We start from the raw sequence: 56269 nt of genomic DNA, 5'->3' as shown, positions 1-56269 counted from the left end.
TCGTTCGGCACCGTCGGCGACGGCCTGGACAACGCCATGATGGAAAGCTTCTGGTCCTCGATGCAGATCGAACTCTTGAACCGCCGCAAGTGGAAGACCCGGGTCGAATTGGCGAACGCGATCTTCGAGTACATCGAGATCTTCCACAACCGCCAACGACGCCACTCCGCGCTGGGCTACAAGACACCGATCGAGTACGAGCTAGCCTCACCCGCAGACACCGTTTCCGCCTGAGAACTCATCACGACGAGTGGAAACCAAGACGTGGGGCAGGTCACAGGTGACAACCGAACCTTCAGCAGTCCCCAGCGGCCGAACCGAACCTGTCGAAGTGGCACCTAAGTGGGCGTTCGCCGGTAATCGCCCGGGTTTGTGCGTACGGTCCCGGAGGCATTCCCGTGAGGCAAAGGACCACAAACAAGTGAACTTCTGCAGCAACTGCGGCCACCAGCTGGCTGACGGGGCGGCGGGCTGCAGCAACTGCGGCGCCACCTTCGCCCCGGCAGCCGCGACCGCTTCCCCGACCACCACCCAAGTCACCCCACCCCCGCCTCCGCCGGCCGTCGCGCCGCAGGTGACGCAGGCGCCGCCCACCTCTGCAGGTGAGCCCCCGGTGACGTTCGATGCCCAGAAGTTCCTGGGCCGTCTCCTCGTCGGGAACTGGGTCGGTGCTGGCGTTGTCGCCGCGGCGACCCTCGCGGCGTCCGGGGTCCTCTCGTTGATCCTGGCGCTGCTCATCAAGCCCGAAGGCTTCGGCCTCGACAACACACTCACGCTCACCGCGACGCTGATGACCGCAGCGTTCGGTGCCGACCTCCTCATCTCCCCCCACGGCGACCTGGATCTGGACGCTCTCGGGTTTGTCGGCGCCTTCCCGCTGACGATCACCTTGGTAGCCCTCGGTGTGGCCGTGTACCTGTTCCGCCGCATCACCGCGCAGTACACCAACGCGGTCGTCGCCGCTGGTGACGCTGCACGGACCGCCCTCATCACCGGTGCCGGGGCAGCACTCGTCGCGGCGATCTTCCGCGGGGACAATGACGCCCTCGGAGCAGGCCTCAGCGACCTCGAGGCCGACGACAGCGACTTCCTCGTCGGCTTCGGCGCCTCGGTCGCCGGAGCGCTGTTCATGCCGATGGTCATGGTCTCCTTCGTGCTGGCCATCGCCTGCCTCATGCGTCGCGACTGGCTCCACCCGAAGCTGCAGCTCGTGCACGACTGGGTCGCCGCACCGCTGGCCGGGTTCACCCGCATGCTTCTGCTGCTCCCGATCGCGGGCGCCCTGTGCGTGGCCGTCCTGCTGCTGTTCGGTGACGGCAACGACACCTCTGAGATGGACTCCGACGAGTGGATGACCCTGATCGGTCTCGGAATCGCCTACTTGGCCAACCTCGGCTTCGGCCTCATCGGCCTTGGTGCCGGCGTCTCGGCCGGAGCGAACGGCGTCGGGACTTACACCGGCTCTGGCGAGTCGGGGATCGATCGGTTCAGCGAGATGCACCGCCTCACCTTCTTCACCGGCGAGGGTGACGAGCCCGGCCTGTGGATCGCCGTCGGTGTCATGCCGCTGTGGCTGCTCGTCGGCGCGTTCCTCGTCGCACGGGCCTCCCGCTCGCGCGATCAGGTGCTGCGCAACCAGCTTGTCTGGGTGGGCTCCTTCCTGCTCTTCATCCCGCTGCTGGTGCGCCTGAGCGCAGTTCACGCCGGCGTGGACGTGAACATGGACACCGATGAGGACCCGGTCGACCTTGGTGGGCTCTACTGGGGCAGCGGTGAGCTCGACGGGTCCCTGTACGTAGGACTCTCCGGTGTCGCCGCGACGTTCCTGCTGCTCACCTTCGCGTTCTTGGCAGCGCTCGCGATCTCCGCTGCGACCGGCGCCTTGGACCTCAAGCAGCTCTCCACCCAGGCGCGTTCGCTCGCCAAGACCATGCAGACCCAGCCGGGCGACCAGCAGCCCGCCGCGGGCACCCCGCAGCAGTCGGCCGCCGACGCAACCGACACCTCGACCCAGCCACCTGCCCGGAGCTGAGCCACTCACCACCCACGTCCCCACAGCCCAGGGCCTGACCTCACCCCAGGGGTCAGGCCCTGCGCGTTCTGGCGGTTTCCCCGGTTTCAAGTGGGGCCTCCGGAATGTGACGCCATCGCGGCAGCGTCCCCGAGAAGGCACTTGTCGTAATTGACGCACTTCACGGCGACGGCGCGACACGCCGCCTGTCACCCACGAGGGCGAGCAGACCGTTGGGTCAGCGCGCGAGCGCTGATACCAGCATCCCTACGAGTAGCGCGGCGATCAGCATGAGCGTGAGCCACTGACTCCTGGCACGGCTGCTCCTCTCTCTCGCCGGGGTGCTGACCGGCTGCTGCTCCAGCAGGCCGTCGCGGCGCCCATGGAGGGTCAGGTGGGTGGCTGCCTGGTCCAGGAGTGCGTCGACCTCGTCCTTCGCGTACCCCTCCTCCATGCGAACGACCGTGAATCGGGCAGCCTCGATGCTCGCGGTTCCCAGCTGCGGGGAGGGCGACTCCAGGTCGGTGACGAGCTGGTCCAGGAAGTCGTCGACGTCTCGTTGGCGGTAACCGTCGCGCAGGCGGACGGGGGTGAACTTGGCCGCGCGTATGCGAGTAGCGAGCGTCTCGTCGGCGAGACGTTCGTGGGAGGTGAAGTCCGAGTCCAAGGAAGCACTCTCCGGTTCGGCCCGAACTGCGCTGAGCGGCCCGGGAGCGTGGTGTCAGGTCCGTTTGTCGTACCTGCCTTCGCGTTACGTACGAGAAGGCAGGCTCCATCTACCCCTGAGAGGGCAGCTCAACCGAGCAGCCGCGATCCAGTTGCTCAGGTCAGCGGCCGCCACCAGCCGGCCAGAAGCGATGACGGACCGCGGGTGCGACCGCGCCAGGCGCATCGGTTGCTTTGCGGTTGGCGACATGGGGAAAGATGCTGGTCCATGAACCCGCCTTCCCCTTCCTCCCGCCGAGTCCGCGGCGGCGGTCGTCTCGTCAGCCTCGCCAGCGCCGCCGTGGTCACCGGCACCCTGCTCGTGTCGACTGCTCCAGCCGCGAACGCAGCGTGGGGCACCCAGCTCATGTTCCACGGCGCGACGGTCCAGGCGTGCAAGGTCCACGTGGAGGGACAGAGGTTCCAGCTGCGAGTCCGTGTCAACAACCGAGGCGGTAAGCACGCCCACACCGGGGCGATCTTTCGGATCCGGAACGGCAACACCGCCAGCGCGATGGTCCGGGCCGGCGCCGGCAGGGTCTCGGGGTACAAGTCACTCGTGGTGCGCTCTGGGGACCGACTCGAGGCGGGTGCCGGCGAGGGCGACGGGATCGGTCTGGGAGCCATCTTCCGCCTGAAGGACACTCCGCGCTGCTGACGCGCTGCTTGCCCGGACCCGAAACGGAGAACCGGAGCACCATGGAACAGATCACCAAGCGCTTCATGAACTGGGCGTCGATCCTCGAGGACAACACCCGCGCTCAGGCGCAGACCACCAGCGAGATGCCGTTCATCCATCCGCACCTCGCGCTGATGCCCGACGCGCACCTCGGCAAGGGCGCCACCGTCGGGTCGGTCATCCCGACCCTCGGCGCGATCATCCCGGCCGCGGTCGGTGTCGACATCGGCTGCGGCATGATCGCGGTCCGCACCCAGTACGCCGCCGGCCACCTGCCGGGCGAACGGCGTACGCTGCGCGAGTCGATCGAGGCCGCGGTGCCGCTGTCGGCCGGCAAGTACAACCGCGCGGTGACCCGCGAGCACACCCGCGAGCGCCTCGACACGCTCACCGCCCAAGCCGAGGAGCTCGGGTTCGACCCCGGCACGTACGCCGCCAACTGGGAGCTGCAGCTGGGCACCCTCGGCTCGGGCAACCACTTCATCGAAGTGTCCCTGGACGAGGACGACCGGGTCTGGCTGTTCCTGCACTCCGGGTCACGCGGCGTGGGCAACAAGATCGCCCAGCACCACATCAAGGTCGCTCAGGACTACTGCGCCCGCCACTCCGTCACGCTCCCCGACCGCGACCTCGCCTACCTGGTCGAGGCCACCGCCGAGTTCGACCGCTACGTCACCGAGCTCGCATGGGCACAGCGGTTCGCCTACGAGAACCGCGCCGAGATGATGGACCGCGTCGCCACCTGCTTCGAGGACTGGATCGGCTCGCCGGTCGTGCGCGAGCAGGAGGTGAACTGTCACCACAACTACACCCTGCGCGAGAACCACTTCGGCAAGGACGTGTGGCTGTCGCGCAAGGGCGCGATCTCGGCGCGCGAGGGCGAGTGGGGGCTGATCCCCGGCTCCATGGTTTCGTAGGGGTGCTCAACCTGCACCATGTGCACTTCACACAGGCTGCGCAGGAAGTATGCGGTGCAAGAGCAACAGGGGTGCACCGCACAGCGTGTCGCTAGCGATACAGGTGAGCCCCTAGGTCTAGCGTCCAGGACGACGCAGGGACAGAGTCCGCCGGAACGGCGAGCACCTAGTGTCGGGACGGTTCACTCAGACCTATGGCGCATCGCCAGTTCAAGTTCGAGGCCCTCGTGGGTCCGTACTGGAGCGTCATCGACGATCACTACGACAAGGTCGAACCAGCCGACACCTACCTCCAGTTCCTGGCGTTCTCCCGCCGTCTTGCCGAAGGCACCTGCCACCGCTACGCGAGCGACCTCGCGCTCTACTTCACGTGGTGCGACCGAACCAAGCGCCAATGGGACGACCCGGACATCACGCCATTCCAGATCTGGCTGCGGACCACTCCTGGCCCCGAAGAACAACGACGCTCACGCCAGGCACTCGCTGGCCCCGGCAGCCCACCCGTGCGGTCGGACCCAGTGGTCGACCGAATCTGCATGGTCGTGTGCGAGATGTTCCGACACCTTGCCTCGCAGGGCGTCGTCCCGTTCGAGATCCTCACTCGCCTGTTCGAGGTCGGGCGGTCCCACGACGGGCTGTTGATCCTGTCCGGGCGCCGGCACCGACTCAAGAAACGTCGCAAGAAGCGACCCATGCCCGCCGCCGTGCCGATCACAGTCGTCCGCTCCCTCCTCGAGGCAACCGGCAACCTCCGTGACTTCCTCCTGATCCTGGTCATGACGTGCGCAGGACTCCGAAGAGGCGAAGCGATCGGCTTGCGCCTGTCCGACATGCACCTGCTTCCGGACTCACTCAGCCTCGGGTGCGCCTTCAAGGGCGCACATGTCCACGTGACGCCGCGGGAGAGTACGAACGGAGCAGTCGTCAAGGGTGGCGTTGCCCGCATCGTGCCAGTGCCCCGAACTGTCACCCAGGTCTACAGCCTGTATCGCCAAGAGCGTGACCGAGTCCCTCATGCGACCTCATGCGACTACGTGTTCGTGAATCTCTATCAGGAGCCACTCGGCGAGCCCATGAAAGCCCACGCCGTGAACGAGTTGCTGGAGCGGCTGTCGACGAAGGTCGGCTACAAGGTGAATCCCCACAGCCTTCGCCACACCTTCGGCAGCAGCGCGATCGAGACCGCGAGCGTGGACGTGGTCGCCGAGTTGATGGGCCACGCCTGGGTCACCACAACACAGGTGTACCTGCATCCAGATGAGCAGCGACTGCGCGACGCCGTCGAGCAGTCCTCCATCGCCGACCTCCTTGAGGACGGAGCCCTCGACTCATGACCCTAAGCGCAGAACTGATCCTCATTCAGGGCGACGATGGCAACACAGACGAAGCGCTGTCCGAGTGGCTGGCGGAGCTTGGCTGGGATGCCACCTCGCGCGAACTAAGGCCGAGCCCTGACCATCCGCTGCTGGGCTGGAAGGCTTGCACGGTCGAGGCATGCAGGAGGCCCGCCTGGGGCTCCGCGCAGGCCACCGAGACGCTCTGTGATGGCTGTCGTGGGCAGTGGCGACGTGCCGGCAAACCCGACCTCGACGTCTTCCGCGCAGCACCCGTCGCACGCGATCGGTCGACCGACGCCGACCGTCTGTGCCGAGTAGGTGAGGACAGCGCGCGATGCCAGCGTCCAGCGCGATCCCACGACCTGTGCTCGACCCACGCGACGGCCTTCAGCGCGGGTTCGATGGACCTGATCACGCTGATCGCGACAGCCGAGCCTCTGACCCGGCTCGGGGAGTGCAGGGTGGCGGCCTGCGTTCGCGCGGCCGCGGACCCGACGTCACTCCTGTGCCGTGCCCACATGGCGGCATGGCGTCGCGCACGCCGCGCCCAGTCCGATCACGACGCATGGCTCAAGCAGGCTCCGAGCGCTCCCTCTGACGCCCGCATCTGCGTCCTTCGGGGCCTGAGCGACCTCGTCGTTGAACAGGTCCTCTACGGCGTCCTGATCCGCAGTCGTCGAGGCGTTCAGACCCGGCTAGACGTGCTGCAACCCGTTGTCAATTGGCTGCGCGAGGTACAGGTCCCAGACCTGCGAGACGTCGAGGAGAGCGACCTCCCGACGGCCTGGCGTGCCAACAAGCGCAACATCGCCGAGCAACTCGTGCGGACAGCCAAGGTGACCAGCTGCAGCCCCGATGAGTTCAAGACCGCTGACCTGTGGCCGGGGAGCGTTTTCGGCAAGCGTGGCGAAGTGGATTGGACGGAAGTCCGACTGCCGTGGCTGCGCACTGCCGTCCAAGAGTGGGGCTGGGGGACGGTCAACTCCTACCGCGACTTCGAGGCGATCAGGAGGACCGTCCGGGCAGTGGCAGTGCTGTCCAACTACCTCGAAGCACACGCACCAGACGGAGGCCGCTCGCCCCAACTACTCGGGCGCGACCACGCGTTGGCGTTCGGCACGTACCTGCTCACCCTGGTGAGCCAGGGGGTACTGACGGGCGACGGACCAGCCAACAAGCCCTGGACCGAAAAGCGTCGCCACTTCGTCCTGGCGCGCAACCGCCTAGTGATCAGGTGGGCCCGCGACGCTGGCCTCTTGCCCAGGCTGGCTCCCAGTTTCAACATCACCAACGACATGGTTCCCGCGCGCCCGAAGGCATCTCGTGGCGACGACGAGATCGGCAAGTCGCTCCCAGCAGCGGTCGTACAACAGTTACTGAGCCAGGAATCACGAGACCTCCTCGCATCAGTCTGGCGCGAGGACGCACCACGCTTCGTGCTGCTACTCGCCGAGACTGGCCGACGCCCCACCGAGATCTGCGAGCTGCGACCAGGCTGCGTCGATGAGGGCGCAGCAGGTGGCCCGGTCCTGACTTACACCGAGTTCAAAACCAGCGGCGGCATCGACGAGAGGCGCTTGCCTGTGACGGCGCTCGTCGCGCGGTTGGTGAGGGAGCAGGAGACCTTCGCCCGAGGGTTGTATCCGCACGCGGATCCCAGCCGGCTGGCCCTGTTCCCCCGCGAGACGATGAACCCGCACGGGTACACACCGATCGCGTCCGACACGGTTAAGACATACGTGCGGCGGTGGGTCGATGCCCTGCCATCGCTGACGACGGGCGGACTTGGGCTCGACGGGCAGCCCATCGACTTCGACCGCTCCCTGGTCTTCCCGTACGCCTTCCGCCACACGTACGCGCAGCGGCGGGCCGACGCTGGCGTGCACCCGGACGTTCTCAAGGAACTGATGGGACATGAGCAGATCCAGACCACGATGTCCTACTTCAAGGTCAGCCGCGCCCGCCAACGCGAGGCCACCGACATGATGGGCTCCCTCGTCCTGGACGAGAGGGGCACATTGCGCTGGGGCGGACTGGATCTTGCCGAGAGCCTGCGCCGCAACGTGGGCGTTGTCGCCGTCCCCTTCGGCGGATGCAGCGAGCCCAGCAACGTGGCAGCGGAAGGCCACGCATGCCCGATGCGTTGGCAGTGCGCGGGCTGCGACCACTTCAGCACGGACCCTTCCTACCTGCCCGACCTTCGCCGCCACCTGACCGATCTGCTCGCACAGCAAGCACGTATCGACGCGTTCAGTGGCGGAACCGACTGGGCACGGGAGCGCGCCCGCCCATCGGACAACGAGGTCGCCGAGGTGCGCCGCCTGATCGAGGAGCAGGAAACGATGCTCGAAGCAGCTTCACCCGAACTGCGTACGGCGATCGACGCCGCGTCGACGGAACTTGTTAAGGCGCGAGCGGCACAGCGACAGACTGTCGCCGTCACGCTCCGCTCGCACACCACCGGACAGGACGCGCTCCTTGGGCCGGATGCTCTCCTGCGGGAGGCGATGGACATTGTCGGGAGCGTCGTGACTGAGGAGAACGAGTGACAGCCGAAGATCTTCGGGCAGCCCGCAAGGCCGACAGCAATGCGCGCCGCCAGAGGGTCCTCAGCGCACTAGAAGACCTGCGGCGGAACCGGCAGCTCATCACGCAGTCATCGGTCGCACGGGCAGCGGGTGTCCACCGGAACTTCTTGACGCGCCACCGTGACCTAGCCGCACTCGTTGAGGCGGCGCAGCAGCCCACAGGAGCAATGCCCCAAGCGACCGTCAACTTGGTGAGCACCGAGAGCCTGCGCACCGATCTGGCCTTGGCTCGCCAGCGCGAGGCTGATCTGGAAGCCCGAGTCGCCGCCTTGGAGAACCAGTTGCGCCGGGCAGGAGTCACCAAGCACCAACTCGCTGAGAACGACCCCGATCTCCTCGCAGCCCGACAGCGGATCGCCGAACTGGAGGTCGCCGTGAGCGAGCTGAGGCGCACTCTGGCGCAGACGGAGGCTGAGCGCGAGGCGATGCGCGAGACTAACCGAGATTTGGCGCGACAACTGATGCACCCCGTCGACTGACGTACCTGTTCGTATCCCAATGAGGTCGCTGGTATCTAGTCGTCCGGATCTGCTGACGAGGTCCGCCCTCGAATGGCACTTACCTCTCGCCCACTAGCCCGTTCTGGCGTAGCCGCTGGGGTGGTCGACCCCGTCCGCCCGAGAAGAATTGCCACATAACAGCGCCCTCCCCCCTATGCGATTGAGGTGTGATAACTCCTGCCTCGAAACGTCCGCTCATGCCGATGAGCGGACGGGCCGCCGCGTCTTCGTCTGACAACCGATTCGGCCTTCTGGGCGTCACACTGTCAGCCGACACGAATGGAGACGCTGATGCAGTTGCGACGCATGCTGCCGTGGGTTTGCGCCGCAGCGGTCGTGCTCGGGGCGTGTAGTCCGAATGACTCAGGTGCCCCGGCTCGGCAAGGGACGACGCCTAGTCCTGCCAACGCGTCTGACCGGCAGGACCACAAACAGCCGAAGCCAGTCCCCTTCTCCCTCAGACTGGCACCTGACATGCCTCCCGCAACGCAGGAGGCGGTGAGGGCCTTCCTCGCGTTCGCTGCGAATCCGAGGGCGTCTACGGGAGCCGAGGTGCCGTTCGCGTCGCCCCTGCTGCTGCGCGTGAACGATGCGCGTGGCACTCTTCAGCACAGCGACGCGCGCGAACCCTCGGCATGGTTCATGTCTGACGGGGAGGGCACCACGTCTGCACTCTTCGTGATTAGCAACAGCATCGCCAACAGTCAGAACGACGGAGTCGAGTTCCTCGCGTCGCCTCGTGCCGTACCTCTGTGCAACCTGAGCCAGAACGGGCCTGGGGACGTAGAGGAAGAGTCCATCTACATCACGCTCGAACCCCGGCGTGGGTGTGCTGAGGGTTTCCGCATCAGGCTGGACGTCGACTCGTCAGCCATCATCCGCGCTGTTGAACTCGCTGTTCGCGCTCCGTAGCGCACACGCACGCTTCTGCCGCGTTCCGTGCGCATCCACGGCCACGGAGACGCTGCGCTATCACACCTCAATCGCATAGGGGGGCGCCCTCTGCGCGGACGGTCCGCATAAGGTTCTCGCCGTGACGATCAGCGCGGCAGACTTCTGGCTGGTGACCACGCCCGACCCGGATCCCTGGGGCGGTGGGAGTCGGGTGGTTGATGAGCTGGATGCGGGCCGTCTCTCGGCGCTGATCGCTGGGCCAGAGGCAGGCGTGTCCGACCTGGATGCCGGGCTCGCTCTTATGGACCTCGTCCGCGACGACTTCCAGCATTCGGGGACCGAAGGTTCTGGGTCAGGTCGCCTCACGAACGACGAGATGAGAATGGCCGTCCGGGCGCTGGAGAAGACTACGGAGCGGGCGGGGCAGGCCTTCAAATTGCCATTCCGGGACCACACCGCGTGGAAGTCGTGGTGGATAAGGAAAGGCGCGTCCGGAGCGGGTGGGTGGCAGGCGCGACGGAGCCTGCTCGCGGAACTCTTCGATGAGCCCTACGCAGGCCTCATGGCTGCCCAGGAGCGGGCCTTGGACTCCACACTCGTGGAGGCGGCGAGCCCGCTGAAGGCCCTCGGCTGGCCGGCAGTGGATGCCGAGCTGGGCGAGCTCCGGCGGCACTTTCGGAGCGCCCGCACCCCACAGGACTACAGGGCCGTCGGCAATGACTGTGTCCACGTCCTAGAGGCGCTTTCGCGGCAGGTCTACGACCACGCGCGGCACACGCCCGATGGGGAGCAGGAGCCGCCCGTCGACAAGACCAAGTTGAGGCTGGAGCGCTATGTCCAGGACCGTCTCTCCGGGCCAGGTGAGGCCGAGATGCGGAAGTACGCCCGGGCCGCGATCGAGTTGGCCCAAGCGGTGAAGCACAGGGGCGCGCCGACGCGGCGGGACGCGGGGGTGATGGCGGACGCGGTCATCGTGCTCAGCAACATGCTAAGGCGCTTGGATGAGGAACCCGGGCGGTGATCGCGCCATCGGCCACCAGCGGGCCGCATCGGGAGGTCAGACAGTAGGGCGAAGCCGTTCAGCAATGGCTCCCGGCCATTGGAACGTGAGGCGATACGGGCATCGCGGTCTGGATCGCATTCCAGGAACGCATGAGCGCCCAGCCGGCCGGGAGTGCGCGCGACGGGCGGGCGCGCGGGCGCCCAGGTGACCGTAGCGTCACGGGTCGCCGGATGAATGGAGCCGGTGCCCGAGCCCAAGAGCCCCGGGGGGAGCTTCCGGCCGGCGCGAGTACTGGCGGGCCCTCGGTGCCCCGGATCTGCCGCGACCCCACTTCAACGGCGTCCCCCGCGATGCGAAGCCTGACTCTCGTGCAGTGCCTTGCACCGCACAGGACCCATTGGCCTTTGCCCAGGTCAGCGCGAACGCGCACGAGGATGACCCCTACGAAACCATGGGCACCCGGTCCTACGTCGTGCAGGGCAAGGGCAACCGCCTCGCGCTGTGCTCCGCCCCGCACGGCGCCGGCCGCGAGCTCTCCCGCACCGCCGCGCGGAAGAAGTTCACCCGCGACCAGCTGCGCGAGGCGATGACCGGCATCGAGTACCGCGCCACCGACGCGTTCCTCGACGAGATCCCCGCCGCCTACAAGGACATCGACGTCGTGATGGAGGACGCCGCCGACCTCGTCGAGATCCGCCACACCCTCCGCCAGATCGTCAACGTCAAGGGCGACTGACCCGCCCAGGCGAAACCCCGCAGGTACCCCGTTCTTCGCGGGTCATGGCGGGTGAAAAGCACACCGGGTCTCCTGTGGTGCGCGTGCCTACCATGCGACCATGACACGACGACTCGCTGCCACGACCGCCACGTTCGCCGCGCTCCTCGCCCTGTCTGCGTGCGGCACCGAAGAGTCCGACTCCGAGTCGGGGCCCGGCTACGCCACCAACGCGCCCGAGACCGACGCCGCCGAGGCGTCCTCGTGCTCGGAGGTCTGGAAGGAGGGCGAGAAGTTGCCCGAGGACTACCAGGGCTGCGCGGACGAGGGCGGCGCCTACACCGCCGCGACCTGGGTGTCCTGCGAGGACCCGGCCATGGAGTTCACCAGCTACGAGGACGAGCTCTACGCGAAGCGCGGCGACACGATCACGAGCGACCCCGCTGCGATCAAGAAGCTGCGGCAGGACTGCGCGGCGTAGACCGCCCCGCGGAAGGGGCAGGGTCGCAGGACCCTGTCGCGCTCGGGTGCGGTCAGCACAATGAAGCGATGGACGTCGCCGTGTTCCTCATCGCCTTGGCCCTGGGCGTGCTGGGCGGCGTCATCGTCTCGCGGCGCATCGGCGTACCGGCGCCGCTGCTGCTGGTCGTCGTCGGCGTCGGCGCGTCGTTCCTGCCGTTCGTGCCGCAGGTGCACCTCGAGCCCGAGGTCGTGCTGCTCGGGCTCCTGCCGCCACTGCTGTACGCCGCTGCGCTGTCCTCCTCGCTGGTCGACCTCACCACCTTCCGCCGGCCGATCGTGCTGCAGTCCGTCGGGCTGGTCATCTTCACCGCGGCCGGGGTGGGCTGGGTGGTGCACGCACTCGTCCCGGGGATCTCCTGGCCGGTTGCGCTCGCCCTCGGCGCCGTGGTCGCTCCCCCGGACGCCGTGGCCGCGACCGCAATCGGCCGCCACATCGGCCTCCCCCGCAAGATCGTCACCGTCCTCGAGGGCGAGTCGCTGTTCAACGACGCCACCGCGCTGGTGCTCCTGCGCGCGACCATCGCCACGATCGGGGCGGCCACGCTCCACCCGTGGGAGGTCGGGCTCGACTTCGTGGTCGCGGCCGCGGGCGGCGTCGCGGTGGGCCTGGCGGCGTACTGGGTCACGGCGTGGCTGCGGCGACGGATCACCGAGCCGGTGGTCGACGTGGCGCTGTCGCTGGTGGTGCCGTTCGCCAGCTACGTCCTGGCCGAGGAGGTCCACTCCTCCGGCGTGGTCGCGGTCGTCGTGGCCGGCCTGCTGCTCGGCCACCGCTCGCCGATCCTCCAGACCGCGCAGTCCCGGATCGCCGAGCGGGTCAACTGGCGCACGATCGCCTTCGTCCTGGAGAACGCGGTCTTCCTGCTGATCGGGCTCCAGGCCGAGTGGCTGGTGCAGGACCTCGCCGACAGCGACCTCGGCGCCGGGCGGATCGCCCTCGTCTGCCTCGCGACGTTGGCCGCGGTGATCGTGCTGCGACTGCTCTGGGTGCTCGGCTCGCGCTGGGTGCTCTTCCCCCACGTGCACGCCCATGACGACCACCCCGCCCACGAGGCGCCGCCGTGGTCGTTCATGTTCCTGCTCGGCTGGGCCGGCATGCGCGGGGTGGTCACGCTCGCCGCGGCGTTCGTCATCCCGGCCGACGCCCCGCACCGCGAGGTCCTGCTGATGGCGGCGTTCACGGTCGTCGCCGGGACGCTGCTCGTGCAGGGACTCTCGCTGCCGTGGTTCACCCGGCGGTTGCGGGTCCCCTCCCCCGATCCCCTCGACGACGCGCTCGCCCGTGCGACCCTGCTGCAGCAGGCCTCCAAGGCGGCGCTCGACGAGCTCGACACGATGGAGTACGACGACCCCGCCGGCGTCGTCGACCTGATCCGGCAGGGCCTCGACCAGCGCAACTTCGCCGCGTGGGAGCGGCTCGGCACCCAGGCGGGCGAGGAGTCCCCGGCCGCGCTGTACTACCGGATCCGCACCCATCTGCTGGACACCGAGCGCCGCCGGATCCTCCAGATCCGCGGCGACGGCCAGGTGCCGGCCGACGTGGTCGCCGACGTGCTGGCGATGCTCGACCTCGAGGAGTCGATGCTCGACAACGCCGAGCAGGAGCGCGACGAGACCGCCGTGTACGCCGCACGCCGCTGGCAGATCGGCGACCTCTGCGACGACCTGGCCCAGCACCCGGCAAGCGAGGAGCCCCCGGCGACCGCTTGCCGCGCCTGCGTGGCGGAAGGCACCCGCTGGGTGTCCCTGCGCCGGTGCCTGGAGTGCGGCGAGGTCGGGTGCTGCGACTCCTCGCCGCGCCAGCACGCGACCGAGCACTTCCACGACACCCAGCACCCGGTGATGCAGTCCGCCGAGCCCGGCGAGGACTGGCGCTGGTGCTACGTGCACCACCTCACCGCCTGAGGAGCCCTCGCCGACCTTGACCACGGAACCAGCTCGACCGGCGGGAGCGGAGGGGACAATGACCGCGTGATCACTGATGTCTCCCCGCTCGACCTGCTCGGGACCTGGGCCCTGGCCCGTGAGATCGAGGACCGGTGGGGCGGTGAGGCGCGGGCGGTGCGCGGGAGCGCGACCCTGACCCGGCTCGACGACGATCACGTGCGGTGGGACGAGACCGGGACGATGACCTGGGCGGACCACGAGGTGCCGGTGAGCCGGACCCTCGACGTCGTACGCCGGGGCGAGGCGTGGTGGGTGCTCTTCGCCGACGGCCGCGACTTCCACCCGTGGTCGGTCGGTGAGCAGGTGCACCACCCCTGCGGTCGCGACGACTACCGGGGCCTCGTCGAGGTCAGCCCCGACCGGTCCACGTGGACGGTGCGGTGGGACTGTCGCGGCCCGGAGAAGGACTACACGATGCGGACTCGCCACACCGCGCGTCAGCCGGCGACGTAGTCGTCGATCTCCGCGAGCAGCCGGCGGCGTACGTCGTCCTCGGCGAATGACGCGTGCACCGACGCGCGGGCGAGGTCCGCGACCCCGGCGGTGTCGAGGTCGAGCAGCCGGGCGGCGACCTCGTACTCCTGGTTGAGCGTCGTGCCGAACATCGGCGGATCGTCGGAGTGCACGGTGACCGTGACGCCGGCGTCGCGGAAGATGCCGATCGGGTGCTCCTCGAGCGACGCGACGGCCCGGGTGGCGACGTTGGAGGTCGGGCAGACCTCGAGCGCGATCCCGTGCTCGGCGAGGTGCTCGAGCAGCGCGGGGTCCTGGGCCGCGGAGGTCCCGTGGCCGATCCGCTCCGCGCCCAGCAGTCGTACGGCGTCCCACACCGTCTGCGGGCCGGTCGTCTCCCCCGCGTGCGGCACCGAGTGCAGCCCGGCGGCGCGGGCGGCGTCGAAGTGCGGCTGGAACTGCGGGCGCGGCACCCCGATCTCGGGCCCGCCGAGCCCGAAGCCGACCAGCGCGTCCGGGCGGTGGTGCAGCGCGTAGTCGAGCGTGGCGTCGGCGGCGGGCAGCCCGGACTCGCCGGGGATGTCGTAGATCCAGCGCAGCACCAGCCCGAAGTCACGCTCGACCGCGACCCGCGCGTCCTCGATCGCCTCGGTGTAGGCCTCGATCGCCATCCACACGCCGGGCTCGTGCGGGCGCACCGACGTGTACGGCGTGCAGGTGAGCTCCGCGTAGCGGACCGCCTGGCCCTCGGCCAGCTCCCGGCCGACCTCGTAGGTCAGGTACCGGACGTCCTCGGGCGTGCGGACCAGGGCGACCACCGCGAGGTAGACCTCGATGAAGTGCGCGAAGTCGCGGAACTCGAAGAACTCCCGCAGCGCGTCGAGGTCGCTCGGCACCGTGCCCGGGTGCCGGGCGGCGAGCTCGCTGACGATGCGCGGAGAGGCGGAGCCGACGTGGTGGACGTGCAGCTCCGCCTTCGGCAGACCGCTGACGAACTCGCGCAGGGTGCTCACCCCCCGCAGTGTGGTCGCCCCTCGCTCAGCGCTCCAACTCGCGGGCCAGCGCGTCGGCGGTGTCGTCGACGCTGCCGGAGGCCTCGAAGACCTCGCCGTCGAGCAGGATCGTCGGGGTGCCGCGCACACCGGAGTCGGTGGCCGACTGGGTCGCCGCCTCGACCCAGTCCATCTCGCTCTGGTCCTCGATGCCGGGACGCACCGCGTCCTCCTCGGCGCCGGCCTCGACCGCCCAGGCGATCAGCTGGTCGTCGTCGGGGTAGTCCTTGCCCTCCGCCGGCTGGTTGTCGAAGAGGATCTCGTGGAACCTCTTCGCGACCTCCGGGCCCGACTCGTTCGACACGACGCGGAAGGCGTTGGCCGCCCGCGCGGAGTAGTCGCCCATGCGGCTGAGCAGGTTGAAGGGGCGGTACTCGACGCGCACCTTCCCGTCCGCAGCCAGCCGGTTCAGGTCCTCGCGGGTGGCCTGCTCGAGCAGCCCGCAGTAGGGGCACAGGAAGTCCTCGTAGATGACCACCGAGCGCGGCGCGTCCTCGTCGCCGTAGGACAGCCCGAACTCCTCCACCCCGGTCGCGCCGGCGCCCGCGACGGGCGCGTCGACGTCCGAGGAGGTGTCACGCGACTGCTGGATGAGCACCCCGGCCACGACCACCACGAGCATCGCGACGATGACACCGCCGATCATGAACAGCCGGCGACGCCTCTCCTCCGCGTGCTGCTGCGCGAGGGCGGCCGCGGCGCGCTCGGAGCGCGGGGCAGCCGGGGTGTTCTTCTTGGACATCAGCTCTCATTTCTGTGTTCGGCAACAGGTTCGGGGGTGAGGGTGATCGGGGCGAAGATCCGGTTGTCGAGCGCGAGCTTGGTGCGCGGCCGCAGGACCAGCCACCCGCTGGCCAGCAGCAGTACGCCGTCGCGCGCCAGCTCCCAGGGGTACTTCGAAGCGGCGTCGGGGTCCTGTCCGCCGCCACCGAAGCAGCCACAGTCGATGGTCAGGCCCCGCGCCCAGGCGGTCGCGATGCCGATCGAGAACGCCAGGTAGAGCACCACGGCCAGCCCCGCCGCGCCGCGGGTGAGCATCCCGACGATCAGCAGCGCGCCCACCACGACCTCGAGCACCGGCAGCAGGTAGCCGACCGTCGGCACGATCGCCTCCGGCAGCAGGTCGTAGGCCCGCACCGCGCGGACGCTCGCGCCGGGGTCGGGCAGCTTCACGGCGCCCGCGACGAGCAGCACCCCGCCGCTCACCAGGCGTATGACCAGTCCGACCCACTCCCTCACGGGTTCACCGTAGGCAGATGGCCTGAGTCCTTGCTGAGAGGCCTCAGCCCTCGGTCAACAGGACCAAGTTCCCGCCGTACGGCGTCTGCGAGGGCGGGCCCCGTGGGTGCCGTGGCCTAGGCTGACTCGACGTGAATGACCGACTCGTGTGGATCGACTGTGAGATGACCGGCCTCGACCTCGGCGCGGACGCGCTGATCGAGGTGGCGGCCCTGGTGACCGACTTCGATCTCAACGTGCTCGGGGAGGGCGTGGACATCGTGATCCGTCCCCCGCAGGAGGCGTTGGACCAGATGGGTGACTTCGTGCGCGACATGCACGAGAAGTCCGGCCTGCTCGAGGAGCTCGCCGCCGGCGTGACCCTCGCCGAGGCCGAGGAGCGCACCCTCGCCTACATCCGCGAGCACTGCCCCGACGGCAGCCGTCCCCCGCTGGCGGGCAACACCGTGGCGACCGACCGCATGTTCATCTCCCGCGACATGCCCGCGCTCGAGTCGTTCCTGCACTACCGCATCGTCGACGTCTCCTCGATCAAGGAGCTCTCGCGCCGCTGGTTCCCCCGGGCGTACTTCCAGGCCCCCGCCAAGCAGGGCAACCACCGCGCACTCGCCGACATCCAGGAGAGCATCGAGGAGTTGCGCTACTACCGCGAGGCCGTGTTCCAGCCCTCCCCCGGCATCGACAGCGCCACCGCCAAGGAGCTCGCCGACAAGCACGGCGGGTCGATCACCGGCCTCCCGCGACCCGATGCCGCCCCCGATTCCACACCGGGCGAGTAGTTCCCCTACACTCGTCCTCGGCTACCGGCCTCGCCGGAGCTGATGGTGGGTATAGCTCAGCTGGTAGAGCGCTGCGTTGTGGTCGCAGATGTCGCGGGTTCAAGTCCCGTTACTCACCCCATGTGATCGAGCCCCCGACCTGGACCAGGTCGGGGGCTCGACTCATTTCGGCCCGCAGCCGACGATGGAACCGCGCGGGTACGACGCGCACCACGACCTCCAGCCGCCGCGGCTGGAGTCCTGCCGCCCCAGGAGGTCGCCATGGCCGAGGACGCCGTCCCCCCGCCGGACGAGCCGGATGACCTCGAGGGCGGCGACGACGCTCGCGGCTTCGTGCGGTGGCAGCACCCGGTGTGGGCCTGCGTGGGCGTGCTGGTGACCTACTACGCCGTCCCCGTCCGGTGGGGCGGCTCCACCTCCGCCATCGCGGTGAGCCTCCTGCTGACGGCGGCGGGACTCGGGGTGCTCGCGTGGGCGATGGTGCTGGAGCTGCGCCACGTGCGGGCCGGCGCCGAGATGCGGACCGCGGGTGTCCTCACGATGATGGTGGTGCTGGTCATCACCGCGTTCTCGCTGGCCTTCTACCTGGTCGAGCTGTTGGCACCGCGGCAGTTCGTGGGGCTGAGCACCCGCACCGACGCGCTCTACTTCACCCTCAGCACGATGGCCACCGTCGGCTACGGCGACGTGCACGCCGAGGGGCAGCTGGCCCGGGCCCTGGTGTGCGCGCTGATCGTGTTCAGCGTCGTCGTGGTCGCCTCGCTGGTGCGAAGCGCCGTCCCGAGCCGGTCGGGGCGCTGAGTCAGGCGACGAGCGGCATCCGGACCAGGAACGTGGTGCCGGCGCCCGTGTCGGAGACCACGTCGATCGTGCCGCCGTGCCGCTCGACCACCGCCCGGGAGATCGACAGCCCGAGCCCGCTGCCCTGGATGGCGTGCTTCTGGGCCAGCTCGGAGCGGAAGAAGCGCTGGAAGAGGTGCTTCTGCTCCGACAGCGGGATCCCGATGCCGGTGTCGGTGACGCGCAGCAGCGTCTCCTCGCCCTCGGTCTCCAGGGTCACCGTGACGGTCCCCTCGTCAGGCGTGAACTTGACCGCATTTCCGACCAGGTTGACGACCAGCCGCTCCACCATGTCCCGGTCGCCGAGGAACGGCACGGGCTCCGGCGGCAGGCTCAGGCTCATCGTCAGCCGGCGGCTCTCCAGCACCGGCGCGACCAGGCCGTAGCCCGCCTCGACGGCACGGCGCAGGTCGAAGGCCCGCTCGACGACCGCGATCGAGGACTCCTCCTGCATCTTCGACAGCGTCAGCAGGTCGTCGATCAACCCCAGCAGCCGCCGGCTGTTGCCCGCCACCCGGCGCACCGCGTTGAGCTGGGGGGCGCTGAGGTCGCCGTACGAGCCGTCCTCGAGCAGCTCGAGGTAGCCCTGGATGCTCGTGATCGGCGTACGCAGCTCGTGGCTGACGCTGGAGACGAACGCGTCCTTCACCGCGTCGACCTGCCGCAGCTGCTCGACCGCCTGCTTGAGCGCGTTCTCGGCCTGGAGCCGCTCCGTGACGTCCTCGGAGGTGCTCACGAACCCGAGTGTGGTGCCGTCGTCGGCGCTGATGCGCGACAGCGTGAGCTCGTGGTCGCGCTCCTCGCCGTCGCGCCGCAGGAACCGCAGCGAGGTCTGCCCGACGGCGGGGTCGACCAGGGCACGCGCGACCGAGACGAAGTCGTCGGGCACCCCGAGGTCGGCGGCCTTGAGGCGGATCGACTCCGACGAGAACAGCCTCTCGATCGAGTCGCCGAGCATCTCCTCGGCCCGGTAGCCGAGCAGGCTCTCCGCGCCGGGATTGAACAGCGTCACCCGACCCGTGGGCCCGGTGCCGATGATCGCGACACCCGGGGTGCTGCTCACGACGTTCTGGAGCCGGTCCCGCTCCGCGCGGGCCGCCCGCGAGGTGGCGATGTGGACGCCGACGCGCTGCACGAGCGGTACGACGATCAGCGCGCAGGTCACGGCGTAGAGGGCGAGGAGCACCCCGTGGGTGTCGTGGTCGAGGCCGTGGATCGCCGGAGCTCCGGCGAACGGGCCACGCCCGAAGGTGGTCATCGCGATCGCGCAGCCCACCACGGCACACATCTGCACCAGCGCCTCGACGGGGCGGCTGCGCAGCGCGGTCCAGGCCAGCAGCGGGATCACGACGAAGGCGAGGCTGGGGAACTCCTGCGGCACGAACACGGCGGGGGCCACCACCAGGACCGTCAGCCACTGCGCCACGCGCTCCCGGGGCCGGGCGACCGCCCCGTGGGCGGGCAGGTGGGCGAACACCGCCACGACGCACAGCTGGGAGGCCCAGTGCGAGACGCCGACCACCAGCCCGACGAACCACGGCGTCCCCCCACCGGTCAGGACCGAGGTCAGGGCCGCCACCGAGCCCGCCACCAGTCCGGCCGCGGTCGTCGCCATCAGATAGCGGGTCAGGTCGCCGTCCTCAACGATCCGAAGGGGGTCCGGGCGTCCGTGGCCCAGTATGCGCACCGCGACGAGCGTCTCGAGGACGATGCCGAGGCTGCAGCCCAGCGCGACGTCGGCCGGGCGGCCACCGGCCCAGACCGTCAGCCAGGCGAGACCGAGCACCAGGACCAGCAGCGGATCGCGCCAGCGCCGGTCGGCGGTGAGGACCACCACCGTCGCCAGGCCGACCGGCCAGATGCCGACCGCGTGTCCCTCGCCGCCCGCGGACCGGACGGCCACGAACCCGAGCACGCCCAGCAGCACCAGCAGTGCTGGGAGGCGGACCCTCGCCGAGCCGTTCACCGCCACCCCTCCCCGGCTGGTCGTGCCCGGCGCACATCCCACCACGCCCGGAGCGGTGCGTGCGGGGTTTTCCGCGCGGTCGCCTAGGTTGCGGGGCGTGAGCAACGCACATCCCGCCCAGCGCCAGCACTACGACGTCGTGGTCGTCGGGGGCGGGCACAACGGCCTGGTCTCCGCCGCCTACCTCGCCCGCGCGGGCCTCTCGGTCCTGGTCCTGGAGCGCCTCGACCACGTCGGCGGCGCCGCCGTGTCGGCCCGGGCCTTCGCCGGTCGCGACACCCGGCTCTCGCGGTACTCCTACCTGGTCTCCCTGCTGCCGAACCGGCTGGTCGAGGAGCTCGACCTCGACATCGCGCTGACCTCGCGCACGACCGCGTCGTACACGCCCTGGCGGCGCGGGGATCGCACCGGCGGCCTGCTGGTCGAGCGTCCCGAGGGGTCCGCGACGCGCGAGTCGTTCCGCGCGCTCACCGGTGGCGAGGAGGAGTACGCCGCCTGGCAGCGCTTCTACGCCGACGTCGGCACCCTCGCGGCCGCCGTGGCGCCCACGCTGATGGAGCCGCTGCCGACCGAGCGCGCCGTGCGCGAGCAGGTGGACGCCGGCGTCTGGCGCGACCTGGTGCAGCGCCCGCTCGGGGAGACCATCGAGGCGCGCTTCGCCGACGACACGGTGCGTGGGGTGGTCGCGACCGACGCGCTGATCGGCACCTTCGCCTCGCTGCGCGCGGAGTCGCTGGAGCAGAACCGCTGCTTCCTCTACCACCTGATCGGCAACGGCACCGGCGAGTGGCGGGTGCCGGTCGGCGGGATGGGCGCGATCACCGACGCCCTGGCCCGTGCGGCGAGCGAGGCCGGCGCCGAGATCCTCACCTCCGCCGGCGTGCACGCGATCCGCGACGGTGCCGACGGCGCCGAGGTCACATGGGACGGCGACGGGCGCCGGCACACCGTGACCGCCGGCCACGTGCTGGCCAACGTCGCGCCGTGGGTGCTGCAGATCCTGCTCGGCGAGGACCCCGACCCGGTCACCAAGCCGGTCGGCTCGCAGCTGAAGATCAACCTCCTGCTCGACCGCCTCCCCCGGCTGCGCAGCGGGGCCGACCCGGCGGTCGCCTTCGCCGGCACCCTGCACCTCGCGGAGGACTACTCCCAGCTCGAGGCGGCGTACGCCGACGCGGCGGCCGGGCGGGTCCCGGAGGTGCTGCCCGGCGAGGTCTACTGCCACTCGCTGAGCGACCCCTCGATCCTCGGCGCGGACGCCGCCGCGGGCGCCCACACGCTGACCTACTTCGGCCTGCACACCCCGGGCACGCTGTTCACCGACGACCCCGGCGCCAAGGCCCTCGCCGTGGCCCGCGCGCTCGCGTCGCTGGACGAGCACCTCGCGGAGCCGATCGCCTCGTGCCTCGCCCGCGACGGCGAGGGCAACCCCTGCCTCGAGGCCAAGGTCCCCCACGAGATCGAGGCGGACCTCGCGATGCCCGGCGGGCACATCTTCCACGGCCCGCTGGACTGGCCCTGGGCGCCGGACCGCGCCCGGCTGGAGACCCCCGCCCAGCGCTGGGGCGTGCAGACCGGCCTGGACTCCGTGCTGCTGTGCGGATCGGGCGCGCGACGCGGCGGCGCGGTCTCCGGGCTCGGCGGCCACGACGCCGCCCGGGCGGTGCTGGAGAGCCGCTGAGCCGGGGTCGTCACAGGCGTGTGGTGCGGGTCATGCCCTCCGGATTTTCCACGAGGCGCAGCCACTGGTACTGTTTCACTCGCTTCACCGGGCGCCATTAGCTCAATTGGCAGAGCAGCTGACTCTTAATCAGCGGGTTCGGGGTTCGAGTCCCTGATGGCGTACAGATACAGCCCCTGACCAGCGGAAACGCTGGTCAGGGGCTTTTTCGTTTCCCGGCCGACTGCCCCGCCTGCTACTCCCGGACCCGGCCGGTCTCGTAGCCCCACATCGCGACCTCCACCCGATTGCGGGCGCCGAGCTTGGCCATGAGGCTGGCGATGTGGGTCTTCACCGTGCTGAGGCTGATGTGCAGCTCGGCGGCGATCTCGGCGTTGGTGCGACCCCGCGCAACGGTGAGCAGCACCTGCTCCTCACGTTCAGTGAGCGGGTCGAGGGGCTGAACGAGTGGAGCTGCGCGCCCCGTGCCCGCGAACGTCGACAGCAGCCTGCGGGTGACGCTGGGCGAGATGAGCGAATCGCCTCGGGTGGCCGCCCGGATCGCCTCACCGAGCAGCTCGGGTCCGGCGTCCTTCAGCAGGAAGCCGGTGGCGCCGGCCAGCAGCGCACCGTGCACGTACTCGTCGAGGTCGAAGGTGGTGATCACGACGACCACGACCGGGTCCTCGACGCCGGGCCCGGCCAGCAGACGGGTCGCTTCGACCCCGTCGAGAACCGGCATCCGGATGTCCATGAGGCACACGTCGGGACGGAGTTCGCGGGCCAGCCGCACCGCCTCCCGTCCGTCGCGGGCCTCCCCCACGACCTCGATGCCGTCCAGGGTGCCGAGGATCAGCCGCAGTCCGGTCCGCACGAGATCCTGGTCGTCGGCGACCAGCACCCGGATGCTCACGCCGAGACCTGCCGCGGCAGTGTCGCGCTGACGGCCCAGCCGCGTCCTGGACAGGGACCCGCCCGGCACGCGCCCCCCAGGAGCAGTGCGCGTTCCGCCATCCCGGTGAGCCCGAACCCCGCTTCGTCGCCGGGGTCGGCTGCACCCGGATCGCCGTCGTCGCGGACGACGAGGCTGACCGTGGACTGGTCGCCGGCGACGCGCACGTCGATCAGGGTCGCGTTGCGGGCGTGCCGCAGGGCATTGGTCACCGCCTCCTGAGCGATCCGGAAGACGGCGGCGTCGATCGCCGCCGGGAGGGCGGCCAGGTCACCCGAGACACTCACGTCCACCCGTGGCCCGGCAGGCGAGGCCCCGGCCAGCCGCCCGAGATCGGCGACACCGGGCTGCGGGGCGTAGTCGACGGGCGCCTCGTTGCGCAGCACCCGGACCATCGCCCGCATCTCCGCGAGCGTGCGCGATGCCTCCTCCTCGATCACCGCCAGCGCCTCGAGCGGCGACGACGGGCTGGTCGGCGCGAGAGCCTGCCCCGCCTGCGCCTGGACGGCGATGGCGGAGACGTGGTGGGCCACCGTGTCGTGCAGCTCGCGCGCCAGCAGGGCCCGCTCCTCCGACTTCACCTGCTCCAACCGCCGCTCCCGGGCGCCGTGCTCGGAACGCACGGCCCAGCCCAGGGCGAAGGCGGACAACAGGACGGCGACCCCGCCGATCGCGTCGGCCACCCCGGTCCAGCTGACGACGAGCGACAGGGTGGCCGGGACCAGGATGATCGCCAGGCCCGCCACCGCCTCGCGCCCGGAACCCCACCGGAACAGCGAATAGGGCAGCACCAGCAGGTAGACCATCGTGTTCATGTCGAGCGCAGGCGCGCCGGAGGCGACCAGGACGATGTCCACGACCGCGGTCACGCCGAAGGCGGTCGCGACCACGGCGAGCGGGTGCGTACGTCGCCACAGCAACAGCGGCGCCAGTCCGAGCGCCAACGCCACCGACAGCCCCCGCAGCGGCAGGTCCTCACGCAGGACGCCCTCCAGCACCCCCACCACCGTGACGCCCGCCAGCAGCACCCAGTCCCGCCATACCCGAACCGGTGGGTCCGGGGGCCGGGGTTCCTCCAGCAGGGACCGCAGTGGATTGCTCACCCCCTCAGAGTAGGGACGGAGCGCCTCCCGGGGACCGGCCGAAAGTCTGACCCCGCCCCCGGCACCTCGACCGAAAGCACGACCGACTCGGAGCCGCGCGGCCGATGCCCGGTGACCACGAGCGCCGTCACGGTGGAGGTCTGGTCCTGCGCACCCGGTGCAGGCCGGCACAGGAGGACACCATGTCCAGCGCACTCGCACGCACGGGTCGAGCCCATGATCACCGTTGAGTCCCTGACCCGGAGGTACGCCGGCCTCACCGCCGTCGACGACATCTCCTTCACCGCCCAGCCCGGACGCGTGACCGGTTTCCTCGGTCCGAACGGCGCCGGCAAGTCCACCACGATGCGCATGATGGTCGGTCTGACCGTCCCGACCTCCGGCTCCGCGACCATCCATGGCGAACGGTTCGCCGACCTCCCGAACCCCGGCCTCGAGGTGGGCGTCCTGCTGGACGCCTCCGCCCAGCACGCCGGTCGCACCGGCCGCGAGATCCTCGCGTGCGCCGCCGCCACGATGGGGCTGCCCGGCTCTCGCGTCGAGGAGATGCTCGAGCTGGTGAGCCTCGCCCCCGCCGAGGCCACCCGACGGGTCCGCACCTACTCCCTCGGCATGCGCCAGCGGCTCGGCATCGCCACGGCGCTCCTCGGAGATCCCCGGGTGCTGATCCTCGACGAGCCCGCCAACGGGCTCGACCCCGCCGGGATCCGGTGGATCCGCGACCTGCTGACGGGCTTCGCCGACCAGGGCGGCACGGTGCTGCTGTCCTCCCACCTGCTCCACGAGATCGAGGTCATCGCCGACGACCTGGTCGTCATCGGCAACGGCCGGATCGTCGCGTCCGGCAACAAGGAGGAGCTCCTCGCCGCAGCCGGGACCCTCGCCCGCTCGACCTCACCGCGCGACCTTGCCGACGCACTCGAGCAGGCCGGGATCCCCGCCACGCTCGCCGGGGACGGCTCGGTCCGCACCGACGCCGACCCCGATCGGGTCGGGACCACCGCCCTGGCCGCCGGCATCGCCCTCACCGAGCTGCGGTCCGCCGACGGTGCCGGGCTCGAAGACATCTTCTTGTCGCTCACTGCCGACACCCAGCGCGAAGGAGCTGCGACATGACCGCCCTGACCGTCCCGCCGGGCACCACCACGAAGGCCGCACCGCTTCGCCGGACCGCCCCGCCCATCCCGACCACTCGGCTGGTCAAGGTCGAGCTGCGCAAGATGTTCAACACCCGCTCGGGCTTCTGGATGCTCATCGGCATCGGCGTCCTGTCGGTCGTCGCGACCGGGGCGGTCATCGTCTTCGCTCCCGACAGCGCCGTCACCTACGAGAGCTTCGCGACTGCCATCGGCCTCCCCATGTCGGTGATCCTGCCGATGATCGCGATCCTGGCCGTCACGAGCGAGTGGAGCCAGCGCAGCGGACTCACCACGTTCACCCTGGTCCCGAGCCGCGGGCGCGTGATCGGCGCCAAGGCGATCGCGACCGTCGTGGTGGGCGTCGGCGCGATGGCCGTCGCCTTCGCGGTGGGCGCCGTCGGCAACGTGGCCGGCTCGGCGCTTGCTGGCGTCGACACAGTCTGGGACGTGTCGCTGTCCACCGCACCCCAGATCGTGCTCGGCAATCTGGTCGGCATGGCGATCGGCTTCACGCTCGGCACGGTGCTGAGGGCCTCGGCCGCGGCGATCGTCGGGTACTTCGTGGTCTCACTCGTCCTGCCCGGCGTCCTCGCCCTGCTCGCGTCGGTACGGGACTGGTTCCTGGACCTGCAGCCGTGGATCGACTGGAACTACACCCAGGTGCAGCTCTTCGCGGGCGCCACGAACACCGCCGAGGAGTGGGCGATGCTCGGGTCGACCACGCTGATCTGGATCGTCATCCCCCTCGCCGTCGGGCTGCTCTCCCTGCGCCGCTCCGAGGTCGCGTAGTCACACCCGCCGGCGGCGGTGTCCGCAAGGGTCCGCTGCATGGACTAGTGGATCGCCTCGTGGAGGACCAGCAGGTCGCGTCCGAGCGCCGTCCCGGAGTCCTTCTGCTGGGTCTCTTCCGCGGCATCTCTCGCACCAGCCACTACGGCCGCGCTCCCCGCACCTTGCCGGACACGATCACGCTCTACCGGATGCCGAAGCGGCGGCTGAGGAGCCCGACCACCGACTCAGCCCCCAGGGCCAGCAGCGCCACCCCGGCCTCGGCCTCGCTCAGCGACCACACCGGCGCATCAACCACGGCGTCCAGCGCCTCGTGCACGCACGCCACCGCCGCGGCCACCGGGTGGCCGGATCGGGACTCAACCACCGACCGTCCCGACCAGTCGTTGTCGCAGGTCAGAGCACCTGTGGACAACCCCGTCAGCCCAGGAACCAGATCACCGCGTGCCCGCTTCTTGTGTGCGGCGCCACGCGGACCGGGCCAGCGTTTTTCGACCGATCCCCGGTCCCGGCTAAAGTCCCGCGGGCACACCGCTTACCCGTACGGTGGCCCAGGAGGAGACTTTCACGATGCCCTGGACCCTGCACGGCGACGGTCGCACCGTCGCTTCGGACGCCATCGTCCGCCCCGAGGAGCGGCTCTCGTGGCCGCGCACGCTCGGCTTCGGCGCGCAGCACGTCGTCGCGATGTTCGGCGCGACGTTCCTGGTGCCGGTCATCACCGGCTTCCCGCCCACCACCACCCTGTTCTTCTCCGGTGTCGGGACGATGCTGTTCCTGGCGCTCAACCGCAACCGGCTGCCCAGCTACCTCGGCAGCTCCTTCGCCTTCATCGCGCCAATTGGTGCGGCGATGGGCGACCACGGCATGGGCGCCGCCCTGTTCGGCATCCTCGTCACCGGCGTGCTGCTCGCCGTCGTCGGCGCCGTCGTCGCCGCGACCGGCACCCGCTGGATCGACATCCTGATGCCGCCGGTGGTCACCGGCGCGATCGTCGCGCTGATCGGCTTCAACCTCGGCGGAGCGGCGACCAGCAACTTCGCGGAGGCGCCGTGGATCGCGACCCTGACCCTGGTCACCATCTGCGTGGTCGCCGCGGCGTTCCGCGGCATGCTCGCCCGCCTCTCGATCCTCGTCGGCGTCGTCGTCGGCTACGTCGCGACCGCCTTGGCCGGCGACCTGGACTTCACCGCGGTGCGGGCAGCCGACTGGGTCGGCCTGCCGGAGTTCAGCACCCCGACCGCCACCTGGTCGATCGTGCCGATGTTCCTGCCGGTCGTCTTCGTGCTGGTCGCCGAGAACGTCGGGCACGTGCGCAGCGTCGCCCACCTGGTCGGGGACTCCTCGATCAACGACCGCACCGGCACCGCGCTGCTCGCCGACGGCGTGGCCACCAGCCTGGCCGGTCTCGGCGGTGGCTCGGCCACCACGACGTACGGCGAGAACATCGGCGTCATGACCGCGACCCGGGTCTTCTCCACCGCCGCCTACTGGGTGGCGGGCGTCGCCGCGGTGCTGCTGAGCCTCTCCCCCAAGTTCGGTGCCCTGCTCAACACCATCCCGCCGGGCGTGCTCGGCGGCGTGACGGTGGCGCTCTACGGCCTGATCGGCCTGATCGGCGTGAAGATGTGGGTCGACAACGGCGTGGACTTCTCCAAGCCGGTCAACCAGTTCCCGGCGGCCGCCGCGCTGATCATCGGCATCGGCGACCTGACCCTCAACGCGGGCGACATGACCTTCACCGGCATCACCCTGGGCACCGTGGCCGCCATCGGGCTCTACCACGGCATGGTGCTGCTGGGCCGCCTGCGCGGGGACGAGGACCGGGCCAGCTCCTGAGCCGCTCGCGTTGCGGCGGACCGGTCCGGAGATCCGGGCCCGGGCTCAGGTCCGCCGCAGCGAGCGCACGCCCCCGAGCAGCACCCCGACGACGAACACCCCGAGCGAGACCGCGACCGCTATCCAGGTGGCCCAGCGCAGGTCGCTGAGCAGCACCTGGCTGACCGCGTCGGTCACCGCCGAGTCGACCTCGGGCACCGAGTCCACCAGGTGCCGCTGACCGACCCAGAGCGCCCCGAGCAGCACAAGGGCGCCGATCGCGCTGCCGAGGCCGAGGCGACGCAGCGCCGCCGGTCGGTTGCGGGCCGCGAGCAGCGCGAGCCCGAGGCACACGATCCAGGCCACCGGCAGCACGGTGGCGACCGTGTCGAGCGCCCGGTAGGCCCGGGAGGCACGCTCGACGTCCTGGGGCTCCATCAGCGTGAACGACACCGAGTCGAGCGGGCCACGCGCCACCGTGATGCCCTCGCCGGTGAGCTCGTCGACCACCGCGTCCACGATCGGCGCGAGCTTGAGGACCACGCCGGCATCGTCGCTCTCGCCGGACTCCAGCGCATCGATCAGCTCGGCGTGGGCCTCCCTGTTGGCGGCGTCCCAGGCGGTCGCGAACGCCGGCTGCTCCATCACCTTGCGCACCACCCCGGCGACGAAGGTGGCGCCCCGCTCCTCCAGGCCCGAGGCGGCGGGGCCCAGCCACGAGCGCAGTTCCTCGCTGACGCCGAGGTCGGCCAGCCCCGCGTCGAGGCGGTCCGCCGCGGCGGTGAGGTCGACCTGGTCGATCGTCTCCTTGACGACCCGTTCCTCGACCGCGTCGCGCACCGCGTCGTCGCTGGAGACGGGGGCGACGGTCTCGACGTAGCGGTCGGTGTCGGAGAGGACCCCCGCCGTCCAGACGGCCGCGAGGGTCAGCGGGAGCAGCACGCAGGCCAGCAGGCCGGCCACGCCGCTGAGGAGACGCAGCACGAAGGTCATGGTCCGAGGCTAGGCCCGCGGTGATGAGTCAGCCCGGACCCGGCCGGGTGGGCCGGGGTCCGGGCTGCGCTCGTGGCGGCGTACGACGGGGATCGCCCGCGCACGCCTGTCTGAGAGGTGCGGCTCAGCGCACGCGGGCCAGCACCATGCGGGCCTGGCGCAGCACGGCCTCGTCGACGAAGCGGCCGTCGGCGTCGACCCCGACCGCGTCGGCGCCGTCGAAGCGGGCCAGCAGCGCGGTGGCCTTCTCGACCTGCTCGGCGCTCGGGGTGAAGACCTCGTTGGCCACCGCCACCTGCGCCGGGTGGATGCAGGCGCGCCCGACGAACCCGAGCCGGGCCGCGGCCTCGGTCGAGGCCCGGAAGGCGTCGAGGTCGCGGAACTCCACCGAGACCGGGGCGATCGGCGGCGCGATCCCCGCCGCGGCCGAGGCGAAGACGACCTGGCTGCGGGCGAAGAGCAGCTCGCGCTCGTCGGGACCGGCGCTGATGCCGACGTCGGCGGAGAGGTCGGCCTCGCCGATCTGGATGCGCTGAACCCGCGGCGCGGCCGCGATCTCGCGGGCGGAGAGGATCGCGTGGGCGCTCTCCAGCAGCGGCACCACCCGGACGTCGGAGCCCAGCGAGGTGAGCAGCGCGTCGAGCTCGACGAGCTCCTGGGCGGACTCGGTCTTGGCGACCGCGAGGCCGGCCAGCCCGGCGCACCCGGCCACGGCCCGCACGTCGAGCTCGCGCTCGGGCCCCGGGTTGATCCGCACCCAGACCCGGACGTCGGTCTCGGGCAGCGAGTCGAGCCAGGTGGCGACGAGGTCGCGGGCGAGCGGCTTGTTGGCCGGCAGGACGGCGTCCTCGAGGTCGACGATCAGCTCGTCGGCGCCGCGGTCGAGGGCCTTGCGCAGCTTGTCGGGCGCGTCGCCGGGGACGTAGAGCGCCGAGCGGGCCAGCGGGGCGGTCGACACAGGAGTCTGCCCAGGAGTCTGCCCAGGAGTCTGCTCAGCCAACGATCGTCTCCTTCTTGATCAGCGACTTCGCCACGACGGTGCGCAGGATGTCGTTGGTGCCCTCGCCGATGCTCATCAGGATCGAGTCGCGGTAGAGCCGCTCGACCTCGAACTCGGTGGAGTAGCCGTAGCCACCGTGCACCTTCATCGAGTCGATCGCGGCCTGGAGCGCGACCTCGGAGCAGAAGATCTTCGCCATGCCGGTGGCGCCGTCGGCGCGACCGGAGCGCACCGCGTCGGCGGCCCAGTAGGCCATCAGGCGGGCGGCCTGGACCTGGGTGCCGAGCTCGCCGAGCTTGAGCTGGATCGCCTGGAAGTCGGAGATCGGCTGGCCGAACGCCTTGCGCTCCTGGGCGTAGGCGAGCGCCTCGTCGTGGGCGCGCTGGGCGATGCCGACCGAGCGGGCCGCGATGTTGACCCGGCCCCACTCCAGCGCCGAGAGCACCTGCTGCATGCCGCGGCCCTCGACGCCGCCGACGAGCTGGGAGACCGGCACCTTGACGTTGTCGAGCAGGATCTCGCAGGACTCGGTGCCCTTGTAGCCGAGCTTCGGGATGTCCTTGGTGACCTCGAAGCCGGGGGTGCCGGCCTCGATGAGCAGCACGCTCATGCCCTTGTGGGCCGGCGACGCGGTCGGGTCGGTCTTCACCAGCACCGGCAGCGGGTCGGCGTAGCGGGCGTTGGTGATCCACATCTTGGCGCCGTTGACGACGTAGTGGTCGCCCTCCAGGCGCGCGGTGGTGCGGATGCCCTGGAGGTCGGTGCCGGCGTCGGGCTCGGTGAGGCCGATGCCGGTGCGGCGCTTGCCGGTGGCGAGGTCGGGCAGGTACTTCTGCTTCTGCTCCTCGGTGCCGTGCATCGAGATCAGCCGGCAGGCCAAGGAGTGGCTGCCGAGGATCCCGGCGATGCCCATCCAGCCGCGGGCGATCTCCTCGAAGACCAGCGCGAAGGCGACCGGGTCGAGGTCGAGGCCGCCGTACTCCTCCGGCACCGTGATGCCGAACAGGCCCATGTCCTTCATGCCCTCGACGATCTCGGTCGGGTAGCGCCCGGCCTGCTCCCACTCACGGGCGACCGGGACGATCTCCTTGTCGACGAACTGGCGCAGCAGCGCCTTGAACTCGCGCTGGTCCTCGTCGAGCTGGAAGTCCATCAGTGCTCCTTGGTGGTGGTGTCGGGGGTGTAGTACGGCAGTGCGCGACCGTCGGGGAGGTCGACCCAGGCGACGGTGACCGGGTCGCCGATGCGCCAGCCGGCCTCGCCGGGCACCGCCGGCTCGAGGCGCGTCAGCACGACCGGTCCCTCGGCCAGGCGCACCCGGGCGACGGTGTACGGCGCGCTCAGCTCCGGGCGCGGGGCCCGGTGCACGACGGTGAAGGTGTCGACGGTGCCGGTGCCGGCCGCGTCGACCTGGGTCAGGTGCGCCATCGAGCCGCACCCGGTGCACAGCGCCTTCGGCGGGTGCTGGACCGCGCCGCAGGCCGTGCACGACTGCACGGTGAGCCGGTGCTCGCGGGTGGCGTCCCAGTACGCCGCGCTGTTCTCGTCGGCGGGCGGAACCTCGCCGGGGGTCCAGTCGGTACTCATGATTTCCTTCTGATGAGCTCGCAGCTCGACCGCATCCTCACCGTTGCCTTCCGTGTGCAGGCCGCCGCGGTCTCGCGCTTCGCTCATCGGTCAACCCCCAGGACGACGGTCGCGTGCGTGGACAGGATGCCGCCGGTGCCGTGGGCGACGGCGATCTCGGCGCCCGGCACCTGCCGCTCGCCGCACTCGCCGCGCAGCTGGCGCACCGCCTCGACGAGGAGCAGGACGCCGTACTGGCCGGGGTGGCAGTAGGACAGCCCGCCGCCGTTGGTGTTGAGCGGCAGCGCGCCGCCGGGACGGATCCGGCCGTCGGCGATCAGGTCGAGCGCCTCGCCCTCCCCGCAGAAGCCGAGCGCCTCGATGCTGAGCGCCGCGGTGATCGTGAAGGAGTCGTAGACCTCGACGACGTCGACGTCGGCGGCGGTGATGCCGGCCCGCGCGTAGGCGTCCTGCGCCGCACCGCGGGCGCCGGGCACAGACAGGTCGGCCACCGCGGTGAAGGAGGTGTTGGTGCTGCGCTCGCCGTAGCCGAGCACCTCGACCGGCGCCTTGGCCAGGTCGCGGGCCCGCTCCAGCGAGGTCACCACGACCGCTCCCCCGCCGTCGGTCACCAGACAGCAGTCGGCGGCGGTCAGCGGCGAGGAGATCATCGTGGAGTCCACGACGTCGGAGACGCTGAGCGAGCCCTTGCCGTAGCGGAACGCCTTCGGGTTCAGCAGCGCCCACTCGCGCGCCGCGATCGCGACCTCGGCGAGCTGCTCGCGGGTGCCGCCGTAGCGGTGCAGGTAGCTCTGCGCCGCCATGGCGTAGTACGACAGCGGGTAGAGCATGTCGTAAGGCTCCTCGAACTGCGCCTCGGGGATCCACGGCTCGTGGACGCCGCCCAGCTTGCGCGAGCGGGCCGAGCGCTGGTTGGAGGCGAAGGAGATCACCACGACGCTGGCCTGCCCGGCCTGGATGGCCTGGGTGGCGCGGGCGAGGTACATCTCGAAGGCGCTGCCGCCGGAGAACGTGGAGTCCGTCCAGGTCGGCACCACCCCGAGGTAGTCGGCCAGCTGGGTCGCGGAGAACCGCGAGATGCCGTTGGTGGCGATGCCGTCGACGTCGGCGAGGGTCAGCCCCGCGTCGGCGAGCGCGCGGGTGACCGCCTGGGTCTGCAGGGTCAGGATCGAGGAGCCGGTGACGCCGAGGTCGCACTCCGCGGCCCCGACGATCGCGACGCCGGTCCCGGTGCTCATCGAGTGGCTCCCGGGCCGTCGGGGGTGCCGAGCAGCACCACGGCGCGCGCCGGCGCGGCCGCCGCCCGCCCGTCGGAGCCGTCCTCGGCCACCACGACGACCTTCATCTCGACGCTGATCCGGTCCGCACCCACCTCGGTGACGGTGCCGGTGCAGCGCAGCCGCTCCCCGGCGAAGACCAGGTTGCGGAAGGTGAAGTCCAGCTGGTGCACGAAGGACTGCGGGCCGAGCCAGTCCTGGAGCATCTCGACCAGCAGGGCGCCGTAGACCTGGCCGTCGACGATCGGGCCGGGCAGGCCCTTCTCCGCGACGTACGCCGTGTCGTAGTGCAGCTTGTGCCAGTCCCAGGTGGCGCCGGCGTAGGCGACCATGTCGGTCAGGGTGATCGTGCGCTCCAGCGGCGCCACGACGTCGCCGACCGCGATGCTCGCCTGGTCGACGAAGGTGTCGACGAAGGTCTCGGGGAAGTCGCTCATGCCTGCTTCTCCGCTCCGCTGCTCGCGAGCGAGACGAAGATGATGGTCTCCGCGTTCTCGGCCAGCAGCTCGTCGTCCTGGTTGGTGTAGGTGGCGGTCGAGCCGATGATCAGCATCGCGTTGCCCGAGCCGGTGACCTTCTCGGTCACCGAGGTGATCCGCCAGGTCGCCGTGACGACGTCCTCGGGGCGGATGCGGCGGTGGAAGGTGTAGGAGTTGCCGCCGCGGACCTGCCGGCTGTTCGGGATGTCGAGGTCCCAGGTGTGCCCGGCGTAGCCCTCGTGGTCCATCGGCAGGCCGGCGTACTGGTTGGTCTCGCAGACCAGCGTCAGCGGGGCGGTGACACCGGCGAGGCCCTGGGCGCGGGCGTAGGCGGGGTCGGAGTAGAGCGGGTTCGCGTCGCCGATCGCGAGACCGAAGTAGCGACCGGACGCGGCGCCGAACGGCTCCGGGGCGGTGTAGACCTTGGTGCGGCCCTCGAGGGCGCGGACCTCGTCGGTCAGCAGGCTCACTTGGCCTCCCCCTGGACAGCGCCGGTGACGGCCGGGTGGTCGGCGGGGTACAGCGCCAGCGGGAAGACCTCGAGCAGGAACTCGGGGCGCAGCAGGCCCTGGCAGATCGCGCCGGTGGAGGCCGGCCACGGCGACTGCAGCAGCCGCTCGCGCACCCCGGCGACGGCGCGGTAGTCCGGGATCGCCGACTCCACGCAGTACTCGGTGGTCTCCAGCAGGTTGCTGGCGTCCAGTCCGGCGTGCTTGAGCAGGTGCAGGATCGCCTCGAAGGTGACCTCCGCCTGGGCGCCGATGTCACCGGGGTGCAGGGCCTCCTGGGTCTCCATGTCCAGGGCCGCGAAGCCGGACATGAACAGCGTGCGACCGGCCTTCACGCCGGGGGCGTAGGTGAGCGTGTCGTAGCGGCTCCAGCCGGGGTTGACCAGCTCGAGCGGGTGCCGCGAGGCGGTCACGTCGATGGCGACCAGCTGGCCGGGCTTGTGCAGGCGGCTCATCAGGATGCCGCCGGCGCCGGGGTAGACGCCCGCCTCGTTGTTGCCGAGCAGCTCCTTGCGGACCCGGTGGGTCTTGCGGTACTCCGCACGGGTGTCGGGGGTGGAGTAGTCGTAGGTGGTGACCGCGTGGTCGAGGCTGAGGCCGACCTGCTCGAGCAGCACGCCGGCCTGCTCGAGGCAGTAGCGGTACTGCGCGGCGAAGTCGCCGGGGTGCACGACCTCGCCGGACGCGTCGATCGGAACCATCGTGGGCAGGTAGACGGTGCCGTCGTGGCCCTCGGTGATCGGCGAGGCGACCCAGGTGCCGGCGTCGCGGGCCTCGCTGGCCACGCGGAGCTGCTCGCCGCCGCCCTTGACCGCGTGCAGCTCGACCTCGAGCCACGCGGCGCGGCGCACCAGGCGCTCGACGACCACGGTGCGCACCGTCGGCTCGTGGGCGCCGAAGACCTCACGGCGTACGGCGGCCGTGGTCTCGTACTCCGGCAGGCCGGCGAGGGTGACGTTCTCGGTGACCCGGGTGACGTCCTCGGGGCCGAAGCCGGCGCCGGCGAGGATGGTCAGGCACTTCTCGTAGGCGATCCGCGACTGCTCCTCCATCGAGCCCGACACGGTCATCTTGCCGACCGCGGGGTCGTGGCGCGCCGAGGTGTGGCCCGAGGTCCAGGCCGCGTCCCCCTCGGACAGGCCGAGGCAGAAGGTGAACCCCTCATAGGGGAACCAGGGGAACTCGGCGGGCTTGATGGCGTTCAGGGTCATGCGGAGGCCTCCGTGCGGGGAGAGGGGGCGGGGACGGGGTGCTCGGCCGCGCGGGCGGCCAGGGTGAGCAGGACGGTGAGGTCGCCGGAGTCCGGCAGGGCGCGTACGGCGCTGGCCAGGTCGTCGGCGAGCTCGCCGACATTGCCGGCGAACTTGGTGAACAGCCCGGCGTCGGACAGCGGGTTGGAGCCGCCGCCGGGGCTGCGGTCCAGGCGCCCGACGACGGTGCGACCGTCGCGCAGCGTGAGCGCGACGTGCCCGGCGGCGTCGGCCGCGACGCCGTCGCCGGCGGTGATCTCCCAGCTGACCTTGGCTGCCAGCTCACTGATCTCGCTGCGGGACAGGTTGGTCTCGGCGTAGGTGTCGACGCCGACGGCGCCGTCGATCAGCAGCGCGGCCACGCTCCAGGGCAGCGAGAACTTCGCGGCGTACGCACTGGCGGGCCGGGTCAGGTCGCGGTCCGGGGCGCAGACCACCGTCGCGGAGTCGGGGTGCACCTGCGCGTGGATCGCGGTGACCTCGCCCGCGTCGACGCCCGCCTCGGCCAGGGCGAGCTGGGCCGCGGCCATGGTGACGTGGGCGAGCTGGCAGGTCGGCCACGGCTTGATGCCGATCCGGGTGGTCTCCCAGTCGGCGGGGTCGTCGCTGCCGAGGCCGCGCAGGAGCACGCCGGTGTCGACCGTGCCGGCTGCGACCGAGGCGGGTGCCAGCGCGTCGTACACGCCGTGCGGGCCGTCGAAGACGCTCTCGGGCCCGGTGGCGCCGGCGGCCGCGAGCCGGGCCGCGAGGATGCCGGACTGCGAGGCGAAGCCGGGGTGCAGCTGCTTGGTGCTGGCACCGGTGGCGAGGAACGCGAGCAGGCCGCCGGCCTGGCTCCCGGCGATGCCGAGGGCGTGGGTGGTGGTGGCGGCGTCCAGGCCCATCAGCCGCGCGGCGACGGCGGCCGAGGAGAAGACCCCGGCCACCATCGTGGCGTGCAGGCCGCCGGCGTGGAAGCCGTTGGGGGCGGCGGCGGCCACCCGGCAGGCGATCTCGTAGCCGACGACCGCGGCCTCGAGGACCTCGCGGCCGCTGGCGCCCACCTGCTCCCCCACCGCGAACGCGGCGGGCAGCACGACGGCGGTGGAGTGCACCAGGCCGCCGGCGTGGGTGTCGTCGAAGTCCAGCGCGTGCACCAGGGTGCCGTTGGCCAGGCCCGCCGCGGGGGCGGAGACGCGGGTGGCGGAGCCGAGGATCGTGGCCTCGGCCGGCCCCCCGAGACCGGTGGCCACGGTGAGCGCCGGCAGCGCGGCGCCGGCGCGCGCGCCGGCCACGGCGTTGCCGACACCGTCGAGCAGGTGCCGCAGTGCGGCGTGGGTGACCTCGTCGGGGAGGCTGAGCGGCCCCACCGCCCAGGCTGCGAGCTGCGGCGCGAGCATCAGACCGTGCCCTCGGGCGCGACCGGGCCGAACGCTCCGGCCGCCTTGAGCTCGGCGATCTTCTCCTGGTCGTAGCCCGCGACCTCGGTGAGGACCTGGTCGAAGTGCTCGTTGCGCTGCGGCGCCCGGACGTACGTCGGGAGCTCGGAGCCCACCCGCACCGGGGAGGCGACCTGGCGCACCGTGCCGTAGCGCGGGTGCTCGGTCTCCACGATCAGGTTGCGCGCGATCGTGTGCGGCTCCTTGAGGGCGGCCTCCACGTCGTTGATCGGGCCGCACGGGATCGAGGCGGGGTAGCACAGCGAGAGCCAGTGGTCCACGGTCTCGGTCTTGAAGATGTCCTCGAGCAGCCCGGTCAGCTCGGCCTGGTGCTGCTGGCGCAGCGAGAAGGTCGCGAACTTCGAGTCGGGGGTCGCCCACTCGGGGTGGCCGATGACCTCGGCGAGACGCACCCAGAACTTCTCCTTGGCGCAGCCCACGACGAACCAACCGTCGGATGCCTCGAAGGCCTGGAACGGCACCAGCGAGGGGTGCGCGGAGTGGCTGATGCGCTTCGGGGTGTAGCCGGCGTTCATGTGCCAGGTGGCCGGGTAGGTCAGCATCGACATCGCGGTGTCGTAAAGGCTGACATCGCAGTCCATGCCGACGCCGTCGCGGCGCGCGGCGTGCAGGCCCGAGAGCAGGGACAGCGCGGCGACGTACCCGCCGGAGAAGTCCACGAGGGACAGCCCCGACTTGGTGGGCGGGCCGTCCGGCTCGCCGGTCAGCTCCATCCAGCCGGCCAGCCCCTGGAGCACGTAGTCGTAGCCGGGCTCCTTCTTGCGCGGGCCGGTCATGCCGAACCCGGTCAGGGAGCAGCACACGATGGCGGGGTTGAGGTGCTTGAGCTGGTCGTAGGTGATGCCGATCTTCTCCGGCACGTCCCCGCGCAGGTTGGAGTAGACGGCGTCGGCGTTGCGGACCAGGTCCTCGAAGACCGCGCGCCCCGCAGGCGTCTTGATGTCCAGCGAGATCGACTGCTTGTTGCGGTTGAAGGTCTCGAAGAAGAGCGAGTCCTCCTCCTCGAAGTACGGCGGCACGTAGCGCCCGACGTCGCCGCCGACGCTGGGGTCCTCGATCTTGATGACCTCGGCGCCGAGGTCGGCGAGGTGCACGCTGCCGAACGGGCCGGCGCCGTACTGCTCGAGGGAGATGATGCGGACGTCCTGCAGCGGCTTCACTGACGGCCTCCTGTGATCATGCTGATCAGCTCGATGATGCGGTCCTGGGCGATGCGGGTCTCGGCCGCCGCGATGCCGTGGGTCGGCGGGCTGAGCTTGACGGCGTCCGCCTTGCCCTCGTACGCCGCGATCTGCTCGGCGACCTTGTCCGGGTCGCCGTTGAGGGTCAGCGCGTCGACCATCTCGTCGCTGACCGACTCCGCGAGATAGTCGGCGCCCTGGCCGGAGCGGAACGCCTCGATGACGCCCTGCTGCTGCTCGCCGAGGCCGTGGAACTCGAAGAAGTCCGCGTAGGTGCGCACGCTGGCGTAGAAGCCGACCAGCCCGGCGACCCGGCGCTTGGCCGCCGACGCGTCGGGGTCGACCGAGCAGCAGGCGGACACGACGAGCTCGATGTCGCTGCGCTCGCGCCCCTCGACCGCGGCCAGGCCGGCGTCGATCTCGGGCAGGATCCGCTGCTCGAGGTAGGACGGCGAGCACAGCTCGTGGCTGATCCAGCCGTCCGCGATCCGGCCGGCGAGACGGGTCATCGCCGGGCCCATCGCGGCCAGGTAGATCGGGATGTCGGTGCGCAGCACCGGGAAGGGGCGCTCGTAGCCGCGGATCCGCATCGGCTCGTACTCGCCGTCGAGGTCGATCCGCTCGCCCGTCGTGCAGGTCTCCCAGAAGTGCCGCACGTTGCGCACGGTCTCGCGCAGGTGCCCGACCGGCTTGCCCCAGCGAGCGTTGTGCCAGTCCTCGTTGAGGCGCTGCACGCCGGTGCCGAGGCCGAGGATGAAGCGGCCCTCGGAGATCTCGTCGAGGTCGAGCGCCTCGAGGGCGGTCACCATCGGGCTGCGGGTGAACGCCAGCGCGATCGCGGTGCCGACCTGGGCGGTGCTGGTGGCCTGGGCGATGGCCGCGGCGCTCAGCGTCGCGGAGCGGTGCAGCTCGGGCACCCACACCACCTCGGCGCCGGCCTCCTCAGCGCGCCGCGCGGCGTCGGCCAGCTCGGCCAGCGTCTCGCCCCAGGGGGCGTAGGTGATCCGCATCCGCTCAGCCCTCGGCCAGCGGCGTGCCGTCGATGAGCGCCTTCTTGCCCTCGGGGAAGATCCCCTGCAGCTGCTCGGCGCCGCGCTTGTAGACGTAGAACATCCGCTTGAAGGAGCAGACCTCGTCGCCGGTCTGGTTCAGGGTGCGAGTCTTGACGGTCACGATCCCGGCGTGCGGGCGGCTCGCGGACTCCCGCTTCTCCAGCACGACCGACTCGCTGTAGAGCGTGTCGCCGGCGAAGACCGGGTGGGTCATCTTGATGTCGTCCCAGCCCAGGTTGGCGAACGCGTTCTGGGTCAGGTCGGTGACGCTCTGGCCGACCGCGATCGCGACGGTCAGCGTGGAGACGACCAGCGGCTTGCCGAACTCCGACTTCGCGGCGTACTCGCTGTTGAAGTGCATCTGGTTGGTGTTCATCGTCAGCAGCGAGAACGAGATGTTGTCGGCCTCGGTGACGGTGCGTCCCAGCGGGTGCTGGTAGATGTCCCCGATCTCGAAGTCCTCGAAGAACCGTCCCTGCCAGCCTGCCTGCACGCCCACGACGCACTCCATCCCATTGTCGGTGTCTGTGCTCCCGACCTTAAATGTCTGATGTTTCGGCGTCAAGAGTTTGGAACGTTGTTCCGATCTTGACGGCGCTCGCGGTCGATGCGCTCGTACGTCGGGCGCAGCCCGCCGAGGTGGGCACGCTGGGCCTCCTCGGCGCCGGCGACGTCGCCGGCGCGGACCCGGTCGAGGATGTCGCGGTGGTCGTGGTCGACCCGGGCCCAGAACTCGACGGGGGCCTGCCGGCGCACGAAGCGCTCGTAGACCACCCCGAAGATGGGGGCGGTGACCGCCTCGAGGACCGGGTTGCAGGCCGCCCGCAGCAGCCCCACGTGGAAGTCCCGGTTGGCCCCGAACATCAGGTCCGGGTCACCGCCACGGGGGTCGAACAGCGTCTCGCCGAGCAGGCCGAGGTGCTCCTCGGTGTGCCGCGCGGCGGCGAGGCCGGCGGCCGGCACCTCGAGCATCTCGCGGACCTCCAGCAGCGACTCCACCGACACCGAGTCGGCGTCGGTGAGCAGCGCCAGGCTGGACTGGACCAGGCCGGCGATGTCACCGGGCTGCGGCGCCGCCACGAACGACCCGCCCGCGACCCCGCGCCGGGTGATCAGCAGCTGCTCGGTGGCCAGCGCGCGCAGCGCCTCGCGCACGGTGCTGCGCGAGACGCCGTACAGCTCGCAGAGCTCGGGCTCGGCCGGCAGCCGGTCGCCCGACTTCAGCGTCCCGGAGAGGATCTGGGCGCGCAGGGTGTCGGCGAGCACGCGGTACGCCGGACCGGCGCTGCTCGCGCTGCCCTCGGGTCGGTCTGCCATGGGCGGCAGCCTAGTCCGCAGGCGCCGCAAACGTCTGACGTATGCCACGGGGCGCGCCCGCCGCCGCCAGCAGCAGCTCCGCCACCAGCGCCGGGGCCGTCATCGGGGCGTCATGACCACAGTCGAGCAGCACGTCACGCTCCCCCGCCGCCGCGCGGCGCGCCTGGGTCACCCGCGAGGGGTAGCCCTCCGGCGTGCCCGCGCAGAAGGCGAAGACCTGCGGCACCCCCGCCGGCACCGCGGGCACGGGGTCCAGCGACGGCGCGACCGGCGTGCCGCACAGGCGCGCGTTCATCCAGGCGGCGGTCTCCTCGTCGAGGTCACCGCCCGCGACCAGCGGGCGCGGCGGGACGACGAGGTCGCGCGCGGGGTCGGGGCCGCCGTGGCCGAGCAGGTCGACCGCCCGCTCGCCGGGCCGCGGTACCGCGGCGTCGAGGTGCACCAGGCAGCGCAGCCGCTCGGGGACCCGCGCCGCGAGGGCGGTGGTGACGATGCCGCCCTGGCTGTGCCCGACCAGCACGACGTCGTGCAGGTCCTCGGCCACCACCAGCGCCTCCAGGTCGTCGACCCAGCTGTCGAGGCCGCGCACCTCCCCGGCGTACGACGACCGCTCGCCGGTGCCGAGCAGGCTCGGCGCGTGCACGTCGTACCCCGCGGCGACGAGATGGGGACGCACCCGCTGCCAGGCCCAGCCGCCCCGGAAGGCGCCGTGGACCAGCACGAACACGCTCATGCCGGGCCCGGCTCGTCGGTGACCACCTCGAGGTACTCGCGGGGGTAGGAGTCGTAGGGGCGCAGGTGCTCGTACATCAGCTCGGTGTGCTCGACGTAGCCCTCGGCGCGCGTGCACTCCTCGTAGCTCTCGACGCAGTCGAACCAGCGCAGGTGGGTGAAGTGGGTGGGGTCCTCGACGCCGCGCACGAGCCGTCGCCCGCGGAAGCCCGGATGGTGGCGGAAGAACCGCCCGAACTCCTCGTTGCGCGCGATGTAGCCCTGTGCGTGCTCCTCGCCGGGCTTCGTCCAGGCCTGGCTCACCACCACGATCATCCCGGTTCCTCTCGTCAGATAGATCATATATAGATAGGCTCCGCGTGTGAGCGGAAGCAGTGCGCAGACCAAGACCATCCACGAGTTCCTCGCCGAGTCCCCGGACGTCGACAGCTCCGAGCTGTGGGCCCAGTTCTGGCAGATCCTGAGCGAGGCGAAGGACCGCATCGTCGCCGAGCTCCCCGTGCAGGCCCATCCCTCCAGCGCCGGGCTGGACTACTGGTCCACCGAGGACGGCGGCTACGAGGGAGCGATGCACACCTTCGCCGGCGACCTGTCGCACGACGGCCCGACCGCGGAGTGGCTGGTGCACTCCTGGATCGGCAACCGCAAGAACTCGATCCTCGACATGAACCTGCAGGTGTGGCTCGGCCCGCAGATCGACGTCCCGCACCTGATCATCGTGTTCGGGACGATCCCGCAGATCTTCTTCTACAGCGAGTTCGTGGCCCGCCGCGACCTGATGGTCGACCCGGACTACCTCGCGACGTACTACGAGCCGCAGAACGAGAAGTTCCTGGCGCTGCGCGGGGACGACCGGTTCACCTGGTCGGTCAGCCACGGCACCTACATGCGCGCCTTCCTGTCCCCCGTCGCCCACTCCTACGTCGCCGAGCGCACCGCCGACGTCGTGGAGACCCTGCGCGCGACGGTCAACGAGCGTGTCGACACCTGGCTCGGCTGGGTGCGCGACGCGGTGGCGACCCCGGTCGAGGAGCGTGCCGCGCTGCGCGCCCGCGACCACCAGGTGCGCACCTACGGATACACCCTCGACCCCATGAACGAGCTGTCCAAGAAGTTCCTCGGGGCCGAGCGGGTCGATGAGCTGGTCGCGGTCCGCGCCGGCTTCAAGCAGATGGAGGAAACCGCATGAAGGTCCTGATCATCGGGGCGGGCTTCGTCGGCTCGGCAGTCGCCGACCGGCTCAAGGCCCTGGGCCACGAGGTCACGGTCACCACGACGACCGAGGCGAAGATCGAGGGGCTCAGCGAGCGCTTCGGCAACGCCGTCATCCTGCGCGGCAACGACCGCGAGGCCGTGCACGCCGCCGTCGCCCAGGCCGACGCCGTCGTCGTCAGCGCCGGCCCGTCGGCCGCGCAGTCGATGACCCCCGAGGGGCGCGCCAAGACCTACAAGGAGATCCTCGTCGACACCGCGGAGAACGTCGTGTCGGCGCCAGGTACGCCGTACCTCGTCGCGCTGTCGTCGCTCTCGGTCTATGGCTCGGCGGCCAACCACCTCGACGTGGTCGACGAGACCGCGCCGACCACCGAGTCCGGCGACCCGAGCCCGGCCAACTTCCTGCTCATGGAGAAGGCCTACCTCTCCGCGGGCGACCGGGTCTCGGTCTTCCGCTGCGGCGACATCTTCGGCGCGGGCGACCCGCCGATCGCCGACAAGGTGAAGATGGCGCACGACTACCTCGGTGGCTCGGTGCCGTTCTCCGGCGACGCGCTGCTCTACCGCCTCTACGTCGAGGACTGCGCGGACGCCGTCGTCCACGCCCTCGAGGAGCGCCTGGTGGGCGTCTACAACCTCACCCACGCGGAGGTCGGCCCGACCAACGCGACGCTGTTCGACACCCTCTCCGCGCAGCAGGGCCTCCCCGCGCTGGAGTACCGCAACGAGATCGAGGGCCCGACCAAGCCCATCTCGGTGCAGAAGCTGATCGACTCGGGCTTCACCCCGAGCCGCTCCTTCGACCCGGCGTACCGCGACCTCGTCGCCCCCGCCGGCAGCTGACACTGCACCACCCGCAACACCACGAGCAGCACCGAAGCGGCCCCGGCCGGCGCACCCCGCGCCGCCGGGGCCGTTCGGCGTACTCCGCGAGTCGGCCCTTGTGTGCACCGAGTCGGCTCTAGTGAGGGCACGGCGTACGGATCGCTCGACTCAACCGGTCGGAACCCTCGACTCGACCGTCAGAACTCTCGATTCAACCTGTCCTGGCATGCCGAAGGGCCGGGGTGGGGGTCCTCCGACCCCACCCCGGCCCCGTGGTGACCCGACGCCTGGAACGTCAGGGCCACCGAGCCGACGCATGCCCCCGCAGGCCCGCGCCAGCCGTCTTCAGGTCGGGACTCAGCCCTCGACCTTGCGTCGTACGCCGGGCACCAGCAGGAGCGCGGCCGCGCCCAGCAGGGTCAGGCCCGTCGCCCACAGCGCCATGACGGGCAGCGAGTCGCCGCCGCCGGTCTGCGGCAGCGTGGAACTCGACGTGGTCGTGGTGGTGCCGCCGCCCGCGCCGCCGTCGTCGCCGTCGTCGCGGTCCTCCGGCTCCTCGAGCTCGCCGACGCCGATCGTCATCTTGCCCAGGGACTTCGCCGCCGTGCACCCGATGGTGATCGTCAAGCCGCTGACCTCGTCGGTCACGATGTCCGCGCCGAGGACCTTGACCTCCGCGTCCACCGCGTCGGTCTCGACCGTGCCGGCCATCGAGGGCATCGGGATCTCCTCGTTCTTCGCCAGCGTCAGGGTGTTCTCGCCCGTCAGCGTGGTCGCCTCGCCGTCGACCTCCAGGTCGAGCTCGACCCGCATCCCGACCCCCTCGATCGGCACCGGCGCGATACCGGGCATCTTGCTCATCGACGCGGCCAGCTTGACCTCGGTGTCACCCTCGGCAGCCCGTGCACCCGCGACGCTGATCTTCGCGGCGTACGTGAAGTCGGAGTCGAACTCCTCCAGCAGGCAGTCGAAGTCGACGGTGCCGGAGGCCGGCTTGCCCTTCACACCACCCGGGTCCTTCGTCGGCGTCGGCGTCGGCGTGGGGGTCGGGGTCGGAGTCGGGGTCGGAGTCGGGGTCGGGCTGGGCGTCGGAGCCGCGCCGTCCTGGGCCGTGAGCGGGCTGAGCGCACCGCCGCTGTCGACCTTGCAGGTGCCGCCGACACCCGAGGCCTCGAAGTCGAAGCCGGTGATCGCGACGGCGACGGCGTCGACGTCGGGGGTGGTCAGCTTGCCGCGCGCGTCAGGGACGGCGATCGGCTCGCCGCCCTTGACCGCCACGGTCCCGCCCGCCTGGAGAGCCGCTGCCGTGCCGGCCACCGTCAGCCGCACCTCGCCCTTGTAGGGCGCCTTCGCCACGTCGATCGCGAGCGGAACCAACTCCTTGCCGGTGCTGTCCTTACCGGGCAGGTCGCTGAACGACGCGATCAACTCGAGGTCGCCGCTCCCCTCGGCCCGGTAGCCCGCGACCGAGACCTCGGCGACGTAGCCGAAGGACCGCTTGAAGTCCGGCATCTCGCAGGTGAGGTTGACCGTGCCGGTCGCCGGCGTGCCGGTCGGCTGGGACGCCGAGGCGCTCGGGCCCCCCAGCGCCGGCAGCGAGACGAGCGCCAGGCCGGTGGCCGCGAAGAACGCCGCGACCGGGCGCTGCCACGACGCGGCGGTCACTGCGCGACCCCGGTCCGGCCGCGGCCCGGGAAGGCCACGATCACGCCGAGGCCGAGGAGCAGCAGCGCGGAGCCGGAGAGCAGCACGACGGGCATGGAGTCGCCGCCACCGGTCTTGGGCAGCGCCTCGTTCCCGGTGGTGGGCGTCGTGGGCGTGGTGGCCGCGGGGGCCGTCTCCGGCTCCTCGACCGGCTCCGTGGCGGCGGGCGCACCGAAGCTGATCTTGTGCTCGACGACGTTCGCCTTGTAGGTCGCCTCGTCGACCTTGCCCGGGATCGGGCCGGAGGCGAAGTAGCACTGCACGACCGTGCAGTCGTGGTCGCCGAACTTCTCGTTGACGGTGACGGTGAACTCACCGATCGAGCCGTTCGCGTCCGCGGTGCGGAACGTGGCGCCGAGCGGGAGGTTGCAGTCGCCCGGGCCCGAGTAGCCCTCGACGCACTGCCCGACCGCGATCTCGGACAGGCCGGGCTCGTAGCCCTCGCCGCTGACGGTCAGCACCTGACCGTCGGTCAGGCCCTCGAGCTGACTGACCTCCAGTGTCGGTGCGGCGAAGCTCGGGGGGGCGTTGACGATGGTGACGAGCATCATCGCCGCGGCGCCTGCGGCCAGCTTGGCCAGCATCGTCGGCATTCTCTTCACGTAAGGCTCCTCGATCGGGGTGCGGACAGCGGGTGCGGCTGAACGGGTTCGTGCGCGGGGAGGTTCCAGGTCATGGGGCCACCGGCTGGGCCCGGGTGAGGGCCGGATCGGTGACCACCGGGACCGGTGCCGTGTGGGCGCCGGAACGGTGGATCGCGGCCTGCTCGCTGCCCAGGTAGGAGCGGACGACCGCCGGGTCGTTGCGGACCTCGTCGGGGGTGCCGGTGGCCACCACCCGGCCGAGGTTCATCGCGATCATGCGGTCGCACAGTCGCGAGAGGAGGGGAAGGTCGTGCTCGATGACGACCATCGTGGTGCCGAGCTCGCGGCGGATGCTGAGCAGCAGGTCGCCGAGCGCGTCGCTCTCGCTCTGCGCGATGCCGGCGGACGGCTCGTCGAGCAGCAGCACCTTCGGCTCCAGCGCCAGCAGAGCGGTCAGCTCGACCACCCGGCGGGTGCCGGTCGAGAGCTCGGAGATCATCCGGTTCGCGTACGGCGTCAGGCCGGTGCGCTCCATCAGCTCCTCGGCCGCGGCGCGCTTGGCCCGCTCGCCGGTGCGTACACCGATCGAGGCGGTCCACAGGCCGGTCGGGTCGGTGCGCTCCTGGGCGATCATCAGGGTCTCGCGCACCGTGAGCGTCGGGAAGAGCGCGGCGTCCTGGAAGGACCGCACCAGGCCCTGGGTGGCGCGCTGCTCGGGAGTCGCGCGGGTGACATCGATGCCGTCGTAGATCACCCGGCCGGTGTCCGGGCGGGTGAAGCCTGCGACCATCTCGAAGCAGGTGGTCTTGCCCGCGCCGTTCGGTCCGATCACACCGAGGATCTCCCCCGGCGCGACCTCGAAGTCGGCGTGGTCGACGGCGACGACGCCGCCGAAGCGCTTGGACAGGCCTTCGACGGTGAGCACCGGCGCCAGGCCGTCGACGGGACCGTCGGAGGCAGGCCCGGGACGCTCGACGAGGCCCTCGAGCCGCATCGTCCCCTGGAGCGGGGAGGTGGACGGCTCGCCGGGCCCGTGGCGGGCCAGCTCGACGTCGATGCCCGCACGCCGGGCGAGCGCGTCGTAGATGCGGTCGCGGACGTTGATCAGCACCCCGCCCAGCCCGTCGGGCAGCAGGATGACGACGAGCAGCCAGCTGATCGCGAGCGCCGCCTGGCCGACGGTCGACAGCGTGACGATCGCGGGCAGGCCCACGATGATCAGCGCGCCGATGAGCGGACCGATGGTCAGGGTGAGGCCACCGATGACCGTCAGCGCCACCACGTCGATGCTGGCGCTGGCCGGGAACGAGTTGACCGTCAGCGACGTCTGGCCGTGTCCGATCACCACGCCGCCCAGCCCGGCGACCACGCCGGAGGCGGCGTACAGCTGGAACTTGCGCAGCCGCGCCGGGACCGTGAAGGCACGACCGGCCTCCTCGTTGTCACGCAGCGCCTGCAGGCTGCGACCGAAGCCGCTGTGGCGCAGGTTGTTGGTGAACCAGATGCCGATCGCGAGCATCAGCAGCGCGAAGAGGTAGTAGTCGACCGCGTAGGTCACGGGGTAGCCGAAGACCGTCGGGCTGGCCGGGGACAGCCCGTTGCCCAGGAAGAGGTCGGTGCGCAGCAGCCACGAGGTGGTTGCCAGCGCGAAGGCGAGCGTCGACACGGCGAGCGCGAGCCCCTTGAGCCGCATCGCCGGGATGCCGATGAGCACCGAGGCGATCGCCGCGGAGGCGACACCGGCCGCGATGCCGAACACGAAGCTCCCGGTCGCGTCGACCACGTGCGCCGAGGCAGCGGCGGCGATGCCGGCGTAGGCGAACTGGCCGAGGGAGAGCTGTCCGGACACACCGGTCACCAGACCGACGCTGAGTCCGACCAGCGTGTAGCCGGCGACGCTGGTCAGGATCGACGCCGTCTCGTTGGACACGACGTAGGCCAGCCCGAAGACCGCCATCGCGACCATGCACATCAGCACCCGCGGCAGCCACACGATGCTGCGCACCTTGCGGTAGGCCTCGGGCAGCGGGGGCACGACGACGCGGCGCCAGCCGCCGCGCTCCTTGCTGGCCCGGCCGAGGATCGGCTGGCGCAGCAGGGCGATCACGATCACCAGGCCGATGGCGACGTTGACGAGCGACCGGGTGTCGGGGTTGGAGAGCAGCAGCTGCTCGAAGACGCCGATACCGAGCGAGGCGGCCACGGCGATCGGGATCGAGGTCATCCGCCCGATCACGGCGCCGGCGAGACCCTTGAGCAGCAGGTCGGCGCCGAGCCCGTCGAGGCCCTGACCCGAGGTCGTCGGGGTGACCAGGATGGCCGAGAACGCGGCGATGCCGCCGGCCAGGCCCCACACCAGCGTGGCCATCCGGCGCGCCGGGATGCCTTCGAGCTGGGCGGCGTCGGGGTCGTCGGCGGCCGCACGCACCGCCATGCCGAGGCGGTGGCGGCGCAGGAACGCGGCCAGGCCCCACAGCAGCAGCGGACCGAGGATGAACATCGCGATGTACGGCGGGCCGATCGGCAGCGAGTCGACCTCCCACGTCGGCAGGTACGGCGGCCTCGGGAAGGTGAAGCCGCTGATGCCGTCGGTGTTGATGACCAGCGACATGATCAGGATGAACTGCGAGAGCCCGAGGGTGGCGATCATGCCGATCAGCGCCGGTCGCCCGGTCAGGCGGCGTACGACGAGCACCTCGATGCCCGCGGAGAGCAGGCCGGCGACGGCGATCGCGAGCAGGAACGACAGCCAGTACGGCGCGCCCCAGTCGACGACGAGCAGTGCCAGCACCGACGCGCCGAACGCGCCGACGGAGCCGTGGGCGAAGTTCACGAACCGGCTGGAGCGGTAGACCAGCACCAGGCCGATGGCGAGCAGCCCGTAGGTCAGGCCGGAGAAGAGTCCGAGGACGATCCGGTCGAGCCCGAAGTCGAAGTCGGTGAGGGAGAACATCGGGGTGATCGCGGCGCCGAGCTCGGCGCTCACCTGTCCGGCGGCGCTCATCGGGCACCCGCCGCGTGGCCACCGAGCATCAGCTCGCGGATCCGGTCGGGGTTGGCCGCCAGGTCGGCGGCACGCTCCTCAGCGATGATCTCACCCTTCTCCATCATGTAGGCACGGTCGACCAGCGAGAGGGCGACGTTGACCGACTGCTCCACGAGCAGCACGGCGGAGCCCCGCTCGTTGAGCCGGCGCAGCAGGTCCATCAGTCCGCCCACGACGACGGGGGCCAGGCCGAGGGAGAACTCGTCGATCACGAGGACCTTGGGCTCGACGACGATCGCCTTGGCGAGCGCGAGCATCTGGCGCTCGCCCCCGGAGAGCGTCGAGGCCGTCTGGTTGCGGCGGGCGTTGAGCCGGGGGAACACGGCCAGCGCCGCCTCGACGGCCTCCAGGTTCCAGCGCCGGTCGGTCGCGGCGAAGCCGTGCATGGTCAGGTTCTCGACGACCGTCAGCGACCCGAACGCCGACTGGCCGACCACCTGGGACAGCCCCAGGTCGATCCGCTTGCGGGTGGAGGCGTGGGTGACGTCCACCCCGCCCACCGTCACGGTGCCGGCGTCGGGCTTGAGCAGCCCGCCGATCACCTTCAACAAGGTGCTCTTGCCGACGCCGTTGGGCCCCATCAGGGCGACCATCTCGCCCTGCTCGACGACCAGCCCGGCGTCGAAGAGCACCTGCATCTGGCCATAGGAGGCGCGGATGCCGGCACAGGAGAGCGCGGGGGCGTCGGTCATTCGAAGGACTCCACGTCGCCGTCGTAGACGAAGCACTGGCACTCGTCGTCGAAGCGCATGGCGCGGTAGCCACCGGCGCCCGCGCGGCCGCGGTCGAGCGCACCTCCGAAGCCGGCCGCGGTCAGCACGCCGTCGCCATTGGCCTCCATCGCGTCGGACCAGGTCTGGGCGTTGAGGTCGCCGGTCGCGTTGTCCGCGCCGATCTTGAGCATGCGCGCGGCGTCGCAGTAGGGCAGCGCGACGCGGGCGCTCTCGCGCGTCTCGAAGGTGATGCCGGCGTCCTTGTAGACCTCGACGCACTCCACCTCGGCGGGGTTGTCGGGGTTCGGGAAGGGCAGCAGGTCGTCGGCGACGTCCTGCGGCGGGTGGAACCCGATGCCGATCATCCCGTCCATCGTCCCGTCGGGGATCAGGACGGGATTGTTGATGAAGAACGAGGGGTTGTCGAAGCTCGAGATCGAGTACTTCGGCTTGAACTGGCGACCGACCGCGATGCTGGCGAAGATCGAGGCCAGGCGCGAGCCGCCGAAGAACATGACCCGCTCGACGCCCTTGCTGCGGAACGTGTCGGCCGCCTGCTCCTGGCCGGCGTACAGCGTGCCCATGTCGGTGGGGTCGACCCATCCGACCTGCACGTCGAGGCCAGCCTCCTCCAGCAGGGGTACGCCGACCTCCTCCACCGCGCGGCGGTTGACCGGGGAGTCAGCGGCGACCACGCCGACGGACTTCTGGCCCTCGAAGAAGCCCTGCTTCTCGCTGACCTCGACGTAGGCGCGGATGAAGGAGTTGTACTCGGGGAAGCTCGGCGTCCACAGGTACGGCGACAGCTCCTCGTAGTACTCGGCGTCGTTCGCAACCAGCGTCGCGTCGAGCATGAGCGTCTCGCGCTGGGCGTAGCAGGGGCGGGCGTTGGACTGGAACTGGCCGGTCAGCACGACGGCGAACGCCTTGTCGTCCTGGGTGATCTGGTTGCAGAGCTGCTCCTCGGCCGCCGGGGAGTCGTTCTTCCCGTCGTAGAGGCGGAAGACCGCGTCCAGCTCCTTGCCGCCGACGCCGCCGTTGTCGTTGACCCAGTCCTCGAGGGCCTGGACCTGCGCCTCCTGGTCGCCCACCGAGGCGGTGATGAAGTTGGTCGTCTCCTGGACCGCGTCGAGGTCGACGGCCACGAAGACCACCTTGACCGAGTCGCTGCTGACACCGGGGCCGGGGCCGGCGGCCACGGCGAGGCCGCCGCCGGAGTTCTGTCCGGGCATCAGGGCCCCGCAGCCGACGAGCGCGAGGCACGCGGAGGCCGCCACTGCGGTCGTGCGGATCACCGCCGAGCGATCGCGCCACCAGGGGGTCTTGGTCCTCGAGCTGCTCACGCGGGCTCCTCCATCCGTGAGGCGGGTCATAGCGGAAGAATATAGGATATTAACGACGACCGTAACCCTTCCGACGCTGTTCCTGCCTGGACCACCAGGCGTCGGCGGCCGCGAGATCGACGATGGCGGCGTCCGCCGCCTCGGCCTCGGGATCGAGGACCGCGACCGGCCCGACCGCGCGGGAGACGGGCTCGCCGCCCACCGTGAGCAGGCGCCGGCGCGGCTGCGGCTCACCGTTGCTGCGGTGCTCCCACCACGCGGCGGCCGCGGCCAGGTCGACCACGGAGTCGTTCAGCTCCGCAGCGTCGTCGGGCAGCGCCGCTGCCGGGACGGCGGCCATCAGCGGGGTGGGCGTGCCGCCGAGGATGCGGGGCCGTGGAGCCGGCGGCCGCTGACCGCCGTCACGCAGGTCCCACCACTTCTCCAGGGCGACCAGGTCGACGACCGCGTCCCCGAGGGGCCCGTCGGCGGCCGGCGTACGGCGCGCGCCGACCGGCAGCGACAGCATCGCGGCCGGAAGCAGCGCGGAGAGCTCGACGCCCCGCGCGGCGAGGCGGCGGCGCACGCCCCACCCGAGCAGCAGCAGGCCGAGGGCGTTGAGGACGAACAGCCCCCAGGGGTAGCTGCTCCACTCGAGGTCGAACGAGGTCAGCTCGGCGTCGCCGACGCCGCCGCGCACGTGGTAGGTGCCGAACGCGGCGGTCGGCAGCGCGATCGGGATCTCGACCTGTGCCTGCTCACCGGGCCCGAGCGTGCCGATGCCGGCCTGGACCGGCGCGGGCTCGACGTCGTCGGTCTTGCTGACCACGAGCCGCACCTCGGGGTCCACGATCTCCACCTCACCGAGGTTCTGCACGGTGAAGGTGAGGGTGCGCTCGGGCGCGGCGCCGAAGAGCTCGCCGAAGGAGACGCTGCCCTCCAGCGAGACCTGGCCGATGGCCAGGGTCGTCGCGGCGGGCGCCGGGTCCGGCTCCGCCGGCGGATCGAACTTCTTGACGCCCTTGCCGCTGGGCGGCGGGATGCTGAGCGGCGGCTCGGTGACCGGCGGGGCCGCGATGGAGGCCGGCGGCGCCGGCGTCACGACGGCCGGCGGCGGGACCGGCGGGGTCGGCGGGGCCGGCGGCGGCTCGGTCGGCGGCGGGATGGGCGGCACGCCGCCGAAGACCGCACCGGCACGCAGCGGCGCGCGGCCGGGCCGCGCCTGCACCGCACCGATCCGCTTCGTGTCGCGCTCGGTGACGGTGAACGTCGCACGGAACGAGCCGGTCGCATCCGCCCGCACCCGTGCGCTGCGGTCGGAGGTGGCGTTGCCGGCGAGGAGCCGAGGGCCGCGGTAGCCGCGCACCTCGACGGGCGCGCCCGGGTTCCACCCGGTGCCGTCGACGGTGACCTCGACCTCGTCGTCCGCGGTCTCCTCGGTGAGGGTGAGCGCCGGGGCGCCGAGCAGGGTGAGTGGGAGGTCCAGCGAGTGGAGGCCCTGAGTCACCCGCAGCGTCCCCGGCCCGGTCGCCACGTCGCGCGGCACCCGGACCTCGCCGAGTCCGGAGCCGTCCGGCTCCGTGAGGAACGTGGCCTTCGGCAGGCACAGCGCGGCGGCGTCGCAGAGCGCGAGGCTCGCCTCGGCACCGGAGGCCAGGCCGGTGACGTAGACCCGGACAGTGTCGCCGGAGCGGGCCGCCGCAAGGCCGGACTGGCCCTCGATGCCCGCGACGTACGCCTTGGGCGCGGCGACGGCGTCGAACCCGGAGGCGAGGTTGGTGTCGAGCGGGGTGGTCGCGGGGTTGACGCCGCCGGGGACGCCGTCGGTCTGGCCGTTGCAGGCCACCCGGCGAGGCAGGAGCGGCATGTCGAAGAAGACGCCGCGCAGCACGACCGAGTGGGGGCCGGTCTTCTCGATCGGGAAGCTGCCCTCGACCAGGGGGAGCTCCTCGTCCTCGTGGCCGAGCCCGAAGGGGACCTTGATCGGATCGATATCCTCCCCGTTGACGGAGAAGTGGAAGACCCCCGTGACGGGCGTCGGAACGTCGCCGAGGTCAGGACCGCCGGCCAGGTCGAGGGTGAAGGTGCGGGTGCCGCCGACCGCGGTGTCGCCGGCGGTCGTGAGCACCGGGGCGACCGGGGGCACAGCCGGGTCCGAAGGCGGGAGTGACCACGGTTCCAACGAGGTGGAGATGTCGAGCATAGGCACGTCGGTCAGGTCGAGGGGTCCGACCTCGACGGCAGGCCCGGACGGCTCCGCCGGGTCGCTCGACAGGTCGGGCGTGTAGGTCCAGCACCCGCCGGCGAGGACGACCGCTGCAGGCTCGTCCGCCGCGGCGGCGCCGAGGCCCGCAGCGCCCGGGGCACCCGCACCGACGAGTGCCATCGATGCGACCAGGCCGGAGGCCAAGGCGGCCCCAAGTGCTCGTGCGCTCGTCCTCATTGCCGTAGCGTCCCCTCGTTGACGGTCCCCTGCGCCGGATCCGCGATTTGGCGATGATATATTATTTAAGGTGTCCGCGTTGTTACGAACTGCCTTTGCCACCGGAATCCGTGCGGTCGCAGAGCTTGCGATCACCGCCGGACTGGTGCTGCTGGCCTTCGCCTTCTACCTCCTGGTCTGGACCAACCAGCAGACCCAGGCCGCCCAGCGCGACCTCATGGACGACTTCCGCGAGCGCGCCGAGGGCGGCGCCCAGAAGGCGTCCAAGGAGAGCACCCCGCGCGCCGGGGAGGGCTTCGGCGTCCTGCACATCCCTGCTCTTGGCAAGGACTGGGAGTGGGTGGTCGTCGAGGGCGTCAGCGACTCCGACCTCACCCGAGGCCCGGGCCACTTCCCCGGCACCGCGCTGCCCGGTCAGGTCGGCAACTTCGCGATCGCCGGCCACCGCGCCACCCACGGCGAGCCGTTCGCCAACCTCGACCAGGTCGGGGAGGGCGACCGGATCATCGTCGAGACCGTCGGCAAGTGGCTGGTCTACGAGGTCACCTGGAGCCGGATCGTCAGCCCCAGCGCCGTCGAGGTCGTGGAGCCGGTCGCCGGCTTCCCGGGCGCGAAGCCGACGGCGCGCACCATGACCCTGGTGACCTGCCACCCGCGCTGGGGCTCCAGCGAGCGGCTGGTCCTCGGCGCCGAGCTCGTCGAGCGGTACGCCGCCGAGGCCGGCCCGCCGCCGGACCTCGCCTGACCGCACGGCACCCGCGCCGTCCCCACCAGCCCCGCAAGCCCTCCCCCGCACCCCGAGGAGACCCGATGTACGCAGCGCTGTGGCGCCTCCTGCCCGGCCCCACCTGGCTGAGGGTGCTCGAGGCACTGGCCCTCGTCGTGGTGGTGCTCATCGTGCTGATGACCCTCGTCTTCCCCGCCGTCGAGCCGCTGCTCCCCTTCGACGACGTCACCGTCGGCGAGTGAGCACGGGCCAGCGCCTCGGGTGCTGGCCTGCGGGGTGCACGTAACTGCGCAATTGCGCGGAACGACACCGGCCGCCGCCGCGCTGCCGCCACCCGCACCGACCACCACGACCACGCACCACAACGCTGACGGGCCCGCGCCGACCGGTTGGTCGGTGCGGGCCCGTCAGCGTGTGCAGGCGGCAGTGTGCGGCGCGGGTCAGTGCTCGCGCAGCAGCGTGCCGTAGCCGTGCAGCTGGTCCTCGATGCCGTTGTCGCGCAGCGCCATCCACCAGGTGGCGGCGTTGATCGCGATCACCGGCTTGTCCAGCCAGCGCTCCGCCTCGTCGGCGAGCTCGGTCATGCACAGGTTGGTGCCGCACTGCACGATGGCGTCGACGTCGGAGTCGTTGATCTCGATCAGCGACTCGCGCAGCGTCTTCTCGGTGACCTGGGCGATCTCGACGGCACTGTTGACGCACAGACCCTTGATCTGGCCGACCTCGAACCCGAGCTCGGTGAAGAACTTGCGCACGTTGGCGTCGCCGATCGGCGTGTACGGCGTGATCACGGCGATCTTCTTGGCACCGAAGAGGTGCAGCGCACGCTCGCAGCCCTCGGCACCGGTCGCCACGCCGAGCCCGCCGGTGAGGGCCTGGATCTGCTTGACGAAGGCGCGGTTGCCCTCGACGCCGTCCCAGAACGTCTCGGCGCTCATGCCCATGACCATGTAGTCGGGCTGCATCGTCATCAGGCTCTCGACGCAGGCGTCCATGTTGGCGCGGATCTGCAGGAGGAGGTTCTCCATGCCCTCGTCGGTGGCGATCCGGCCGTCGGGGATGAAGATCCGCCCGTAGTGCGACGTGACGCCCGGGACGCGCATCATGTCGAACTCGGGCTGGACGATGGTGTTGGTGCTGGGCGCGATGACGCCGAACTTGCGGCGCCACCCCAGGCGGTCCACGCTCACGCGGGCACTCCCGTCTTGTCATCGGCGGTCGTGTCGACCGCCAGCTTGGTCAGGTGCTCGCGCAGCCACAGCGCTCCCAGGAGGAAGCAGAGCTGGACCGCGGAGTTGGTGAGCTGCTCGGCCCACTGCAGCTCGGCCGACTGGTTCGGCTGGGCCGCGAGCGGGGGCAGGATGTTGGTGCCCAGGGTGTAGAGGACGAAGAGGACACCGACCGAGGGCTTCCCCGCCCGGAACGCCGTGGCGGCGAGCGTGACCCCCAGGAACGTCGCGCCCACGGCGGCGGCGATCAGCAGCGGCCAGTTCGTGTACTCCCCGGCCGAGATGCTCATCCAGGCGGCGCCGACGCCGGCGGCCAGCGGGAAGAGCACGAACCACAGCGGCGCGACCTCACGTCCCTTGACCGCGCTGAGCACGGCCCAGGCGACGGCCGAGAAGCCGAAGGCCAGGCAGGGGAAGAGCAGTGCCTCCAGCCACGGGTACTCCCAGCAGCCGGTGGCGACCAGGAGCTTCCACGTGGCCTTGCCGAACCCGCCGGCCGAGATCAGCAGCCCGCCGAGCAGGGCGACCGGGAAGGCGGCCGGAACCCGGCGACGGACGCCCAGGGCGAGGATGACCAGCGCAGCGAGCGCCAGCACGCAGGGGACGAAGTCCTCCATGGCCAGCGCGACGCCGTACTCCTCGCACACGTCGATCGTGGAGCTCATGGCCAGCACGTCAGGCGTCCTCGCTCGCGAAGATGTCGCGCTTGTTGAACCCAGCCGTCATGAACCGGCGCATGGCCTTGCCCTTGGTCAGCCAGGCAACCCGGGTGCCGTGCTTGTGGGCACCCAGCACCTGCTCGGCCAGCCACGGGGTGACCGTCTCGACCCGGTCGCCCAGGATGTTGAAGACCTTCTTGACCTTCTCGAACCCGTCCGGGTCGTCGGTGTAGTCGCCGACCAGCAGGTCGGTGGCCACGATCCCCGGCGAGAGGAAGCCGACCCGCACGTCGGTGTCCTTGGTCTGCTTGACCAGGGCCTCGGTGAGGTACTGCACCGCGCGCTTGGAGGCGCCGTAGACGGCCATGCCCGGCTGGTGCTCGCCACGGGAGCCGAAGCCCTCCATGTTCCAGATCCAGCCGCCGCCGGCCTGCGCGGCCATGCCGTGCGAGGCCACCGCACTGCCGTTGAGGGCGCCGATCACGTTGACCTCGACGACGCTGTGGACGTCGTCGACCGGCACGGTGTGCAGGGGGCCGCGGGGAGCGGAGAGGCCGGCGTTGTTGACCCACACGTCGACGCGCCCGAAGGTCGCGACCGCGTGGTCCCACAGCGCCTGTACGGCGGCCCGGTCGGTCACGTCGGTGGCCAGCCCGCTCGCCCGGTCGCTGCCGAGCTCGGCGAGCGCCTTGTCGACCGCCTCCGTGCTGCGCCCGCAGATGACGACTCGGGCGTCGCGCGCGAGGAACTCGCGCGCCAGGCCCAGGCCGATGCCGCGGGTGCCACCGGTGACGACGACGACGCGACCGTCGGTGCTGCTCATCGGGGCTCCCAGGTCAGTAGTCCGTGGATGAAGTGCGTGGTGCGGTCGCCGTGGAACAGGCGCCACACGACCGCGAGGTCACGGGTCTCGGGGTCCAGGACGTACTCGCGGCCGCGGATCTTCTCCACGCCCTTGAGGTCCGGCCCCACGAGGTGCTGGTTGGTGAAGAGCGCGCGACCGAAGGTCATGGCGTTGCCGTAGACCTCCGGGCCCTCGTAGAGGACCCGGGCGCCGTCACGCTGACGCTCGTAGGTGTAGGAGCGCTCCAGCGCCCCGGTCCAGGTCACCCGGTGCCGGACCGTGCGGAGCCCGACGGGCTCGTGCTCGATGCGCACCGCGACCTCGCCCACCGGCTTCTGGTCCTCACCGACCACCGCGAGGACGCCGGAGTAGGTCCCGGCCTCCTTGGTCGGCAGCACCTGCGGGACCGGACCGCGCCGGGTCTCGGCGGCGATCCAGTCCTCGACGTAGGCCTGCGTCTCGGGGTTCGTCTCGTGGTCGAAGGTGCGCGTGTAGACGCCGTTGAACAGCGCCACCACGGACCAGCCGTCGTAG

At 71.0% G+C, this 56269-nt stretch carries 53 protein-coding genes, 2 tRNA genes and 1 pseudogene (2 of these 56 only partly in view); 23 read left to right on the top strand and 33 right to left on the bottom strand.

Annotated elements, in window-relative coordinates:
- Positions 1-234: pseudogene (locus HBO46_RS05055) on the top strand (IS3 family transposase); it begins 920 nt to the left of the window's first position.
- A gap of 379 nt (positions 235-613) precedes the next feature.
- Positions 614-2032, top strand: coding sequence for a hypothetical protein (locus HBO46_RS05050; RefSeq protein WP_166140073.1), 1419 nt, complete (start codon positions 614-616; stop codon positions 2030-2032).
- 217 nt (positions 2033-2249) lie between these two features.
- Here HBO46_RS05050 and HBO46_RS05045 read toward each other — a convergent pair whose 3' ends face one another.
- Positions 2250-2678, bottom strand: coding sequence for a DivIVA domain-containing protein (locus HBO46_RS05045; protein ID WP_166140074.1), 429 nt, complete (start codon positions 2676-2678; stop codon positions 2250-2252).
- A 737-nt stretch (positions 2679-3415) separates the two neighbouring features.
- Here HBO46_RS05045 and HBO46_RS05040 point away from each other — a divergent pair.
- The 9 genes from HBO46_RS05040 to HBO46_RS05000 all read left to right on the top strand — a co-directional run bounded on the left by HBO46_RS05040 (position 3416) and on the right by HBO46_RS05000 (position 14271).
- Entirely contained in the window at positions 3416-4312 is an 897-nt protein-coding gene (locus HBO46_RS05040) for an RtcB family protein (protein WP_166140075.1), read from the top strand.
- Positions 4313-4506: 194 nt separating this feature from the next.
- Positions 4507-5646, top strand: a complete 1140-nt coding sequence (locus HBO46_RS05035) for a tyrosine-type recombinase/integrase (protein WP_166140076.1) — start codon at positions 4507-4509, stop codon at positions 5644-5646.
- On the top strand, positions 5643-8198 hold the full coding sequence (locus HBO46_RS05030) for a tyrosine-type recombinase/integrase (RefSeq protein WP_166140077.1): 2556 nt from the start codon (positions 5643-5645) through the stop codon (positions 8196-8198). Before HBO46_RS05035 ends, HBO46_RS05030 begins: the two co-directional genes overlap by 4 nt.
- Positions 8199-8428: 230 nt before the next feature.
- Positions 8429-8716 carry a hypothetical protein gene (locus HBO46_RS05025; protein ID WP_166140078.1) on the top strand — a complete coding sequence of 96 codons (288 nt, stop codon included), beginning with the start codon at positions 8429-8431 and terminating at the stop codon, positions 8714-8716.
- 1054 nt (positions 8717-9770) lie between these two features.
- Positions 9771-10652, top strand: a complete 882-nt coding sequence (locus tag HBO46_RS05020) for a hypothetical protein (RefSeq protein WP_166140079.1) — start codon at positions 9771-9773, stop codon at positions 10650-10652.
- Positions 10653-11085: 433 nt separating this feature from the next.
- Positions 11086-11370 (top strand): RtcB family protein, encoded by a 285-nt coding sequence (locus HBO46_RS05015; protein ID WP_224769380.1) that lies wholly within the window; start codon positions 11086-11088, stop codon positions 11368-11370.
- 100 nt (positions 11371-11470) lie between these two features.
- Positions 11471-11830, top strand: a complete 360-nt coding sequence (locus HBO46_RS05010; RefSeq protein WP_166140080.1) for a hypothetical protein — start codon at positions 11471-11473, stop codon at positions 11828-11830.
- A gap of 68 nt (positions 11831-11898) precedes the next feature.
- Positions 11899-13776 carry a Na+/H+ antiporter gene (locus tag HBO46_RS05005; protein WP_166140081.1) on the top strand — a complete coding sequence of 626 codons (1878 nt, stop codon included), beginning with the start codon at positions 11899-11901 and terminating at the stop codon, positions 13774-13776.
- 66 nt (positions 13777-13842) lie between these two features.
- Complete coding sequence (locus HBO46_RS05000; protein WP_166140082.1) at positions 13843-14271, top strand: DUF6314 family protein; 429 nt, start codon at positions 13843-13845, stop codon at positions 14269-14271.
- Here HBO46_RS05000 and HBO46_RS04995 read toward each other — a convergent pair.
- Genes HBO46_RS04995 through HBO46_RS04985 form a run of 3 tightly spaced genes read right to left on the bottom strand, consistent with a single transcriptional unit; the run spans position 14256 to position 16562 of the window.
- Positions 14256-15284 (bottom strand): adenosine deaminase, encoded by a 1029-nt coding sequence (locus HBO46_RS04995; protein ID WP_166140083.1) that lies wholly within the window; start codon positions 15282-15284, stop codon positions 14256-14258. The two genes, HBO46_RS05000 and HBO46_RS04995, sit on opposite strands and share 16 nt — an antisense overlap.
- 25 nt (positions 15285-15309) lie before the next feature.
- Entirely contained in the window at positions 15310-16065 is a 756-nt protein-coding gene (locus tag HBO46_RS04990; RefSeq protein ID WP_166140084.1) for a DsbA family protein, read from the bottom strand.
- Positions 16065-16562 (bottom strand): MauE/DoxX family redox-associated membrane protein, encoded by a 498-nt coding sequence (locus HBO46_RS04985; protein ID WP_166140085.1) that lies wholly within the window; start codon positions 16560-16562, stop codon positions 16065-16067. Before HBO46_RS04985 ends, HBO46_RS04990 begins: the two co-directional genes overlap by 1 nt.
- 131 nt (positions 16563-16693) lie before the next feature.
- Here HBO46_RS04985 and orn point away from each other — a divergent pair, with 131 nt between their 5' ends.
- From orn to HBO46_RS04970, 3 genes are all read left to right on the top strand, one after another.
- Positions 16694-17341 (top strand): oligoribonuclease, encoded by a 648-nt coding sequence (orn, locus tag HBO46_RS04980; protein WP_166140086.1) that lies wholly within the window; start codon positions 16694-16696, stop codon positions 17339-17341.
- 45 nt (positions 17342-17386) lie between these two features.
- Positions 17387-17462 (top strand) — tRNA-His (locus tag HBO46_RS04975).
- A gap of 140 nt (positions 17463-17602) precedes the next feature.
- Complete coding sequence (locus tag HBO46_RS04970; RefSeq protein ID WP_166140087.1) at positions 17603-18142, top strand: potassium channel family protein; 540 nt, start codon at positions 17603-17605, stop codon at positions 18140-18142.
- A 1-nt stretch (position 18143) separates the two neighbouring features.
- Here HBO46_RS04970 and HBO46_RS04965 read toward each other — a convergent pair whose 3' ends face one another.
- Positions 18144-20147, bottom strand: coding sequence for an ATP-binding protein (locus tag HBO46_RS04965; RefSeq protein ID WP_224769379.1), 2004 nt, complete (start codon positions 20145-20147; stop codon positions 18144-18146).
- A 97-nt stretch (positions 20148-20244) separates the two neighbouring features.
- Between HBO46_RS04965 and HBO46_RS04960 the strand changes: the two genes are divergently transcribed.
- Positions 20245-21828: a phytoene desaturase family protein gene (locus HBO46_RS04960; RefSeq protein WP_224769378.1), complete on the top strand. Its 1584-nt coding sequence runs from the start codon at positions 20245-20247 to the stop codon at positions 21826-21828.
- A 91-nt stretch (positions 21829-21919) separates the two neighbouring features.
- Positions 21920-21992: transfer RNA gene (locus HBO46_RS04955), tRNA-Lys, on the top strand.
- A gap of 71 nt (positions 21993-22063) precedes the next feature.
- On the opposite strand, the gene HBO46_RS04950 is transcribed toward HBO46_RS04955, so the two are convergent.
- Complete coding sequence (locus tag HBO46_RS04950) at positions 22064-22720, bottom strand: response regulator (RefSeq protein WP_166140090.1); 657 nt, start codon at positions 22718-22720, stop codon at positions 22064-22066.
- Positions 22717-23862: a sensor histidine kinase gene (locus HBO46_RS04945; RefSeq protein WP_166140091.1), complete on the bottom strand. Its 1146-nt coding sequence runs from the start codon at positions 23860-23862 to the stop codon at positions 22717-22719. The genes HBO46_RS04950 and HBO46_RS04945 overlap by 4 nt, the downstream gene beginning before the upstream one ends.
- 216 nt (positions 23863-24078) lie before the next feature.
- Between HBO46_RS04945 and HBO46_RS04940 the strand changes: the two genes are divergently transcribed.
- The gene (locus HBO46_RS04940; protein ID WP_166140092.1) at positions 24079-24978 is read left to right on the top strand and encodes an ABC transporter ATP-binding protein; all 900 of its coding nucleotides are present in this window, start codon (positions 24079-24081) and stop codon (positions 24976-24978) included.
- On the top strand, positions 24975-25790 hold the full coding sequence (locus HBO46_RS04935; protein ID WP_166140093.1) for an ABC transporter permease subunit: 816 nt from the start codon (positions 24975-24977) through the stop codon (positions 25788-25790). Before HBO46_RS04940 ends, HBO46_RS04935 begins: the two co-directional genes overlap by 4 nt.
- 184 nt (positions 25791-25974) lie before the next feature.
- Here HBO46_RS04935 and HBO46_RS04930 read toward each other — a convergent pair whose 3' ends face one another.
- Entirely contained in the window at positions 25975-26157 is a 183-nt protein-coding gene (locus HBO46_RS04930; protein WP_166140094.1) for a hypothetical protein, read from the bottom strand.
- 203 nt (positions 26158-26360) lie between these two features.
- On the opposite strand from HBO46_RS04930, the gene HBO46_RS04925 reads away from it, so the two are divergent.
- Positions 26361-27629, top strand: a complete 1269-nt coding sequence (locus HBO46_RS04925; RefSeq protein WP_166140095.1) for a uracil-xanthine permease family protein — start codon at positions 26361-26363, stop codon at positions 27627-27629.
- 45 nt (positions 27630-27674) lie between these two features.
- Here the strand turns inward: HBO46_RS04925 and HBO46_RS04920 are convergent, their stop codons facing one another.
- From HBO46_RS04920 to HBO46_RS04850, 15 genes are all read right to left on the bottom strand, one after another.
- Positions 27675-28601, bottom strand: coding sequence for a hypothetical protein (locus HBO46_RS04920; protein ID WP_166140096.1), 927 nt, complete (start codon positions 28599-28601; stop codon positions 27675-27677).
- 124 nt (positions 28602-28725) lie between these two features.
- Entirely contained in the window at positions 28726-29559 is an 834-nt protein-coding gene (locus HBO46_RS04915) for an HpcH/HpaI aldolase/citrate lyase family protein (RefSeq protein ID WP_224769377.1), read from the bottom strand.
- A 34-nt stretch (positions 29560-29593) separates the two neighbouring features.
- Positions 29594-30754, bottom strand: coding sequence for an acyl-CoA dehydrogenase family protein (locus HBO46_RS04910; protein ID WP_166140097.1), 1161 nt, complete (start codon positions 30752-30754; stop codon positions 29594-29596).
- Positions 30754-31188, bottom strand: coding sequence for a Zn-ribbon domain-containing OB-fold protein (locus HBO46_RS04905; protein WP_166140098.1), 435 nt, complete (start codon positions 31186-31188; stop codon positions 30754-30756). The genes HBO46_RS04910 and HBO46_RS04905 overlap by 1 nt, the downstream gene beginning before the upstream one ends.
- Before the next feature lie 83 nt (positions 31189-31271).
- Positions 31272-32426 carry an acetyl-CoA acetyltransferase gene (locus HBO46_RS04900; RefSeq protein ID WP_166140099.1) on the bottom strand — a complete coding sequence of 385 codons (1155 nt, stop codon included), beginning with the start codon at positions 32424-32426 and terminating at the stop codon, positions 31272-31274.
- Entirely contained in the window at positions 32423-32902 is a 480-nt protein-coding gene (locus HBO46_RS04895) for a MaoC family dehydratase (protein WP_166140100.1), read from the bottom strand. The genes HBO46_RS04900 and HBO46_RS04895 overlap by 4 nt, the downstream gene beginning before the upstream one ends.
- Positions 32899-33414 carry an FAS1-like dehydratase domain-containing protein gene (locus HBO46_RS04890; RefSeq protein WP_166140101.1) on the bottom strand — a complete coding sequence of 172 codons (516 nt, stop codon included), beginning with the start codon at positions 33412-33414 and terminating at the stop codon, positions 32899-32901. The genes HBO46_RS04895 and HBO46_RS04890 overlap by 4 nt, the downstream gene beginning before the upstream one ends.
- The gene (locus HBO46_RS04885; RefSeq protein ID WP_166140102.1) at positions 33411-34664 is read right to left on the bottom strand and encodes a RidA family protein; all 1254 of its coding nucleotides are present in this window, start codon (positions 34662-34664) and stop codon (positions 33411-33413) included. Before HBO46_RS04885 ends, HBO46_RS04890 begins: the two co-directional genes overlap by 4 nt.
- Positions 34661-36082: an MmgE/PrpD family protein gene (locus HBO46_RS04880; protein WP_166140103.1), complete on the bottom strand. Its 1422-nt coding sequence runs from the start codon at positions 36080-36082 to the stop codon at positions 34661-34663. The genes HBO46_RS04885 and HBO46_RS04880 overlap by 4 nt, the downstream gene beginning before the upstream one ends.
- Complete coding sequence (locus HBO46_RS04875) at positions 36082-37302, bottom strand: CaiB/BaiF CoA transferase family protein (protein WP_166140104.1); 1221 nt, start codon at positions 37300-37302, stop codon at positions 36082-36084. Before HBO46_RS04875 ends, HBO46_RS04880 begins: the two co-directional genes overlap by 1 nt.
- Positions 37299-38333, bottom strand: a complete 1035-nt coding sequence (locus HBO46_RS04870) for an LLM class flavin-dependent oxidoreductase (protein WP_166140105.1) — start codon at positions 38331-38333, stop codon at positions 37299-37301. Before HBO46_RS04870 ends, HBO46_RS04875 begins: the two co-directional genes overlap by 4 nt.
- 4 nt (positions 38334-38337) lie before the next feature.
- On the bottom strand, positions 38338-38874 hold the full coding sequence (locus tag HBO46_RS04865; RefSeq protein ID WP_166140106.1) for a MaoC family dehydratase: 537 nt from the start codon (positions 38872-38874) through the stop codon (positions 38338-38340).
- A gap of 62 nt (positions 38875-38936) precedes the next feature.
- Positions 38937-39692 carry a FadR/GntR family transcriptional regulator gene (locus tag HBO46_RS04860; protein WP_166140107.1) on the bottom strand — a complete coding sequence of 252 codons (756 nt, stop codon included), beginning with the start codon at positions 39690-39692 and terminating at the stop codon, positions 38937-38939.
- Between the two features lie 10 nt (positions 39693-39702).
- Complete coding sequence (locus tag HBO46_RS04855) at positions 39703-40425, bottom strand: alpha/beta fold hydrolase (protein ID WP_166140108.1); 723 nt, start codon at positions 40423-40425, stop codon at positions 39703-39705.
- Positions 40422-40766: an antibiotic biosynthesis monooxygenase family protein gene (locus HBO46_RS04850; RefSeq protein ID WP_166140109.1), complete on the bottom strand. Its 345-nt coding sequence runs from the start codon at positions 40764-40766 to the stop codon at positions 40422-40424. Before HBO46_RS04850 ends, HBO46_RS04855 begins: the two co-directional genes overlap by 4 nt.
- 19 nt (positions 40767-40785) lie before the next feature.
- On the opposite strand from HBO46_RS04850, the gene HBO46_RS04845 reads away from it, so the two are divergent.
- On the top strand, positions 40786-41613 hold the full coding sequence (locus HBO46_RS04845; protein ID WP_166140110.1) for a hypothetical protein: 828 nt from the start codon (positions 40786-40788) through the stop codon (positions 41611-41613).
- Positions 41610-42482, top strand: coding sequence for an NAD-dependent epimerase/dehydratase family protein (locus tag HBO46_RS04840; RefSeq protein ID WP_166140111.1), 873 nt, complete (start codon positions 41610-41612; stop codon positions 42480-42482). The genes HBO46_RS04845 and HBO46_RS04840 overlap by 4 nt, the downstream gene beginning before the upstream one ends.
- A 339-nt stretch (positions 42483-42821) precedes the next feature.
- On the opposite strand, the gene HBO46_RS04835 is transcribed toward HBO46_RS04840, so the two are convergent.
- The 6 genes from HBO46_RS04835 to HBO46_RS04810 form a co-directional block, all read right to left on the bottom strand.
- Positions 42822-44129: a hypothetical protein gene (locus HBO46_RS04835; RefSeq protein ID WP_166139962.1), complete on the bottom strand. Its 1308-nt coding sequence runs from the start codon at positions 44127-44129 to the stop codon at positions 42822-42824.
- Complete coding sequence (locus HBO46_RS04830; protein WP_224769485.1) at positions 44126-44761, bottom strand: neocarzinostatin apoprotein domain-containing protein; 636 nt, start codon at positions 44759-44761, stop codon at positions 44126-44128. Before HBO46_RS04830 ends, HBO46_RS04835 begins: the two co-directional genes overlap by 4 nt.
- 79 nt (positions 44762-44840) lie before the next feature.
- Positions 44841-47756, bottom strand: coding sequence for a branched-chain amino acid ABC transporter permease/ATP-binding protein (locus HBO46_RS04825; protein WP_166140113.1), 2916 nt, complete (start codon positions 47754-47756; stop codon positions 44841-44843).
- Positions 47753-48490, bottom strand: a complete 738-nt coding sequence (locus tag HBO46_RS04820; protein WP_166140114.1) for an ABC transporter ATP-binding protein — start codon at positions 48488-48490, stop codon at positions 47753-47755. The genes HBO46_RS04825 and HBO46_RS04820 overlap by 4 nt, the downstream gene beginning before the upstream one ends.
- On the bottom strand, positions 48487-49854 hold the full coding sequence (locus tag HBO46_RS04815) for an ABC transporter substrate-binding protein (RefSeq protein ID WP_166140115.1): 1368 nt from the start codon (positions 49852-49854) through the stop codon (positions 48487-48489). Before HBO46_RS04815 ends, HBO46_RS04820 begins: the two co-directional genes overlap by 4 nt.
- 49 nt (positions 49855-49903) lie before the next feature.
- A complete protein-coding gene (locus HBO46_RS04810; protein WP_166140116.1) occupies positions 49904-52219 on the bottom strand; it encodes a hypothetical protein in 2316 nt (771 codons plus the stop codon).
- A gap of 127 nt (positions 52220-52346) precedes the next feature.
- Between HBO46_RS04810 and HBO46_RS04805 the strand changes: the two genes are divergently transcribed.
- Both HBO46_RS04805 and HBO46_RS04800 read left to right on the top strand, forming a co-directional pair.
- Positions 52347-53021, top strand: a complete 675-nt coding sequence (locus HBO46_RS04805) for a class E sortase (RefSeq protein ID WP_166392123.1) — start codon at positions 52347-52349, stop codon at positions 53019-53021.
- Positions 53022-53086: 65 nt separating this feature from the next.
- Positions 53087-53245: a hypothetical protein gene (locus HBO46_RS04800; protein WP_166140118.1), complete on the top strand. Its 159-nt coding sequence runs from the start codon at positions 53087-53089 to the stop codon at positions 53243-53245.
- A 198-nt stretch (positions 53246-53443) separates the two neighbouring features.
- Here the strand turns inward: HBO46_RS04800 and HBO46_RS04795 are convergent, their stop codons facing one another.
- The 4 genes in view from HBO46_RS04795 to HBO46_RS04780 are tightly spaced (at most 10 nt apart) and all read right to left on the bottom strand, a layout consistent with a single transcriptional unit that may run on beyond the window.
- Positions 53444-54193 (bottom strand): maleate cis-trans isomerase family protein, encoded by a 750-nt coding sequence (locus HBO46_RS04795; protein ID WP_207950487.1) that lies wholly within the window; start codon positions 54191-54193, stop codon positions 53444-53446.
- Entirely contained in the window at positions 54190-54897 is a 708-nt protein-coding gene (locus HBO46_RS04790; RefSeq protein WP_166140119.1) for a hypothetical protein, read from the bottom strand. The genes HBO46_RS04795 and HBO46_RS04790 overlap by 4 nt, the downstream gene beginning before the upstream one ends.
- Before the next feature lie 10 nt (positions 54898-54907).
- A complete protein-coding gene (locus HBO46_RS04785; RefSeq protein WP_166140120.1) occupies positions 54908-55714 on the bottom strand; it encodes an SDR family oxidoreductase in 807 nt (268 codons plus the stop codon).
- Positions 55711-56269, bottom strand: partial view of a hypothetical protein gene (locus HBO46_RS04780; protein WP_166140121.1) — the 3' portion only. It continues 395 nt past the right edge of the window; only the last 559 of its 954 coding nucleotides appear in the window; its start codon lies off the right edge, out of view; it ends in the stop codon at positions 55711-55713. The genes HBO46_RS04785 and HBO46_RS04780 overlap by 4 nt, the downstream gene beginning before the upstream one ends.

Origin of the sequence: Nocardioides ochotonae (assembly GCF_011420305.2) — a bacterium.
Classification (GTDB): domain Bacteria; phylum Actinomycetota; class Actinomycetes; order Propionibacteriales; family Nocardioidaceae; genus Nocardioides; species Nocardioides ochotonae.
Note: the sequence above shows the minus strand (reverse complement) of the source record. Positions and strands in the feature narration are given on the sequence as shown.

Excerpts from the sequence above, each read along its gene's own strand:
- HBO46_RS04830 (WP_224769485.1), bottom strand. The coding sequence starts at position 44,761 with ATGCCGACGATGCTGGCCAAGCTGGCCGCAGGCGCCGCGGCGATGATG.
- HBO46_RS04810 (WP_166140116.1), bottom strand. The coding sequence starts at position 52,219 with ATGGCACTCGTCGGTGCGGGTGCCCCGGGCGCTGCGGGCCTCGGCGCC.
- HBO46_RS04825 (WP_166140113.1), bottom strand. The coding sequence starts at position 47,756 with ATGAGCGCCGCCGGACAGGTGAGCGCCGAGCTCGGCGCCGCGATCACC.
- HBO46_RS04870 (WP_166140105.1), bottom strand. The coding sequence starts at position 38,333 with ATGCGGATCACCTACGCCCCCTGGGGCGAGACGCTGGCCGAGCTGGCC.
- HBO46_RS04935 (WP_166140093.1), top strand. The coding sequence starts at position 24,975 with ATGACCGCCCTGACCGTCCCGCCGGGCACCACCACGAAGGCCGCACCG.
- HBO46_RS04990 (WP_166140084.1), bottom strand. The coding sequence starts at position 16,065 with ATGTCCAAGAAGAACACCCCGGCTGCCCCGCGCTCCGAGCGCGCCGCG.
- HBO46_RS04860 (WP_166140107.1), bottom strand. The coding sequence starts at position 39,692 with ATGGCAGACCGACCCGAGGGCAGCGCGAGCAGCGCCGGTCCGGCGTAC.
- HBO46_RS05015 (WP_224769380.1), top strand. The coding sequence starts at position 11,086 with ATGGGCACCCGGTCCTACGTCGTGCAGGGCAAGGGCAACCGCCTCGCG.
- HBO46_RS04925 (WP_166140095.1), top strand. The coding sequence starts at position 26,361 with ATGCCCTGGACCCTGCACGGCGACGGTCGCACCGTCGCTTCGGACGCC.
- HBO46_RS04885 (WP_166140102.1), bottom strand. The coding sequence starts at position 34,664 with ATGACCCTGAACGCCATCAAGCCCGCCGAGTTCCCCTGGTTCCCCTAT.
- HBO46_RS04785 (WP_166140120.1), bottom strand. The coding sequence starts at position 55,714 with ATGAGCAGCACCGACGGTCGCGTCGTCGTCGTCACCGGTGGCACCCGC.
- HBO46_RS05010 (WP_166140080.1), top strand. The coding sequence starts at position 11,471 with ATGACACGACGACTCGCTGCCACGACCGCCACGTTCGCCGCGCTCCTC.
- HBO46_RS04790 (WP_166140119.1), bottom strand. The coding sequence starts at position 54,897 with ATGAGCTCCACGATCGACGTGTGCGAGGAGTACGGCGTCGCGCTGGCC.
- HBO46_RS04910 (WP_166140097.1), bottom strand. The coding sequence starts at position 30,754 with ATGGACTTCCAGCTCGACGAGGACCAGCGCGAGTTCAAGGCGCTGCTG.
- HBO46_RS04840 (WP_166140111.1), top strand. The coding sequence starts at position 41,610 with ATGAAGGTCCTGATCATCGGGGCGGGCTTCGTCGGCTCGGCAGTCGCC.
- HBO46_RS05005 (WP_166140081.1), top strand. The coding sequence starts at position 11,899 with ATGGACGTCGCCGTGTTCCTCATCGCCTTGGCCCTGGGCGTGCTGGGC.
- HBO46_RS04900 (WP_166140099.1), bottom strand. The coding sequence starts at position 32,426 with ATGAGCACCGGGACCGGCGTCGCGATCGTCGGGGCCGCGGAGTGCGAC.
- HBO46_RS04855 (WP_166140108.1), bottom strand. The coding sequence starts at position 40,425 with ATGAGCGTGTTCGTGCTGGTCCACGGCGCCTTCCGGGGCGGCTGGGCC.
- HBO46_RS04940 (WP_166140092.1), top strand. The coding sequence starts at position 24,079 with ATGATCACCGTTGAGTCCCTGACCCGGAGGTACGCCGGCCTCACCGCC.
- HBO46_RS04820 (WP_166140114.1), bottom strand. The coding sequence starts at position 48,490 with ATGACCGACGCCCCCGCGCTCTCCTGTGCCGGCATCCGCGCCTCCTAT.
- HBO46_RS04970 (WP_166140087.1), top strand. The coding sequence starts at position 17,603 with ATGGCCGAGGACGCCGTCCCCCCGCCGGACGAGCCGGATGACCTCGAG.
- HBO46_RS05035 (WP_166140076.1), top strand. The coding sequence starts at position 4,507 with ATGGCGCATCGCCAGTTCAAGTTCGAGGCCCTCGTGGGTCCGTACTGG.
- HBO46_RS04905 (WP_166140098.1), bottom strand. The coding sequence starts at position 31,188 with ATGAGTACCGACTGGACCCCCGGCGAGGTTCCGCCCGCCGACGAGAAC.
- HBO46_RS04895 (WP_166140100.1), bottom strand. The coding sequence starts at position 32,902 with ATGAGCGACTTCCCCGAGACCTTCGTCGACACCTTCGTCGACCAGGCG.
- HBO46_RS05030 (WP_166140077.1), top strand. The coding sequence starts at position 5,643 with ATGACCCTAAGCGCAGAACTGATCCTCATTCAGGGCGACGATGGCAAC.
- HBO46_RS05040 (WP_166140075.1), top strand. The coding sequence starts at position 3,416 with ATGGAACAGATCACCAAGCGCTTCATGAACTGGGCGTCGATCCTCGAG.
- HBO46_RS04920 (WP_166140096.1), bottom strand. The coding sequence starts at position 28,601 with ATGACCTTCGTGCTGCGTCTCCTCAGCGGCGTGGCCGGCCTGCTGGCC.
- HBO46_RS04800 (WP_166140118.1), top strand. The coding sequence starts at position 53,087 with ATGTACGCAGCGCTGTGGCGCCTCCTGCCCGGCCCCACCTGGCTGAGG.
- HBO46_RS04850 (WP_166140109.1), bottom strand. The coding sequence starts at position 40,766 with ATGATCTATCTGACGAGAGGAACCGGGATGATCGTGGTGGTGAGCCAG.
- HBO46_RS04880 (WP_166140103.1), bottom strand. The coding sequence starts at position 36,082 with ATGCTCGCGCCGCAGCTCGCAGCCTGGGCGGTGGGGCCGCTCAGCCTC.